The organism is Gammaproteobacteria bacterium, assembly GCA_029862005.1.
Classification (GTDB): domain Bacteria; phylum Pseudomonadota; class Gammaproteobacteria.
This window is the reverse complement of the sequence record JAOTYD010000002.1, coordinates 173015-230685: the sequence shown is the minus strand read 5'-3', so window position 1 is coordinate 230685 and position 57671 is coordinate 173015. Positions and strand designations below refer to the sequence as shown.

The following is a 57671-nucleotide window of genomic DNA, read 5'->3' as shown; positions in this document are numbered from 1 at the left end:
ATGGTTTCGCCATTAACGGTAGACTCCTCGAGAAATATCGCCTGGTCCGCATCGGTGTAACCTTCCAGGTTTGGATCGCCTTTGAAAAGTATTTGAGAATCGTAGTACTGGTAACCGTCGTGGTAGACCCCGATGTGGACATGCCTGACACCGATATAATTACCCGGCACCACCGATCCGAACTGGTAGCGTCCTTTTTCGTCGCTGAGCAGGGTCGTACTGTAGCGCTGCGTGTAATCGCCATTGCCGTTGGCCTGGCGGATCGAGATTGGTATCCCGGCCAACGGCGCACCGTCAAAACTGGTAACCCTGCCGCGGATGTTCATGCGTTGACCGGTATCTCCCGGTTGCCAGAGGTCGACCAGTTTCGGTTTGTTATCGGCCTCCTCACTGCCCTGGACTGTCGAGTCTGCCTGCGCAACGGTTAACCCGGATGCGAGTATCGTTTGTGGTAACAGCAGGGTTACGATCGCGAGCAATGCGGCAAGATTAAATTCGTTTTTGAGCATTTTCGAAGACCTCGCCTGGATGGGAATGATCAGGATTCCCATATTATTGTATTGATTGAAAAAATAGAATTGATCGAGTCGATAAGGTTACTACCGTATATTCAAGTTATCAATTCTGGTGAAAAGGGACCCGGAAGGGGATTGAAAAAGGGTTAGCTGTCAGTCCGTAAACCGGTCTCTGGGCAGCTCGATCACGGTCCGAGCGAGGGGCAGATTCCAACGATGCAAGTCGGGCAAAAAGAAGGATAAATCGAAATTAATGTGATCTGTGCCATGTTTTTGACATCTGAGTCATGTTTTCATGATCGCTGGATGGTCCCGTTTAGACCAATTTCGCCTTTAATCGGAGGAGATTGTTTCGCCTCGATGCTGATTTGGCGGATACTCGGTAAAAGGTCGAATCGGGATTAAAATATAGTATATTATCGGCTTCCCCCTTTAGTGTACTGAACAAATAAATAAGAAGAACGAATGCTTGATCTAGGAGGCTCGCCGAAATTGACGATAGAATCAATAGAATTGGTTCGGCTGCCCAGTCCCCCCCAACTTCTCAGTAAGCTGCTTGATATCTGTCATGATCCTGACAGTTCGATCGAGGAGCTGGCCGAATTAATTGGCACAGACGCGGCGCTCACCGCTAAATTGATCATGGCTGTCAACTCGGCTGCGTTCGAGATCAAACAACCGGTCGATAACCTGAGTCATGCCGTGGCGTTACTGGGCCACGAGCTCGTCAAAACCATGATGCTGACATCTTCGATGCAGCAATTGTTTGCCGGCTTGATCAATACGCAAAAAGAATTTGTCTGTAATACCTGGCTTGAATCCCTCTACTGTGCCGTCATATCGAAGGACTTCGCCCACTCGCTGGATTACGACTATCCCCAGGACGCCTACCTCGCGGGCTTGCTACATCATTTTGGACAGATCGTGTTTGACGCCAAGTTCCATGATCAATATGTCGATATAATGAATCTGGCGACCGAAGCTGAAGTTATCCGCAGGGAAATCGAGAAATTCGGCCTCAGTCATACCGACCTGGGTGCCAGCCTGATCGAGCAGTGGCCCAGCCTGAGCCCGGCGATTGCGGATGCTATTCGTTTTCATCACGAGGAGGAGGAGCAGCTGCAGGGCGGTGACGTTCTGTGCCAGATACTGTCCGAGGCCAGCGAGATGGCCCGGCACCTGAGTCGTTATGGCCGACCCGACAGCAAGTGGCAGTCGGGTCTCGTCGATGAAAAAGAATTGAAGCTGATTTATCTCCACGTGCAGGACAAGATGGCTCAGGTGGCCGCTTCGTTTGATATTCCCCATCCCAAGTCAGGAAGCCTCACCCAGGTGAATGTTTCGCAGGACATCGAGAGAGAAACGATCAAGCTTGCGCGCAGGATCAGGGACGCATCGTTAGTCAAGGTTATTACCTCCGAGGAAATTGATTCGACCAATATCAATACACCGAAGAACCTGCTACTTAAAATTGCGCGCGAGATGCAGTTGTTATTTTCCATTTCCGACGTGGCGATGTTGTTTCCCGATTCCAAAAATCCCGGGTACCTGGGGCTTTACGAGGTCAACCAGGTTCGCGCAGTCAGCAAGTTTTCGATTGAAAACAGCAAGAGCCAGATCATCAGGAGTTATACTGAAAAATGTAACATCTGGATCGAACCTGAAAAAGCTCGCGACGAAATATCGCCCATATCCGATCGACAGATCATCCGTAGGCTGAATCATGAAATTGCGTTCAGTCTACCTCTGGGCCATGGCGACCAGGTCATCGGTGCGGTTGTTATAGGTGCCGATAAAGACCAGAAAAAACCGCTCGAGAACCTGGGCAAATTTATCTCCGATTACCTGAAGATCAATGCCGAGATCTGGATTAAGAATAATCAGGAAGTGAAACAGCGGGCGTTCGAAGATAGTGTGAAAAAGGAGCAGGAGCATAAGGATGTCGACAAGCTGATTCACGAGATAAGCAACCCGCTGAGTGTCATCGCCAACTATATCGATGTTATCCAGGGGAACTCGAAATCGGATGGTTCCGAAAACGAGGCAGAAATCAGGATTCTGAAGGAAGAGGTGCAAAGGATCGGCAATATCGTTTTAAATTTCAGGGACGAGAAGGAATCCGAACCCGCAACGGTACTTTTAAATGAAGAACTGAAGATGTCGGTCCCGCTATACGTGAAATCGATCAGCAATGGCAAGGAGGTTGAAATCAAGTGGGCCCTGGATGAGTCGGACGCAGAAATCGAGATAACCCGGGATGCGTTACGCCAGGTTATTCTGAATCTGGTCAAGAACGCCATCGAGGCCCAGACTCGTGATGCCGAGATCGTGGTATCAAGCCGCCATTTCGTGAACATAGATGGGGCAACCTTTGCTCAATTTTCCATCGCGGATCGCGGCAGGGGCGTCGATCCAATCACCCGGCAACTGCTGTTTGCACCTCTGGCCAGTGCCAAAGACGGTGCCATCAGGGGGCTCGGTCTTTCTGTGACAGCCGACATCGTTGCGCGTTATAATGGTCAGATTAAATATATGGAAAACGAAGTTGGCGGATCCTCGTTTGAAATTTTGATTCCCCTGCGATTTAAAAGGTAACCTGTAATTCGGACCTGATGGACAATTTGTTGATAACCCTCGAAGAAAGAACTAGACGTTTTAATAAACCCACCTCTTTCCTGGTGGTTGATGATGAAAAAAGGGCCCGTGAAAGCCTGGTGACGCTGCTGAAGCGAAAATGGTCCGATATCACCGAGGCCGCGGATGGTGAAGAAGCCATCTCACTGATTCAACAACGCCAGTTCAACCTGATCATACTCGATCTCAATATGCCTAAAAAAACAGGTGATCAGGTGCTGTCTTTCATCCGCGATAAAAATATAAAAACAACGGTCATCGTGTTGAGTGGCGAGACATCGATCAACAAGGTTACCGAGGCAGTACGTCTGGGCGCCTATGATATTTTCAAAAAGCCTTACAGTTTTGATGATCTCGAGCATTCAATTCGCAATGCTCTGGAAAAATTAAAAATCGAGGATGAAAAATCGCAGATTCAAAATCGCCTGGCGCATTCAGAGCGACTACATCGTTACATGGTCGACAATTCCCCGGATCTGATTTACATGCTGAACCTGGCCGGCGAATTCAGCTTCGTCAACCACAGCATTACCAAGTTACTGGGTTATGAAAAATCCGAGGTGCTCGGCAAGCATTACAGTGAATTTATCGCCGACGAAGATCGGTTAAAGGCAGAATATCTGTTTAATGAGCGCCGCCGTGCCAGCCGCAGCAACAGGACGATAGAGCTGGGCCTGAAATGCAACACCCAGGATCCTTCAAAACCCTTTGATGTCACGACGCGTCCCATCGAACTCAACTCCATGGGCATTTACGCGGTCGATGCGAAAGATCCGAAGAAACTGAGCACCTACCAGGGCACCTATGGTGTTGCACGTGACATTACCAGCCGGAAAAAGGCGGAAAAATTAATCACCTTCCAGGCTTATCACGATCTGCTCACCAAGTTACCCAACCGCGCTATGCTGCATGATCGCCTGGATCTTGCCATCCGCCAGTCGGAAAGAACCGGTGAAACACTGATCATCATGTTTCTTGATCTCGACAGGTTCAAATTGATTAACGACAGCTTCGGTCACGTGGTCGGCGATCAGCTCCTGGTCGAGGTGGCCGGCCGTCTCAAGCGGGAAATCAGGACCGGAGATACCCTGGCCAGGCTGGGCGGTGATGAATTCATGTTGTTGCTGCCTCAGCCGACCACGCGGGAGCAGGCTGAAACGGTGGCGCAAAAATTGATCGCCAGTTTGCAAAAGCCCTTTTATTTGAAGGGCGAGGAAGTCTATATCAACATCAGCATCGGTATATCAGTGTTTCCGGATGATTCGAATGATATCAATACGCTGATAAAAAATGCCGATATGGCGATGTACGACGTCAAGGCGACCGGCAAGAATGGCTATACCTTTTATAACGACAAGATCGAACATGCTGCCGCCGAAAAAATTTCCATCGAAAGCGGGCTTCGAAACGCATTGAAAAATGATGAACTGGAGATTTTTTATCAACCACAGATGGACGTGGAAACCAGGAAAATTGTCGGTGTAGAAGCGCTACTGAGATGGAACCATCCCCAGCTCGGGCTGCGCCGTCCGAGCTATTTCATGGAGCAGGCCGAGGAATCCCGCATCATTGAGCAACTGAGTGACTGGGTACTGCGTCGAGTTGCCCGGGACTTGTTCAGTAACCAGGCCTTTTTGGAAAGCCAGATCAAGGTCAGCATCAACCTGTCGGCAACCGATATCAGGCAAAAAGACTTCCCGGAGACGCTGGTTTCCTTTACCGAGGTTTATGGCATCGAGCCCGAGCGGCTGGAAATCGAGATCACCGAGAATATGTTTATGAGCGATATCCAGTCCTGTACCCACAAGCTGCAGGTCCTGGCTAACAAGGGGATCTCGATTGCCATCGATGATTTTGGCACCGGCTATTCTTCACTCAACTACCTCCGCGAGTTGCCGGTTAGCACGGTCAAAATAGATTACTCGTTCATCTCGGAAATCGAGCGTTCGAACAAGGGAGCCGCGCTGGTTGCAGCCATTATCGGCATGGCACAGGGTCTGGGTATAAAAACCATTGCCGAGGGTGTTGAAAACACCAACCAGTCGGAATATCTCGAGGGTTTGGGTTGTCACCTGATGCAGGGTTTCCTGTTCAGCGAACCGATTAAAATCGACAATTTCCTGGATCGGGTAAGCTCTCAAAACAGCGAGCTTTCAAGCCTGTCAAACGCCTGATCTAATCAGGAATCCAATCATTGAAAGTCGTTTTTTCACACGGCAAGGAAAGCGGTCCCTGGGGTTTTAAAATCAAGCGCCTGGCGGAGATTGCGCGCCAGCAGGGATTCAGCGTCGACAGCATTGATTACACGGACCTGGTGGATCCGGAGCTTCGGGTCGAACGCCTGCTGGCTGCGCTGGAACCGGAAGTCGACGAGTTTGTCCTGGTCGGTTCCAGCATGGGAGGTTATGTTGCGCTGGTCGCATCCGAAACGGTTGCGGCAAAAGGGGTATTCCTGATGGCGCCGGCGCTTTATATGCCCGGCTTCAAACATCAACAGCATGAGCCTAAATCGCCCCATATTGAAATCGTACACGGTTGGTCAGACGACGTGATTCCCGCCGATCACTCGATTGAGTATGCGCGATACTCTGATTGCACGTTGCACCTGATTAGCGGCGACCATGCCTTGAATGGTGTAATCGAAACGGTTGAGCGCCTGTTCGAGCGCTTCCTGGCAACCATTTCGCGGGCATAGGCGGTCGGGACTTAGCCGCAACTGGTGCTTGCATTGTTGTCGGACCAGCCGATGTCGCGCCGGTCGCCCGCATCCAGCCAGCCGGCGAAGGCAAGTAATGGCTTGTCGCGGGTGCGCATCGCGTGCATCTGCCAGCTGTCGTGAAAGACCAGGTCACCGGGTGCGACATCGAACCAGTCGCCTTCGTCGAGACACCACTGCGAGCCCGGGGTCAGCACCAGGTAGACTTCTTTCGGTTCATGGTGATGGCTCGGATAGACGACACCGGGACCGAGCAGCACCAGGCCGCCACGGGGTACCGCGCACCTGATCGGTGCGTCCGGACCAGAGATGCCGACATAGGCGTAACCGTCGAGAAAACTTCGGCTGCTGTTGTTATCGTCGTAGTTTGGATTTTGTGACCACCTCAGGTTATCCATAACGCGTGAAAATCTCCCGGCAATTTCGGCTAAATCAAAGTTCGTGACCAATGACAATGCCTGATCGAGGTGTTGCAGCACTGGAAAATTGTCGCTGAAGCGGGATTCAGAATCCTGCCGTGCCGTAGAGATCGGCTGCGGTATCTCGATCTGGCGCCCGTTTACAATGTCCTGGCGCGCTGCAATTGTATGCCAGATCAGATCATTGAGTTCTTCGAGTTCGTTTTCCCAGGCATTCATCTTCGGAGATGTGGGTCAGGTGGCAATCGGTTGCAAATATACTATCAGATCAAGCCAGTTGCGCTTCGACTTACGTGCTTATCCGCTGGTGGCTTTCGCGGGTAGGGGCTCGATTTCCAGTGGCTTGTAGCGCTGCATGCCAAGCCTGGGGTGCAGCTTGCTGGCAATAAATGCGCAACCAAAAAAACCGGCCGCGGTTAATCCGAATATCGCTTTGAGCGGCGCAAACATCAAAACCAGACTCGCAGCCCCCGGTGTGATGACGCCCGATACGTCACGGTAGGTAGAGTAAACCGCCGACATCTCGGTTCTTTGCGAAGGACGAACCGCCATCAGGAAGGGTAATCCGGCGCACACATCGAGCAGAATCATGAATAGCGATGCCAGTACCAGCAGTGCAATTGTGGCGGATGATCCTGAAAGCCCGGTCGAGGCCAGGAGGAACAGCGTGCCGCTGCACAGGAAACCGATTATAATCGCCAGTCGAACCCGGCCTCGCATGGTTTTTATGATCAACGGGGTCAAGAACAGGAAAGCGTTTGATAATGACAACAAAGCGCCGCCGAGTTGTTCGCTATGGCCGTTTTCGACCGCGTAGATTGGCAGGTAAAGTATGTATACCCACCAGCCGCTTGACTTCATTACCGCAAACGTCCAGCCGGAGACCAGGCGGGGTTGACGCAGAAACCGGTACAGGTAGGCAAATGGATTCGGTGGCACGCCCGCACCGCGATGAATCGCCTTGCCATTTCCAAGTCGGTAATACCAGAAAACAGCGAGTAGCAGGCAGGCTGCGATCGCCGACAGAATAAATGGCGCGGGTTTCCACTGCGTCATCAACCAGATGCCAAGAAAAGGCCCTATAGTCCACGCGGCACCGCTGTAAAATAGCTGCAAGGCCTGGCATTCGCCGAGCTTTACGCGGTTGACGTAATCCATGATGTAAGCGTTAAAGCATACAAAAATCACGACACCGGACAGGGTGAACAGGGCCAACCCTACCGCGAACACCCAGGTGCTCGACCAGGCACAAAGCAGCGCGGCGGCAATAAAGGTGATAACGGCAAGCGTATATAGCCAGCGCCGCGGTATCGAGTGACTTACCCAAGGAACAAGCAGAGTCACCAGCATCGATAGCACGCCGATCATAAAATAGACTTCCGAAACCCGCTGAGCGTCTTCGAAAATCCGATACATCGAAACCGGGAAAACCGAGATCAGTATACCCCTGGATACGCTTTCTATGCCTGACAGGATTGCAAACGCCCTAACGCCGGGTACTTGGCTTGGATTTTGGCTGAGGGTACCTCGGTGAAAGAACATGGCGCAATTCCCTGTGACGATACCGGGGGAGTATAGGCATTGTCTTGAGATAATATTTGCCGATAGCGACGAATTATTTCGATCGATACCAATCGACTTATCGATAGCCGAAACAATCGAAACCGGATAGTTAATATCGGGTATGCGGGACGGGAATCACGTCACCTGTCCGGGACCGATTCCAGCGGGATCTGTGGCACAGTAACCGCCGATTTCGATTTACCAGTTTGGTCCCGTTAATTTGGGAATATCATGAGTATCAGGAAAAATATTTACCGAACAAGGACAGTGTTCGCGACCAGGCAAGCTCCGTGGCTGCCTGATCGCAGCAGTCTATCAGGGAGGGTGATTTGCTCATTTTTCGGCCAATCGAAGCAATGCCTGTTCCCGATTTAACCTGTTCTTGTATTGATGCAGGTCAACTAGTCAATTGCAAAACAGCCTGAAGATGATTAAAAATTATCGGCACCTATTCCGAGGGGGAGAAAAAATGACAACAGCAATCACTGATATACAGGGCATCGGTCCAAGTACCGGAAAAATTCTGATCAAGCATGGTTTCAAAACAGCCGAGGGAATCGCAGGCGCCGCGGTTGATAAACTGGCCCAGGTGCCGGGATTCGGCAAGGTGCGGTCCGCCAAAGTGATTGCAGCGGCGAAGAGAATTGTTTCTGCTTCTCGTGCGGGCAGAACCAGGGCCACCAGTACCGCAGTAAACCGGGGCCTACAAAAACATAGGCAAGCCGCAGTCAATAAATCAACCAAGAAAACGAGCGAAAAACAACGCAAAGAGAAGCTGCGCAAGGAGAAACAACGCAGGGAGAAGCTGCGCAAGGAGAAACAACGCAAAGAGAAGCTGCGTAAGGAGAAACAACGCAAACAGAAGCTGCGCAAGGAGAAACAACGCAAAGAGAAGCTGCGTAAGGAGAAACAACGCAAACAGAAGCTGCGCAAGGAGAAACAACGCAAAGAGAAACAACGCAAAGAGAAGCTGCGCAAGGAGAAACAACGCAAGGAGAAATTACGTAAGGAGAGGCTCAAGAAACAGAAGCTGTCGAAGAAGAAGTCACCAAAGAAGAGACCGCTGAAAAAGAAGCCGGCAAAGAAGAGTTCGGCAAAGAAGAGATCGCCGAAAAAGAAGCCAGCGAAGAAAAGTTCGTCAAAGAAGAAAACAACTCAAAGGCGCAAAAAATAATCGAGCATCTGAGCTAGTCAGTTTTAAAGTAACTCAGGTTCGAGGACCCCAGGCTATTATATTGTTAGCCCTGGTTCGATCCCGGCTGTAAATATCACTATCATGAAGGTCACATTCCTGTGACCGCGCGCCGGCCTGCGTATAGCGGGAGCTAAATACGCAAGCCTGTCAATAAAACTTGTGATAGCCTTTTCAATCAGGAGTCTCTCAACAGGCATTTCAGATCGAAAAAACGAGGCATCGCTATGAGTCTTCAGGGCATCAACCATCTTGCTTTCATCACTGACGACATGGTGACCACCATTCGTTTTTATCGGGATCTGCTGGGTTTGAAACTAAGCGCCGGGATTGGCCACGATGGTTACCGGCATTACTTCTTCCAGCTTGCCGACGGGGAAACCCATGTTGCGTTTTTCGAATATGATGGGGCGACAGTCATGAATCGAAAATTTCCCGGCGATCGCACCAGCCTGCCACTGGGATTTGATCACGTGTCGTTCGCCGTGGAGTCGAGGGAGGATTTATTTGCCCTCAAGGATCGCGTCGAGGCCGCCGGAATCGAGGTCGAGGGTGCGGTCGATCACGGTTTGTTCTGGTCGATTTATTTTTATGACCCGCACAATAATATACCGCTGGAGGCGACCTGGCAGTTCATGGACCTGGAGCAGGCCCCCGCCATCAGTGAGGACGATCCGCTGGATATCGCCGCGGAAGGTTCCGGGCTGCAGCCGGGCCATTGGCCGTCCGTCGAGAAATCGACTCCCGAATCGGAAATGCGGGCCTTGACCGGGAATGGTCAACCGATGCGCGAACATTTCCTTAAAAACGGACTCGCCAGTTTTGCTTCCAACCTGCCGTCGGGATTTCTGGAGTCGCTGTCTGTCGAAGACAACGGCTGATGTTACTCGTCTTGCGGACGTACCATTTCGAACGGATCTTCGACTGCGCTGTATTGCAGGTAACCCAAACGCGCAAGGGGCTGGATCTTTGACAGGTCGACCATGCCGTCGGTGAGCACTTCGTCTTCGATATGAACTCCAATTACGTTACCGATGATCATGGTATTGATACTGTTCTCGAGCGTGCAGGGGAGCTTGATTTCCTGGTGCAAAGTGCATTCCAGGTGAATGGGAGCCTCCTTAACGCGGGGTGATTTCACCAGCACCGAGTCCTCGGTGGTTAACCCGGCAAGCGCCAGTTCATCGACCTCGTGCGCCACCGGTGCGGTGGTGATATTCATTACGTCCTTGAGCGCCAGCGGCACCATGTTGACGACGAATTCACCGCTCGATTTAATGTTATAGAGGGTGTCTTTTTCGCCACCATGCTCGTGATAGCCATTAAAGGAAATCATCACCATGGGTGGATCACTCGCGATCGCGTTAAAAAAACTAAAGGGCGCGAGATTTACCGTCCCATCGGGATGGATTGAACTCACCCAGGCAATGGGTCGCGGCGCCACGCAACTCTTAAAAGGATTATGCGGTAGATCATGAGGTTCGCTGGTTTTGTAAAACATGTAGTACCCGGCAGCTGATCAAACGCCGAAAGTAGCATTATTAATCGCAAGCCGTAAACCTTGTATTTTGACACCAGTCATTATCATATGATTTGTGATGGAGTATTGTTTGCTCTTCAAATAAAGCACGGGGATGTCGCTAATGAAAAAAGTCCTGTTCGTTTGCATTGAAAATTCCTGTCGCAGTCAGATGGCAGAAGCATTCGCAAAAATTTATGGGACAGGCGTAATCGACTCATACTCAAGTGGTTCACGCCCCTCAGGTTTTGTAAATGAAAAAGCCATAAGCGCCATGCATGATATTGGATATGACTTGATGGCCCACGAATCAAAATCGTTGGATGACATTCCACAAGTAGAGTTCGAATATGTTATTACCATGGGTTGTGGTGACGAATGCCCCTTTGTGCGGGCGAAAAATAGACAGGACTGGCTGATACCGGACCCAAAACATATGGACGAGGTCGGATTTGGTGAGGTTCGTAATACGATCAAGGACAACGTAATCCGACTGATCGAGGAGATCAAGACCTTAAGCCGGCAGGTCTGAATTACCGATATTCAACTTTTATCGATGATATTCGACAAGCGTTGCTGGCTTCGAAAATCGTGTCTTACGCACAGGGCTATTTACTGATGCGTGAAGCCGTCGAAACATCCACGCTGAGTTATTTCGATGGTTACCGTTCGGAACGCCTGCCCGCCAACCTGCTGCAGGCACAAAGGGATTATTTCGGCGCGCATACCTACGAGTGTACCGACCGGGCTTGTGGCGAATTCTTTCGTACCAATTGGACCGGCCGTGGTGGCGATACCGCCTCCTCGACTTACAGTGCTCAGGGCACAATTGCGTCAATAGTCGCTTGCAGAGAGAAAATTTCAGCGCTTCGCGCTTGCACAATTTGAGTGCAAACAGGGTCCTCGGTGATTACCAGGTTAGATCGTTAATCAAGATTTCGGTCGTCTAGCAGATCGGCGTATTGTCTGTAATATCAAACGTTTATCGAGATCGATCCAAGGCCGGAGGTATCTTTTTCGCTTCAACCTAGTACCATTGGCCGATTTAAAGGCCGAACTGAGGTGCGACCGGTACCGTATTCAGAGTCCTGCCTGTAACCATATGAAAACTCAGAACCATACACGCTTTGTCAGTCGCCTCACCCGCCAGACGCTCGCGCTGGTGCTTGCCGGGGGCCGCGGCTCCCGACTCTACGAACTGACCGACTGGCGCGCCAAGCCCGCGGTCCCCTTTGGCGGCAAGTTCCGCATTATCGATTTCCCGCTGTCGAACTGCATCAACTCGGGTATTCGCCGGATAGGTGTGTTGACGCAGTACAAGGCCCATTCCCTGATCAGGCACCTGGTTCGCGGCTGGAGCCGATTCGATAGCGAGCTGGACGAATTCGTGGAAATACTCCCCGCTTCGCAGCGTGCCGGCGGCGAGTGGTACCTGGGCACCGCCGACGCGGTCTATCAAAACCTCGATATCATGCGTACGCACCAACCTGAATACGTGCTGATTTTATCGGGTGATCATATTTACAAAATGGACTATGGCGACCTGATCGCCACGCATGCGAAAACCAGGGCTGATATGACGATCGCCTGTCTCGAAGTGCCACTCGAGGAAGCAGCCGACGCCTTTGGCGTCATGACCGTCAACGAATCCGGTCGTATCATCGAGTTCAATGAAAAACCGGCCAATCCAGCGCCGATGCCCGGGCAGCCGGGACTCTGCCTGGCGTCGATGGGAAACTACCTGTTCAACACCGAGTTCCTGTACGAGCAATTGATCAAGGATGCCGACGACTCAAAATCCGGACACGATTTCGGCAAAGACATTATCCCGTCGATTATCGAAAAGTATCAGGTATTCGCGTACCCGTTTCGCGACATGGACACCGGAGAACGCACCTACTGGCGGGATGTCGGCACGCTGGATGCTTTCTGGGAAGCCAACATGGAGCTCGTTAACGTGACACCCGAGCTGAACCTTTACGATTCCAGTTGGCCGATCCTGACGCACCAGGTGCAGCTGCCGCCGGCCAAGTTCGTATTTGACCGGGAAGACCGTCGCGGCGTGGCAATCGACTCGATGGTTTCGGGTGGTTGCGTGATTTCGGGTTCACTGGTCAAGAACTCGTTGCTGTTCTCCAACGTCAGGATTCATTCCTTCGGCGAAATACACGATAGCGTTATTATGCCCGATGTCGAAATCGGCCGTAACGTCCGCATCAACAAGGCCATCATCGATCGAGGTTGTACGATTGAGCCCGACATGGTGATTGGCGAAGACCCTGAACAGGATAAACAGCGCGGTTTTCGGGTCACCGAAAAAGGCATTGTCCTGGTAACGCCCGATATGTTGAATCAGCCGACCCACGCAAGAAGGTAGCACAGCATGACGAATCGAAAAACGATCGCCACCCGTCCGTTTGGCGATCAGAAACCGGGTACGTCGGGGCTGCGCAAAAAAGTACGCGTATTTCAGCAGACGCATTACCTGGAGAACTTTGTGCAGTCGATTTTCGACGCCACCACAAACGATGCGGATGAGCTCGGTGACAAGGCCCTGGTCGTCGGAGGCGATGGGCGTTTTTATAACGACGAGGCCTTGCAGATAATTATCAGGATGGCTGCCGCGAATGGATTTAATAAGGTGATCGCGGGGCAAAACGGTCTGCTGTCAACACCGGCAGCATCCTGCGTTATTCGTAAATACAGGGCTTTTGGTGGAATTATCCTGTCCGCCAGCCACAATCCCGGTGGTCCGGATGCAGATTTCGGCATTAAGTTCAACAGCGCCAACGGGGGGCCGGCCAGTGAAGAGCTGACGACTGCGATCTTTCAGCATAGCCGGGAAATCGAGCAATATCATATCCTCGAATCGACCCGCATCGATCTCGGCCATATCGGTAGTCAACAGCTGGGTGACATGCACATCGAGGTGATAGATCCGGTGGACAATTACGCGCAATTGATGGAGCAATTGTTCGACTTCCAGCAAATTAGGGAGCTGCTGACCGGTGGATCATTCAGACTGAAGTTTGATGCGATGAGCGCGATTACCGGTCCCTATGCTCACCGCATTCTGGAACAAAAGCTGGGCGCCCCCGAATGCAGCGTGGTACGCGGCACGCCGCTGCAGGATTTTGGTGGTGGGCACCCGGATCCGAACCTCGCCCATGCACCCGGGTTACTGCGACAATTGAGCGGCGCCGACGCGGCTGATTTTGGCGCGGCGTCTGATGGTGACGGTGACCGCAACATGATTCTGGGCGCGAACTTCTACGTGACCCCGAGCGACAGTCTGGCGGTGCTGGCTGCTAACGCCACGCTGGTACCGGGCTACCGCAGCGGGCTCGCGGGCGTGGCCCGTTCCATGCCGACCAGCCAGGCGGTGGACCGCGTCGCAACCGGGCTTAACATTCCCTGTTTCGAAACACCAACCGGCTGGAAATTTTTCGGTAACCTGCTCGATGCCGGCAAAATCACATTATGCGGCGAAGAATCGTTCGGTACCGGTTCGAATCACGTGCGCGAGAAAGATGGACTGTGGGCAGTCCTGTTCTGGCTCAATATTCTCGCTGCCAGGGACGAATCGGTCAGCGATATCGTGCAACAGCACTGGCGCCAGTATGGCCGTGACTACTATACGCGCCACGATTACGAGGCCGTAGCAAGCGATGCGGCACAGTCGTTGATGGCAGCGTTGCGTCAACAAGTCGATGCATTGGCCGGGAAACATTTTGGCCGTTACGAGATCGAGCTCGCCGATGATTTCAGCTACACCGATCCGGTCGACGGCAGTCAAAGCGATCACCAGGGACTGCGCATTCTGATGCGCGACGGTGCCCGTATTATCTTCCGCCTGTCCGGTACCGGTACCCAGGGAGCAACACTGCGGGTTTACATCGAAGATCACGAGACCGACCTGTCGCACCAGTCCGAGAACCCACAGGATGCACTCGGTGAAATGATCGACCTCGCGCGCCAGCTTGCACGAATCGAACATTACACCGGCCGCAGCAGTCCGGACGTGGTGACCTGATGACGCACATTCTCATGGTCGCGGCCGAAAACGGCGCTTTACCGGGTGGCAAGGTTGGCGGTATTGGTGATGTCGTGCATGACATTCCAACGGCACTGGCGCGCCGCAAATGTCCGGTTTCGGTCGTCACCCCGGCTTATGGCGTGTTCGGCAACCTGGCAGCTGCGAAGCCCTTGCAAACCCTCAAGGTGAATTTTGGCGGCGCTACCGAAAAGCTGAAACTATACCGACTGGACGGGATTGGCACCGACAAGGTTCAGCATTACGTCGTTGAGCATCCCTTATTCAGCAGTTGTGGTGTCGGTAAAATCTATTGCGACGATCCACCCGGGCAACCTTTTAAAACCGATGCCGGCAAGTTTGCGCTGTTTTGCCTGGCCGTTGCCGAAGCCGTAGAACAAAAAGTTTTCGCCGATCTCGACGTGCTGCACCTGAACGACTGGCACACGGCCTTCCTGGCTATTCTACGGCGTTATGACACTGGTCATCGCGCACTGCAGAAGTTGCGCTGCGTGTACAGCATCCATAACCTTGCGGTGCAGGGCGTTCGACCCTTTGCCAATGATGACTCGTCGCTCGAGGAGTGGTACCCGGACCTGGTTTACGAGCGCAGTCAACTGGCCGACCCGCGCTGGTCGGACTGCGTTAATCCCATGGCCAGCGCAATCCGTCTCGCCGATGTGGTACACACGGTATCGCCGAGTTATGCCGAGGAAATCCTGCGGCCGGAGGATCCCGACCATGGGCGCCACGGTGGCGAGGGTCTCGAACTGGATCTGCGCAAGGCCAGCGATGACAAGCGCCTGTTCGGAATCCTCAACGGTTGCGAATACCCGGCAGCGGTTGCACCGGCATTGCCCGACTGGCCATCCTTACTGCAGCGCATGCGCGAATTGATCCTGCAGTGGGCGAGTCTCAATACGGAGCTGGCCAGTACGCATTTTATCGCACATCACTCGCTCGAGCGGCTCACCGATAAACGCCCGACAATGTTACTCACCAGCGTTGGTCGGATTACCGAACAGAAGGTCGGCCTGATGCGCGAGCCAGCCACTTCGGGTCAACCCGCGTTGCACCTGGCGCTCGAGGCACTGGACGACGAAGGTATGCTGCTGATGATTGGCTCGGGTGACCCCGAGTGCGAGCAGTTTTTAAACGCGACCATGGCAACCCACCGCAATTTCATCTTCCTGCGCGGGTACTCTGACGAGCTTGCCGAAGCCCTCTACGGGCAGGGTGACCTGTTTTTCATGCCGAGTTCTTTTGAACCCTGTGGTATCAGCCAGATGCTGGCCCTGCGCGCAGGCCAGCCCTGCCTGGTGCATCATGTTGGCGGGTTGCGCGATACGGTTAAAGATAACAGTACTGGTTTTGCCTTTACCGGCGAAACTCCGACCGAACAGGCCGACGCGCTGGTCAAGACCGTGCAGCGTGCACTTGCCCAGTTTAAGAAAAAATCCGGCAGGTGGCAGTCCATGCGCAAGGCCGCCGCCGCCGCGAGATTCGAGTGGGCCGACAGCATCGATGCCTATTTGAAACATCTTTACCAGAAAAAATAAACTACCAGACTCATGGCAACCCTGGAATCCAATTACGAATCCATTGCGCAAGGCCGGCACGGTGACCCGTTTAAAATTCTGGGCCCGCATGGCGCCAGAAAAAACTGGACGGTGCGCAGCTGGCAACCACAGGTCCGGGCGATGGAGCTCGTCGATGCCAACGACGAAGTGCTGGTGAAGATGCAGCGGGTGCATGGCGATGGCCTGTTCGAAGCGCGTCTGCCTTTGCCGATTGCTTCCTATCGGCTACGCCTGTTTGAAAACGATCACAGTTACGTCATCGAAGATCCCTACCGTTTCGCGTCACCGTTTGGTGATCTCGACCGCCACTTGATGCGGGAAGGGAAACTGCGAAACCTCGTGGACAAACTCGGTGCCCACGTTATTGAAATCGACGGCGTCAAGGGTGTGCATTTCGCGGTGTGGGCGCCTGCTGCAAGTCGCGTCAGCGTGATCGGCCTGTTCAACGGCTGGGACGGTCGTCGCCACCCGATGCGGCGCCACCCTACGGGTGGTGTCTGGGATATCTTTATCCCGAGTCTTTGTCCCGGTGATTACTACAAGTACGAGATACTCGACGCCGACGGAAAGCGATTACCGCTGAAGGCAGATCCTTTCGCGCGCCAAATGGAACAGGCACCGGGTAACGCGTCGATCGTGTACGACGATGACTACCATTGGCAGGATGCTGACTGGATCGGCAACCGGCGTAATAGCAGCACGCTCGATCAGCCCATGTCGATTTACGAGGTTCATCTCGGCTCCTGGCGCAGGCAGGCTGACGGCAACCAGGTATTGAGCTACCGTGAACTCGCCTCAAGCCTCGTGCCTTATGCCAGGGACATGGGTTATACCCATATCGAACTGTTGCCGGTGAGCGAACACCCCTTCGAAGGTTCCTGGGGCTACCAGCCCGTCGGATTGTTTGCACCGACCTCCCGTTTCGGTAACCCGGAAGATTTCAAGTTTTTCGTTGATAGCTGTCATCAACAGGGCATTGGCGTGATCATGGACTGGGTCCCGGCGCATTTTCCGCGCGACGACTTCGGCCTCGGCCAGTTCGACGGAACGCATCTCTACGAACATGCCGACCCGCGCCAGGGGGCACATCCTGATTGGGGTACGCTGATTTTTAATTTCGGCCGCCCCGAGGTTGTCAACTACCTGATCGCCAACGCCCTGTTCTGGGTCGAGGAATACCACATCGATGCGTTGCGGGTCGATGCCGTCGCGTCGATGCTCTACCTCGACTACTCGCGCGCACGGGGTGAATGGATACCGAATCAATACGGCGGCAATGAAAACCTGGAGGCAGTAGCATTTTTACGCCTGATGAATGAACAGGTGCATGCCAGCGGCGCGGTCACCATGGCGGAAGAATCGACTGCCTGGCCGGGCGTCTCGCATCCGGTTTACGCGGGTGGACTCGGTTTCAGTTACAAGTGGAACATGGGCTGGATGCACGATAGCCTGGGCTACTTCGGCGAGGACCCGGTGCATCGACGCTACCACCACGACAAGCTGACATTCGGGCTGCTGTACGCGTTCAGCGAAAACTTTATCCTGCCGCTTTCTCACGACGAAGTGGTGCACGGCAAGGGTTCCTTGATCGCACGTATGCCCGGGGACGAATGGCAGGCATTTTCAAATCTTCGGCTTTACTACGCATTCATGTACACGCATCCGGGCAAGAAATTGCTTTTCATGGGTGGTGAATTCGCGCAGAAGCGCGAATGGAATCATGATATTTCGCTCGACTGGCATTTGCTCGATCAACCCGAGCACGCCGGTATCCAGCGCCTGGTGCAAGACTTGAACCATTTTTATCGCGATACCGCTGCGCTCTACCAGAAAGACTTCAGTGCCGAGGGCTTCGAATGGATCGACTGTAGCGATAACGTGCAGGGCGTGATTGCGTTTTTACGCCGCGGCTCGAATCCTGCCGACCTGGTGGTTGCGGTGTGCAACATGACGCCGGTGATCCGCAGCAGTTATCGTATCGGTGTGCCGGTGGCGGGCCGCTACCGGGAGCGAATCAACAGCGACGCCAGCGTCTACGGTGGCAGCGGCGTCGGCAACCTCGGTGAGGTCAGCTCCGAAGTGATTGCCGTGCATGGACGCGACCATTCCTTGAGTTTGACCTTGCCGCCTTTAGCGACTTTAATCCTGACACTTGAGTAACAGAAATTTCCAGATCGAATACCAGTAACATGAGCAAGCACAACAAAACTGAAACCACAGTACTCACGCCACCGGGTTATGATAGCGAAAGTCTGGTGAAAGATTTTCGACGTTATTTCAGTCACACCCTGGGACGTAATCATTACCAGAGTACGCCGCATTACGAGTACATCGCGCTGGCGATGACGCTGCGCGATCGTCTCATGGTGGGCGTTAACAATACCCGTCACGGTTACGAACATCATGACAGCCGTCGGGTCAGTTACCTGTCGATGGAATACCTGCTTGGTCGCAGCCTGCGCAACGCGGCTTTGAACCTGGATCTCGGCGATGAGTTCAGCGCGGCACTCGACCAGCTTGGCCTCGATGAAGAAGAGATTGTCGAGCTCGAACACGATGCCGGGCTCGGTAACGGCGGCCTCGGGCGACTTGCTGCCTGTTTTCTCGATAGTTGTGCAACCCTGGGTCTGCCGGTTATCGGCTACGGCATCCGCTACCAGTACGGCATGTTTCGCCAGAAAATAACAGATGGACACCAGGTCGAGGAACCGGATTCCTGGTTACGCGGCGGCCACCCCTGGGAAATCGAGCGTCCCGAGTACGAACAGCCGGTGCAGTTTGGCGGGCGCGTCGAACGTTATATCGACGAGGATGGGCGCGGCCACACGCGCTGGGTCGATACCCACGACGTGCTGGCGATTCCGTTCGATATCCCGGTGCCGGGTTACCAGAATGGAACGGTTAACACGCTGAGGCTCTGGTCAGCCATCGCTACCGACGAATTCAACCTGGGCGAGTTCAATGCCGGCAGCTACACCGAAGCGGTTGCCGCAAGGACCGCGGCTGAAAACATTACCATGGTGTTATACCCGAACGATGCCAGTGAAAGTGGCAAGGAGCTGCGCCTGCGACAACAGTATTTTCTAGCCTCGGCGAGCCTCAAGGACGTGTTCAGGCAATGGGTAAATCGTCACGGTGAGAATTTTGAACAGTTTGCCGACAAGCACTGCTTCCAGTTAAATGACACGCACCCAAGCATTGCCGTGGCCGAGCTCATGCGCCTGCTGATCGACGTCCATGGCCTCGAGTGGGAAGCGGCCTGGAACATTACCAGTAATTGCATGGCCTATACCAACCACACGCTGCTGCCGGAAGCGCTCGAGTGCTGGCCGGTTAGCCTGTTCGAGCAGGTGGTGCCGCGGGTCATGGAAATCGTGCGTGAAATTAACAGCCGTTTCATCGCTGAAATCGAGGCCCGTTGGCCCAGGGACTTAAGCTACCGTGAGCGCATGGCGATCATCACCGAGGGTCCCGAGCCAATCGTGCGTATGGCCCATCTCGCCATTGTCGGCAGTTACTCGGTGAACGGCGTTGCTGAATTGCACTCGAAACTGTTGAAGCAGGGCCTGTTCAGCGATTTTCACGAACTCTGGCCAACCCGGCTCAATAATAAGACCAACGGCGTTACCCAGCGGCGTTGGCTCAAGGCCTGCAATCCCGATCTCTCAAAGCTGATTACGGCAAGTATTGGAGAAGGCTGGATCACCGACCTCGACCATCTCGGAAACCTGGCTCCTTTAGCCAGCGATGCCGCTTTCCGCGAATCCTGGCGTTCGGTCAAGCAGGCCAACAAGATGAAGGTGGCTGAACTGGTTAAAGAGGGCTGCGGCATTGACCTCTATCCCGATGCGATTTTCGATGTGCAGGTGAAGCGCATTCACGAATACAAACGTCAGCTGCTCAACGTACTGCACGTGATTCACCTGTTACAAAGGATTCATCACGGCGATACTGGCGACTGGACCCCGCGCTGTGTGCTGATCGGCGGTAAAGCCGCCCCCGGTTATTTCATGGCCAAGCTCATTATCAAGTTGATCAATAATGTCGCCGAGGTGATTAACGCTGATCCCCGAACCCGGGGACTGTTACGCCTGGTATTTTTGCCCAACTATAATGTCAGCACCATGGAAACGCTTTGCCCGGGTTGCGACCTGTCTGTGCAAATCTCGACTGCTGGCAAAGAAGCCTCTGGTACCGGCAACATGAAATTCATGATCAACGGTGCGCTCACCATCGGCACGCTGGACGGTGCTAATATCGAGATCCGTGAAGCCGTGGGCGCCGATAATTTTTTCCTCTGCGGTATGAACGCCGAAGAGGTTGCAAAAACGCGTAAGCAGTATGATCCGAAAGCGATTGTCGCCGCGGACGATGACTTGGGCGAGGTTATGAAGGTGCTGCAGAGTGGTCACTTCAACCTTACGGAACCGGGTATTTTCAATCCGATCATAGACAGTATTTTGAGCCCACAGGATGCGTGGATGACGGCCGCCGACTTTAGCAGTTTCGTCGCTGCTCAGCGGCAGGTTGCGAGCACCTTCGTGGACAAGGAGCGCTGGACCGAAATGAGTATTCTCAATACCGCGGCCAGCGGGCGTTTCTCATCCGATCGTACCATCCGCGAATACAACGAAGACATCTGGCGACTCGAGCCGGTATCAGCCGTCAAGGAACCCGGTCACTGACCATGATCCGCAAGTTGCGTGGAACACCACAACCGCTCGGTGCCGACTGGGATGGCCACGGGGTGAACTTCGCGCTGTTCTCGGCTAACGCGGAAAAAGTCGAGCTGTGCCTGTTCGATGCCGAAACCGACACCGAAACCGAGCGCTTCGAACTCGAACACAGCGGCGAGGTCTGGCATGCCTATTTAACCGGCTGCGGGCCCGGTACGGTATATGGCTATCGCGTCTACGGACCCTATGACCCGCAGAGCGGTCACCGTTTCAATCCAAACAAGGTATTGATCGATCCCTACGCCAGGCAGCTGAGCGGTAAACTGCAGTGGGATGATGCCGTATATGGATTCGAACTGGATGACGAAGAACAGGACCTGAGTTTTAACGACAGCGACAGCGCCCGGTTTGTGCCGAAATCGGTCGTCGTCAATGAAGTTTTCGACTGGCACCATGATCGCCCGCCCCGGATACCCTGGCCGCAAACGGTAATCTACGAAACCCACGTACGCGGTTTTACGATGCTGAACCCGGAAGTAGACGAAAACCAACGCGGCAGTTTTGCAGGGCTGGCATCGGATAGCGTCATTGCCTACCTGAAGTCACTCGGCGTTACCGCGCTGGAACTGCAGCCGATACACGCTTTTGTCGACGACCACTTCCTGGTCAAAAAAGAGCTTACGAATTACTGGGGATATAACAGCATCGGTTTCTTCGCCGCCGAAACACGATACCTGTCAAACGGGGATCGCAACGAGTTCAAGGCCATGGTCCGGCGTCTGCATGAAGCCAATATCGAAGTCATTCTCGATGTCGTCTACAACCATACGGCCGAAGGCGACCAGTCGGGCCCGACGCTTTGCTTTCGCGGAATCGACAATGCCAGTTACTATCGTCTGCTGGACGATGATAAGCGGGCCTACATTAACGATAGCGGTTGTGGCAACACGCTCAACGTTAACCATCCGCGGGTATTGCAGATGGTTATCGATAGCCTTCGCCACTGGGTAATCGATATGCATGTCGACGGATTTCGTTTCGATCTCGCGGTCAGTCTCGGCAGGGGGCCGCAAGGCTTTGATGGCTATAGCGAATTTTTCAAGGCCATTCATTCGGATGCGGTGCTTTCGCAGGTGAAGCTCATCGCCGAGCCCTGGGATATCGGACCGGGGGGCTATCAACTGGGTGGTTTTCCGCCTGGCTGGTCGGAATGGAATGACCGCTTTCGCGATTGCGTGCGTCGCTACTGGCACGGCGACTCCGGCGTTTTACCTGAACTGGCGCGCAGCCTGCACGGTTCGAGCGATCTGTTCGAGCACAATGGTCGCAGGCCCTCGGCCAGCATTAACCTGATCACCACCCACGATGGATTCACGCTCACGGACCTGGTTAGCTATAACGAACGTCACAACGAAGCCAACGGCGAGAACAATGAGGATGGGCATAACGCCAACTTTAGTAACAACTATGGCGTCGAAGGTCCGAGTGGCGATGTGGAGATTAATCAGCTGCGCCAGCGCCAGCGCCGCAACCTGCTGGCGACTTTGTTTCTCGCACAGGGAACCCCGATGCTGCTCGCCGGGGATGAACTCGGGCGCAGCCAGCAGGGCAACAATAACGCTTATTGCCAGGATAACGAGATTACCTGGCTGGACTGGTCCGCGCTTGAGCACGAATCAGAATTGCTCGATTTTGTGCGCAGCCTGATCAGTCTTCGGTTAAATTACCCAATGCTGCACCGCGACCGCTTCGTGCATGGCGAGGAACAGTTCGAGCCCAGTGGTTTCAGCGACATACAGTGGTTACGTGCCGACGGTGAAACCATGCAGGATTCCGACTGGCACGATACCCAACATAACTTCCTCGCCATGTTGTTAGCGGCAGAAGTCTTGCCCGCGAGAGATCCGCGCTTTGACGGCGAGACCGAAGCCGCGCTGCTCATCGTTTTAAATGCCGATCCGACACCGGTCGAATTTGTCTTGCCAAAGAGCGAGTTTCACTGGCACCGCATATTCACCACTGCAGGTTCAGAAGCACCGATCAACGGTAATGAAACCGTGGAGATCGAGCAGCGTTCGGTACAGTTGTTCGAATTACGAATGTGATTGCCCCAGGCGCATGACTGGCTAATTAACATGAAAACTTCAAAATCCAGTTGCAGTAAAAATTTACCCGCCATGAAAACAGGTTAAATTTTCGATGTCGATTACCGACTACGAAGGACTCGATGCGCTTTGCGTCGCCAGCGGTATCGCACTCGATTACCGCGATATTCGTGGCCAGCTTCATGCGCCCGGCGTCGGCGTAAAAAAAACCCTGCTCGAGGCAATGCACTTGCCGTTAGACAACGATGACGATATTGAACGTAATCTTCGCGAAATCGAATCCCGACAATGGCGGCACGTTACCGCGGCAGTGTTGGTTCACCGACAGAGCGTTGCGCCCAGCCGCTTGACCCTGATCCTTAACGAAATTGAGGCAGCATCGCCCATCGGCTGGGAATTGTGCGAGGAATCGGGTCGACGCGTCCACGGCAACTGGGTGCTTAACCAACAGGATAGTGTCGGTGAAACGGTATTTGATGGGGCTCGATTGATGCGTTTCGAAGTGACCCTTCCGGAGTTCGACAACCTGGGTTATCACCAGCTAAACATCGAGACGGCTGGCGGTCGGCGCGCGCATTCCACTCTCATTGTCGCGCCCGACACCTGCTATCGACCACCCGAACTGGTTGAGGGTAAAAAAATATGGGGTGTTGGTGTCCAGCTATTTTCACTGCGATCAAAGCGCAATTGGGGTATTGGCGATTTTACCGACCTGCATTCACTCATCGAGATGCTTGCCCCGCTCGGGGTCAACGTGCTCGGTCTGAACCCGCTGCACACGTTGTTCTCGCAGCTCCCTGAAAAAGCAAGCCCTTATAGTCCGTCAAGTCGTGACTTCCTCAATCCTGTTTACCTGGATATCGAGGTCGTCGATGAGTTTAAACATGATATTGAAACACGACAGCGCGTAGCAACCGGGGAATTCCAGGCCATCCTGCAAGAATTACGCGAACTCGAGTTGATCGATTATGGCAAGGTATGGGCCGCCAAACTAAATGTCTTGGAATCGCTCTACCACGCGTTCAAACAACAGGGCCGGGATTCCGACTCGGAACGGTTTAAAGCCTTCGGTCAATTTCAGCAGGACGGGGGAACCGAGCTCTACAAGTTCGCCCTATTCGAAGCTTTGCAGGCATTTTTTCTGCAGCAAAATGCCGATATCGACAGGTGGCAGAAATGGCCCGAAGCCTTCCGAGATCCGGGCTCAGAGACGGTAGCCGTATGGGCTGCTGAGCGTGGCGATAAAATCGAGTTTCACCAGTACCTGCAGTGGAACGCTGAGCTGCAGCTGGCTGCGGTCCATGAAAAATGTAAGGCACTGGGTATGTGCATCGGCATTTACCGTGACCTTGCGGTCGGCATTGAAAAATCTTCGGCACAGAGTTGGGCGCATCAGCCGAGTTATGCGCCGGGTATGGGTGTTGGTGCGCCCCCCGACGATTTTAATCTGAAGGGACAAAACTGGGATCTACCACCACCGCAGCCCAAAGCGCTTGGCGATCAGGCTTACCGGTCGTTTATTCATACCTTGCGCGCCAACATGCGTCATGCCGGTGCGCTCCGGATCGACCATATCATGGGATTGATGCGCTTGTTCTGGGTGCCACCGGAATGCTCGCCCCACGAGGGCACCTATGTTTCTTACCCGTTTTCGGACTTGCTCGGAATTCTTGCGCTCGAAAGCCTGCGTAATCACTGTCTTATCATCGGCGAAGACCTGGGGACCGTTCCGGACGATGTTCGTCATGCGCTTGAAATCAATAAAATATTTTCCTATCGAGTGCTTTATTTCGAAAAAGACTGGCAGCGTGGAACCATCAGGCCGCCGGCAGACTATCCACGCGATGCGCTTTGTACCTCGGGCTCGCACGACCTACCAACGCTGCGCGGCTTCTGGCAGGGATCCGATCTGGATTTACGCGATCAACTCGATTTATATCCGTCTGGCGATTTCCGAAACCAACAGCGGCAAATCCGTCAGCAGGACCGCGATCAAATCCTGGCGGCGCTGCGACGGGAAAGCCTGGTCGCTGATGAAGCGACAAGTCAATATCATGGTGCTGAGGACTTTAACGACGAACTGGCCCAATCGATACAGCGCTATCTCGCACGATCGCAGTCAATGTTGTTAATGGTTCAACTCGAAGACCTGTTGTCCGAAGCAAACCAGGTCAACGTGCCCGGCACCATCGATGAGTATCCCAACTGGCGCCGCAAGTTATCGCTTAACCTGGAAGACTGGCCAGACCGGCTCGACCTCGAGGGATTTGCGCACGTCATCAACTCCGATCGCAATGCCTGAGAACATTTCCGTCATTCCGGGCAGGTGCGGCGAAACCCGGAATATCGTTAGCGCATCTGGTTTTGCGGTTTCGGATTTGATCGGGTAGCCTGAAGCCCTCCAGTTTGCCGACTCTATTACGCCCGTGCTGCAAATCTCACGCAACGTTTCGATCCCCGACGATGAAATCGAACTGTCGGCGATCCGCGCACAGGGGGCCGGCGGGCAGAACGTCAATAAGGTCTCGTCGGCGATTCATCTGCGCTTCGATATCCGTGCGTCATCGTTACCCGATTTTTACAAGAAAAGATTAATGGGCCTGCGCGATCGACGAATCAGCAAGGACGGCGTCGTGATTATCAAGGCGCAGCAATTCCGGACCCAGGAGAAAAATCGTCGGGCCGCACTTGAGCGACTGCAGGATCTGGTTAAAGCGGTAGCCGTGGTGCAAAAGGCGAGAAAGCCAACCAAGCCATCAAAAAGCTCACAACGAAAACGCCTGGACAGCAAAACTCAGCGCGGCAGGACAAAGCAACTGCGTGGCAAAGTTCCTGATCAATAGCAGCTTGAAGTCAAATGTTTTATTGACCTGGTTGATCCAGTAGAAGTGTAAAGGCTAAACCAACGATATTATTGCAAGCCCGACGACAATCACCATTGCGATCGCCATCGCGCAATTGATACGGAAATGAGTCTGTGGGCTGAGGTCCAGCTGGTTCACGATATTGCCGGCGGCGAGCCAGACCAGGTGAATCGGTACCCAGATCAGGTTGATTACCAGGAACTTGACCAGCGTTTCGGTGAGCAGCGAACCCGGATACAGTACGAAGCCGGTGAACCAGGTCATGTTCACGGCGTAGGCTTTGGGATTGATTAACTGCAGCAGCAGGCCGGCACCAAGCCCCGGTTTTTCATCCGCGTGAATGAACGCTATTTTTTTGCCGGCAAAAGCGATGCGTGCGGCAAGATACAGCAGGTAAATCGCCGATGCGACCAGTAGCGTGTTCCGCGCCCAGGGTGTAGCCAGGATAATGGCTGCAAGCCCCGAGACCACGATCAGCGCCACCAGGTTGGTGCCGATAAAAAGGCCGGTGACGTAGCGCAGGCCAGCGTTAAATCCAAATGCGGCGCCGACGCCGGCGGTCGATAAAACCCCCGGTCCGGGCGTGACCAGCAATAGCAGTACGGCGAGGCAGAAGGCGATCATGGGTCGGGATTCTACCGCATGCAAGTTTTGATTGGACTAGTTAAGCGTTACTCGCGCAAAATGTATCAATGAAGTTCCATCGCATTCCTGTCGGCTTGTTGCTGGTTTTTGCCACTGTGGCAGCAAGTGGGTGGCAATCCGGTAACCTGCTCGAGTTTGCGACTGCAACCTGCCAGGACTGGGATGGTACCGCTGGGCCCGCGCCGGGATTTGCAAATGGCGCTGTCGTAGAGTCCGAGATCAGGTTTCGTGAAACGACGGTGGGCACGCGCTATCGATTCGAGGTCGATGACAATGCCCGGGTAGAACTCGATGTTATTGTACGTGCAGGTCAGCAACGTTTTGTCAGTTCGCTGTTTGGCGAGTTTGGTGATCCGCTGGTGCTGTTGTCCCTGGATGCTGATTGCGATTTGCAGGTCGCGCGCAGGATAAACTATAACGAACACGGCCAGGCGATTAATATCGATACGCTGGATGTGGCGCTTGAACCCAGGGGCGAACCGGACTGGTTGAATCCACCGCTGCAACTGCTTGAGCGCAAACCGGGCAAGCCTTTAAAACACCCGGGTAATGCGACACCAGTACGGGTCGGCATGGTCGATTCAGGCGTTAATTATCGATTACCGGAAATCAATCAGCGTCTCGCCAGGGACGCTGACGGGCAACTGGTTGGTTACGATTTCTGGGACATGGATGATCTGCCCTACGATGCGCACCCGGTTAATTCCGGGTTCTTCCTGCAGCGCCATGGTACCCGCACCGCGTCGCTGCTGCTACGCGAAGCACCGGCTGTCGAACTGGTGCCGTATCGCTATCCGAGGCCCGACATGTCGCGCATGCAGGCACTGGTGGAGCACGCCGTGGAAAACCAGGTCTTCGTCCTCGGTATGCCGCTCGGCAGCAACCGGCTCGCAGACTGGGGTAGTTTCGAGCGTGCTGCACGCGACCATCCAGAGATGTTGTTTATCGTTTCGGCGGGTAACGACGGGCGCGATATCGACGAGCGCCCGGTTTACCCGGCCGCGCTCGACCTGGATAACCTGGTCGTGGTGACATCCGCGGATGATTTCGTGCAGCCCGCTGAACGCACCAACTGGGGCCGGATTTCGGTCGACTACCTGGTACCGGCGGAACGACTGGCGGCACTTGACTACTCCGGTAGCGAGACACGCGTCTCCGGGTCGAGCTATGCCGTAGCGCGTGTGACCGCGCTGGCCGCCCGACTCAAGGCGACCCACCCGCAATGGAATGCAACCGATATCAAGCGTGAACTCCGTAACCGCTATGGCAACAGCAGCCCGGGTGCGCGCGATTGGGTTAGTACCGGTTATATCGCCGACCCGCTCGCCGGTGCAGCGGTGCTTAAGCAACCGCTCCCGGATCTCAACCTGCCCCGGGCGGAGACGGGCTTTGGCCTGGCGCTTGATGTGGTGGTGCTCGATTCGCGCTGGGTGCAACAACGGGTAGGGCAGGCCGTGCGGCAGGCATATGAAATCCTTGCGCAGTGCGCCATCGTTGCAGGCGAAGTATCGATTTATGCTGTCGAGGCAGAAGACTACCTGCGTGATTTGTCGACCGGCAGCGCGCGCACGCTGCTGGAAGCCGTCGACGGTGAACGCGTTACGGTCGTGTTTGCGCGCGATACCCGCATGCAGGCAGCATTTGATGGCGAGGCTTTCGGTCCTGGTAATACGCGCATGCGTCCCTGGCTGGCCCCGAGTGTGTGGCTGATGCTCGGGGTCGATGACGCCGGGATCGCGCTTGCGCACGAGCTTTACCACGTCATTGCCAACAACGGTGAGCACGTCGAGGGCGTTGCCAACCTGATGCAGGGACGCACGCGTCCCGAAAGCCTGGAACTGACCCCGGCGCAGTGCGCGCTTGCGCAGGCCAACGGCGTTACAAATGGTGTGTTGCAGGATTGACCCGGCCTTTAGCGGGAGACCGGCTAATCGGGTTGCAGTAAACTGGACACTGCTTCGAATTTACCCAAGGCAGTAAAATGACTCAAATTACGCCCCATGAACCCCCGACAGATGTGGCAGAGCGTCGTGCCGCAAAACCCCTGGTCTGTTACCAGGTTGACCAGTTGCCCGATTCAAACCTGGTGCTTTACCAACAGGCGCGTACAACGATTAAAAAGGTTGCCGAGATCACGGTACCACCACGAGATGGCGCATGCTTCGAGGTACCGGCCGGTTCCTTTTTCCGCATCATCAGTATCGAGGGTCCGCAGGTGGGTGATCTCAATCTGTGGAATGCCCATGATCTCTCCGAGCGTTTCTTCAGTGGTAAAACCCGGCAACTGCACGCTACCCACGTCAGTACCGGCGATCGCCTGTGGAGCACCTTGCCAGGGTTACGCCCGATGGCGACGATCACCTGGGATACGCTTGACTGGTACGGTTGGGATGAAGACGGTGGCGGGGTGCATGACGTGATCGGTACACGTTGCGACCCCTATACCAACTACATGCTCAAGGGCGTCGATTACCACCATTGTTGTCACTCAAACCTGACGCGGGCGCTTGTTGCTGAGAGAAACCTGCCGCCTGGCGAAGCCGAGTTGCATGTGCATGACGTCATGAATGTTTTCATGTGCACCGGGTTCACGCGTGATACGCACCAGTATTTCATGAAGGCAAGCCCGGTGCGCCCGGGCGATTTTATCGAGTTCTTTGCCGAGATCGATTTACTTGGCGCGTTGTCCACCTGTCCCGGCGGCGACTGCGGCAGCAGTCATTCCGATGACAGCACAGCCTGTTACCCGCTCAAGGTGGAAATTTATGAACCGGTTGCGGAGTCGCTGCAGGGTTGGACATCACCCGAACGCAGCGCTTATTCGGGCACCCACGGGCTCTAGCCGCGAGCGAAATTTTACTGACTTCTATAGCTTACCTGCGGCAAACGTATCGCATGCCGCCAGCGTGCCTTCTGACAGACCCTTCCTGAACCAGGTCACGCGTTGCTTTGAGCTGCCATGGGTAAACGAATCGGGCGTTACATAACCCCGCGCCTGCTTTTGCAGGCGATCGTCACCAATTGCACTGGCCGCGGCGAGTCCTTCCTCAATGTCCCCCGATTCCAGGATTTGTCGCGAACGCCGGGCGTCATGGGCCCAGATTCCCGCGAAACAATCAGCCTGCAGTTCCTGTTTGACCGACATGCGATTCGCCTCGACCTTGCTCAGCGATTGTCTGGCCCGTTGCACTTTTTGTGAAATACCCATCAGGGTCTGCACATGATGGCCGATTTCGTGCGCAATGACGTAGGCTTGCGCAAAATCTCCAGGGGCTCCGAGCCGGCTTCTAAGTTCATCAAAAAAGCTAAGGTCGATATAGACCTTGCGATCGCCCGGGCAATAGAAAGGGCCAACCTGAGCCGAACCGATACCACAGGCAGTCGATACCGCGTCGCGAAACAGGACCAGCTTGGGTTCCTGGTAATTCCCCCCGGCCTGTTTGAACAATCCATTCCAGCTGTCCTCGGTATCGGCAAGTACGGTTGATACAAACTCGACCAGCTCTTTCTCTGTGGCGCTTTGTGTTACCGGTTGATCGGGAGCACCGGTTTGACTGCCTTCAAATCCGCCACCACCCAGGAATTGCTGCAGGTTACCGGTGAAATAAGCGTATCCAACCAGTACTGCGAGTGCAATCAGCGTTCCCTTGAAGCCCAGAACCCGAAATACGAGTGGTAGCAGACGCACGAGACCGCCGCCACCTGCGCCGAAGCGCGCCATTCGCGGAGCACGCATTGCGCGTTTATCCTGGATATTGCTGCTTTGCCGTCGACCACGCCAACGCATACCGGTAACCTTTGCTTAAATTGTTACCCGAAATGTACGTCGTTTGCGCCGGGTTGTGAAGGGCTATATCGCTTGACAGCGACAGTTTCAATTGGCGACTATATCATTTCCAACCTTAACCAAAAAAACTGAAGGAGACGACATGGCTGGGAAATTTGAAATCTATAAAGATAGAGGCGGTAAACACCGCTTTCGACTCAAGGCGGGTAACGGCGAAATTATCCTCACGAGTCAGGGTTACAGTGCAAAACGCGGCTGCGCGAACGGTATTGAATCGGTGCGTAAAAATGCCGCCAGTGCCGCTAATTTCGAGAAAAAAGAAAGTGGCAGCAATAAGTTCATGTTCAATTTGAAAGCTGCAAACAAGCAGGTTATTGGTACCAGCCAATCCTATACCAGTTCATCCGGACGGGACAATGGCATCCGCTCAGTACAAAGAAGTGCACCTGGTGCCAAGGTCGTAGAGGCCTGAGTCGATAGCTAACTGAGCAGTGCCTAGCCCGGCGGGTGGTAAGGCACTCCTTGAGCGAGGTCGGTATCGTCGATCATGTAAAAGTTGCTGTCGGTACCCTCCTGCCGGGCCTTGGCAAAAGGTGCGTAGTCCGGATCGTTAACAAAGGCCTTGGCCGCATCTACCGTGGGAAACTCGACCAGAGCGATTACCGTGACGTCCGGCAGTTCGCCTTCGATCGGGGTAATATTACCGCTGCGTGAAAGGTATTTTCCGCCGTGTTTGTGCACGATATCGTGTACTTTATTGTGCATACTAGGGAATCCAGGAATCGTCGTTCACTTTGACATTGGCAATCAGGTAAGCGCTCATAATCTCTCCTCTTTTGATTGGCGGTCATGATGATACGATCCTTGCGAGACAAGCTGAATGACCCGAAGGAACATTGGACTGGCTTTAAAGAGCCGGGGATATCCCCATTTAAGGCCCAATCGTTAAACCATCTGTCACCGCCTACATGAATATTACCGTAGATAATGCGACCTCGCCGATCGTGAATACCGTCCGCGACTTTATGAAGCTGGAATCGGCCGGCGGTATCCTGCTGTTGATCGCGGCCGTTGTCGCGCTGATCGTCGCCAATTCCCCGCTAGCCGTTTTCTATAGCGAGCTTCTGGATACCACGGTGGCGGTGCAGGTTGGCGCGCTGTCGATTAACAAGCCGCTGTTGCTGTGGATTAACGATGGTTTAATGGCCGTATTCTTCTTCCTGATCGGGCTCGAGATCAAGCGCGAGATCATGGAAGGGGAACTGTCATCGTTCTCGCAGATCATCCTGCCGGGCATGGGTGCACTCGGCGGTATGATTGTGCCTGCCGTGATCTACGCCTGGATGAATTGGGGCGATTCGGTTGCGCTCGACGGGTGGGCAATTCCGGTCGCTACCGATATTGCGTTTGCGCTGGCATTACTCGGCGTCTTTGGTAGCCGCGTGCCAATCGCACTCAAGGTTTTCCTGCTGACGCTGGCGATTTTCGACGACCTCGCGGCCATTGTCATTATCGCGTTATTTTATTCTGGTGACCTGGCATTATCATCATTGCTGGTGGCCATTGTGGCGCTGGCTATCGGCATCACCATGAACCGTTTGGGCGTGACCCGGACCTCGAGTTATATACTGCTCGGCATCGTGCTCTGGATTGCGGTATTGAAATCAGGCGTTCATGCAACATTGGCCGGGGTGCTGATTGCTTTTTGCGTACCCATGCGCGATCGACAGGGGCAATCACCATTGTGCAAACTTGAACACGATTTGCATGGCCCGGTGGCGTTTGCCATCTTGCCGATCTTTGCATTTGCCAATGCGGGATTATCGCTCGCCGGCATGTCGATGGCCGACCTGGCACACCCGGTTACGCTGGGCGTGATTCTGGGCTTGCTCCTCGGTAAACCCCTCGGCATTCTGGGTTTCGTCGGGCTTGCAGTCGTGCTGCGCCTGGTTCAATTGCCGAGTAATATCAGCTGGATGCAAATTCTCGGTGTCGCCTTTGCCTGTGGTATCGGTTTTACCATGAGCCTTTTTATCGCAGGCCTGGCGTTTGAACATGGCAGCGGTGACTATTTTAGCGGGGATCGACTCGGTATCCTGGTGGGCTCGATTCTGTCGGCCCTGGTGGCTTACGTACTGTTGCAGCTGAGCCTGCCTGAATCTGCAAACGAGGATTGAGACGCGCCTGCACGGTATCCAGTTCTGGATGGCATTGCCATCGTATTAGGCCTTCAATTTACGATTCGTTACAATACGCCATATAGTGCGATGGGATCCAGTGCAGACGTTCTGAGAGTTTGGATGCCATTGGTCGGATTTCAGAATTTGTATTGCGACCAGACCGTAGTCGAGAAAATCATGAAAGGAGGAATACCGAATGTTTGATTTAAGTAAGCAGAGCTGCGAAGCCTGTCGTGCGGATGCACCCAAAGTCAGCGATGAAGAACTCAAGGCATTGATGCCTAATATTCCCGACTGGAGCGTCGTTGTGGTCGATGGCATTATGCAGCTCGCGCGCGAGTTCGAGTTCAGGAATTTCGAGCAGGCGATCGCCTTCACCAACCGTGTCGGAGAAATTGCCGAAGCTGAGGATCACCACCCCGCAATATTAACCGAGTGGGGCAAGGTTACCGTGACCTGGTGGAGCCACAAGATCAGGGGTTTACATAAAAATGACCTGATCATGGCGGCGCGCACGGACGAGGTCTATGAGGTTTAACAGTAAAACGCTGATCTCGATATTCATTGTTTTACTGGTAGCACTATCGAGCACAAGGGTACTCGATGACTATGTTGATGATTACACCACTGAGTCCATCACCAATGCGGCGATAACCTACGCTACCGCGCGGGGTATCAATGCACTGGTATCGATGATTCAGAGCAGCGGCGTCGAGGCGGGTATCGGTGTGGTATCGGGGTCGATAACGATTGGTGAATTGCTCGATCCGCTAAACGACATGATCGAGCGCTTTTCGACGGTCATGACCTGGGTTCTGGCTTCGTTGGCGGCCCAGAAGGTATTGCTGCTGCTCGCCTCGCACGAATTGTTCCTTTACCTGGTTGCCGTGCTGGGTCTGTCGACATTGTTATTACTGTTCTACGGACCACCACGGGCACAGAACCTTTTTTTCAAATTATTCCTGGTGGTGGTCTTTGTTCGCTTTGCACTGGGCATGGCCGTGGCGCTTAACAGCGGTGTTGACTACCTGTTTATCGATCAGCAGCGCCAGGTCAACGACACCGAGATCAGGAACTTTGAATCAAACATCGTCAAAATCGATTCCGATAGAGAATTCGACACCGATAGTATCAGGGAGTCCACGATTGCTTTCTGGCAAAGCCTGAGCCTGAGTGAGCTTAATCGCAGGATTAGCCGTGGCATCGAAAATTTTATCAACCTGGTTGCAATTTACCTGCTCAAGTCGATCCTGTTTCCACTGGGCTTTTTCTATGCCGCGATTTTTGTCGTCAGGCAATTATGGCGAATCGAGTTAAATCCCGCGCGGTTGCCCGGGCCCGGAATATAGCGCGGCTTTACAATCGCAGACCACCGTCGAGTTCGACGATGCGACCACTGAAGTAATCGTTTTCTATGATGAACTGGACCGCGTGCGCGAGTTCCTCGACGCTGCCGGTGCGATTCAGTGGCACCGCGCTGGTGATGCGTTCATGTGCTTCCGGTTTCAACGAGGCTACCATCTCGGTTTCGAATACGCCCGGTGCGATTGCCGCGCTGCGAATTTTATAGCGCGCCAGTTCTCGCGCCCAGGTGGTGGTAAGTGCAGCTACGCCGGCCTTGGCGGCGGCGTAGTTCGATTGCCCGATATTGCCGGCCCGGCTAATGCTGGAAATATTGATGATGACGCCGCCTTTTTCATTGCGGATCATGCTGGTCGCGGCTTCGCGACCGCACAGGAACACGCCGGTCAGATTGATATCGATGACCTGCTGCCACTGCTCCAGTGACAGGCGTTCGACGATCTCGCCATCCTTGACCTTGATCAGCATGCCGTCGCGCAGGATGCCGGCATTATTGACGAGGCCGGTGATCGGCCCGAGGTGTTCCTCGATCGAAGCAAAACAACGCCGCACGCTGGTCTCGTCTGCAACATCGCAGGTAAACGCGTAACTGTCGGCGGTACCTTCACGCTTGCACGCAACGAGCGTCTCATCGAGACGCTCGGCGTTAACATCGAGCAGGGCGAGTTTTGCGCCCTGTCTGGCGAGTGTGATACTGATCGATTCACCGAGTCCCTGTGCGGCCCCGGTGATAACAAAGGTATTATTTTCGATTTTCAAGATAGTGGTCCCTGAGTTCGTTTTTAAGGGTTTTGCCGGCGACGTTACGCGGCATCTGGTCAACAACCAGCACATCCGAGACTTTCTGGAAACGCGCTTCGACCCGGCTGTTGATCCATTCCCGCAAGGCATCCGCGTCGAGTTTAGCATCTGCCTGCAATACGACCGCGGCAATCGGGGTTTCGCCCCATTTTTCGGATTCGATGCCGAAAACCGCGACTTCCAGAACCTGTTCGTGGGCGCTGGCGATTTCCTCGATGTCCTGTGGGTAGACGTTAACACCACCGGAAATGATCAATTCCTTTTTTCTGCCCGCGAGGTACAGAAATCCATTTTCGTCGAGGTAACCGAGATCGCCACTATATAACCAGCCATCGCGGAAGGTTTCGCGGGTCAGTTGCGGTTGTTTGTAATAACCCGACGACAGCGCCGGGCCGCGGCCGACGATTTCGCCGATTTTGCCGGGACCCAGATCCTGGCCGTCGTTACCGACGATACGAATATCGTAACCCGGTGGCGGACATCCGACCGAGCCCGATTGCTGGTTGAAATCGTTGCGGTCCAGGATCGTAACGAAACCCTCGGTCAGCCCGTAGAGTTCGTAAAAACGACCGGGTATCAACGCGTTCACCGCCTGCTTGTAATTTTGCTGTAATGGTGCGCCGATGGTTAGCAGCATTTCCAGCGACTGCATGGTTTGTGCGCTGAAATTTGGACTCTGCAACAGCGCGATGATTTGTGCCGGTACCATCATGATGTGGGTGACCTGCTCGCGGTGCACGGTTTCGATCATCGCCTCGACGTCAAAATGCGGGTGCAGGATATAGCGTGCGCCGAGAAAAAAGCAGGGCATCAGCGTGACAAAAGCACCGTTGAAAACAATTGAACCGGTATGCAGTACCACGCTTTCGGGTGTCATGCGAAACGATGCCGCGAAGTGGCTGCCGTAATGTGAGCGCACCAGGTGACTGTGCATGATCCCCTTGGGTAAGCCGGTCGTACCGCTGCTGTAGACAATATTGAACAGGTCATCCTGCCGCATTTCCGGGTAGGCGGGCGGATTGTCGGAATGGCCAGCTATGAAAGCGGGATAGTCCGTATTTTCGGCTTCTCTGGCGCTGACCCGAATGTAATTTTCTGTGGGGATGTGTTCGATTGCGTCAAGCCGAGATTCGATTTTGTCCATCAACTCAGGCGTTAAAAATAGCAGCTCGACGTCGGCATTATTGAGCAGGTTGACTAAGCCGCCCGCGTTTAGCAACGGACTCAGCGGTACCAGGACCGCACCGACGGAGATCGTGGCCCAGTAAATAACCAACAATTCCATGCTGTTGGGTAGCGCGGTTGCCACCTTGTCATCCTTGCCAATGTCCCGTTCCTGCAATGCGTTGGCCAGCTGATTGACGCGCCCGTTGAAAGCTGACCAGCTCAGCCGCTGGTCGGCAAATATTACCGCCAGGTGATCAGCGCGATAACGCGCATGATGCTCGATTAGCCTTTCAAGAGTGATCGGCAAGTGGTTAGCCCCTCGTTTAAGCACTGATTCTATGCGACTCCGCACGGCATTTCACGACCAAATCCAGCGCTTTTGATTTGTATCAATACGAGGTCATTGCCACGAGCTTAAATTCTTCAACGAGGTTGATGATGACGACGGCTAACAAAATTCTGGTGATTAATGGTTCCTATCGCGACGATGGCATTACCGACCAGGCGGTTGCGGTAGCGATCGCGGCCTTGCACGAGTCGGGTGCACAAACCGAGATTGTTAACCTGCGCGAATACCCGATAGAGTTTTGCCTGAATTGCCGTGAATGTACCCAGCAACCCGGTGCTGCGCCGGGGAAATGTGTGCTCGATGACGGTATGCATGACCTGATCGATAAAATCGAGGCTGCGCAGGGATTCATCCTGGCAGCGCCTACCAACTTCGGCTCGGTAACGGCAATATTCAAACGCTTCATGGAGCGCCTGGTGGCCTATGCCTACTGGCCGTGGGATAAGCCCTTCCCCAAATTTCGAAAAGCCGGGGCGGTGCACAAGAGAGCGATGTTGATTTCATCCAGCGCCGCACCCGCGTTGATGGGGCGGTGGCTATTCGGTTCCAGCAAGCAGCTCCGAATGGCCGCACAAACCATCGGCGCGAAGCCGGTAGGGACATTGTTTACCGGGATGATCAGTAAGGACAAGCACCAGCAGTTACCGCAAAAGACTGTCGATAAGACCAGGGCAATGGTGGCAAAGCTGCTGGCTGCCCGGTAGCTTTCAGGTCCAGAGGATGATGCGATCGGTTGCCGTGCTTCGCGCCGAAAATTCAATTAAAATAAGCTTTTGTGTTTTCAAATCTTGAGTCACCATGCGTTTCGTCAAGCCACTCCTGGTTGTTGTCCTGTTGGGCGGTATTTTAATGAGCGTCTCCGGGCAGGGTGACTGGCGTACCGCCAGCCGTGAGTCAGCGGGGATTGCGCCGGATCCCGCTGTCACCAGCGAGGCGGTTTTGCACGTCTATGGTGCTGATGCCTGGGGCTGGCGAGGCTGGTTCGCGATTCATACCTGGATTGCGGCCAAGCGCAAGGACGAAGACTTTTATACCCTCTATGACGTGGTCGGCTGGCGCGGATACAGCGGGCGAGGGGTCATGGGTATTCACCGCGATATCCCCGACCGGCACTGGTACGGCGCCAGGCCGCGGCTGCTCAAGGCACACCGGGGAGAACAGGCCGAATCGCTGATCGACGCGGTCGACGCGGCGGCCCGGCTATACCCGTGGAAAAAGACTTACCGTGCCTTCCCGGGGCCGAACAGCAACACCTTCACTGCATGGGTTGCACAACAGGTGCCAGAACTCGAGCTTGAGTTACCTTTCTCAGCGATCGGCAGCGGTTTCGTCAATCGCAACCAGCCCTGATCTAGGATGCTTTAACCTCCAGTTTACTGATCAATCCCTGGTCATCGAACTCGATGCGTTCTATTCCCTGTCGCTGCAGGTGTTCGCCTGATATCGCGGCGTTTGCCTGCAGGCTGAAATCGAATGTCACGCGGTTTGAGTCACAACGGAAATTTTCTGCGAGCCAGAATGCGTCCGGGTAAATGTTAAAAAATTCCTGCATCATTTTCCCGATCGCACTCGGTCCGGCGAACTCGCCCAGCGCAGAGGAGGTATAAACCGCTGCATCCGAAAACAAGGGCAATATCAACTCGACCCGGTGTGCATTGGAAAGCGCAACGTACGCCCTGGAGAGCTCTATTGCCTCGATCTCGGTCATTTATCTCGCCGCCCCCGGTTGGAGGAGATGATTGCTCTGAAGGTCAGGTTCAGGCGCGGACCACAGGGCTTTCTTTCCTTGTTGATTCCGTGCCGCCAGTGTTGCTGGGTGTTTCCCTGCATCAGTAGCAGGCTACCCGCAGCTAAGGTCAGCTTGACGGTTTTCAAATCCTTGCGTGATTTATGTTTCAGCAAAAAGTTGCGTTGTTCACCGAGACTGAGCGAGGCGATGGCCGGCCGTCGACCCAGTTCGCGTTCATCGTCGCTGTGCATCCCCATGCTGTCGTTTTGATCACGATAATAATTGAGTAGCACACTGTTGAATGCCTGGTCGGTTAGCGCCTCCACGCGTGTCTTGATATCAAGCAGGGTCGGGGTCCACGGTTCGGGTTCGAGCCTGATGCCGGAATAGCTGTAGGATAAATCACCGTGCCAGGCGCTCAGGCGGGGCTGCAGGTAAGGCTTGCCGTAGACGGTGATTTGTTCCTGGCGCCAGTCGGTGGTATCGATCAATTCCTGCAGCAACGATTCGTAAGATCGACCGAAATCCACCTGCCGCCATAACAGCAGATCGGCGTCGGGCAGGGGTAAATTATCGATTTCAAATTCGTTTAACAGATCGTACATGGCCGTATTATCACGAATTTCGGCACTAGATTGCTTAATTTTTGGTAATTAGTTCATGTGTTGATAATCAAATTATGTGACCCAGGTGCAAATATAAGTGGATTTGTAAACTAAAATCCGAGGATTATGAACAGGTTACAAGCCAAATCTAAGGGAATTACTCTCATCGAGCTGGTCACGGTCATCGTGATCCTCGGGATCCTCGGTGTCGTCGCCCTGGGCAAATTCGAGGACTTGTCCGAAGATGCACACACCGAGATGGCTCGGCGGGCATAATCGAATTTCAACGGATTACCAGAACCACTTTCTTTAACTACAAGATCGAGCGCGACGCCGATCCAACCACGGTCGAAGTTCGTTCCGGTGTAACCATCCCGGTCAACGCCCAGGGCTGGCCGGGCAGCCCTTACACCAACGCCGACTGCCTGAACCTTTGGCAGGTGTCCAGATGACGAGTTCGGAACCGATGAATCCACTGGGAACGGTCCCAAGCGCCACCACCGCGTCCGACTGGGAATACTGGGGGAACGGTGGCCTCTGCCTGTATTTTTACAAACCGGACACGATCCCGTTAAAATATATTCTCTACGTTCCGGGTACCGGACAGTTCATAATTGTCGGCATCTAGCCTTACCGGAGTGTTGGTTCGGCGGCAATCAAAAGTTCCTTTTCCTGTCGCGATAGTTTTTTAATTTCAGCTTCGCGTCGGCTCGCGCTGCTGCGGGTATGGCCGTCTTCGCGATAAACCACCCTGACCGGACTGCGTCCGTTAAAATACTTGGCGCCTTTAAGGCAATTGAGGTGTTCGTCAAAACGGCGCTCGACGTCGGTGGCGATCCCGGTATAGAGCGATTTATCGCTGGCTTCGATTATATATAGCGACCAGTTCACGGTGGCTGCTTTCATCAGATGACTCAGGGTCTTATTAGCACGATTCCAACCGGTTCGGCGAATCCTTTCAGCATTTCTTCGCGTTCACGCGACTCGTAGTCGGCGAGCATAGCACTAACCCCCGGATCACTGGCAAACTTCCTGGACATGGTGATATCACCAGCAGCGCCCAGACCCTCGAGCCGTGCAGCCAGGTTGACTGCTTCGCCATAATAATCGAGACGATCGTTCAGCGTCACCGAGATACTGCTGCCGTGATGCAGGCCAATGCGGATGGAGATATCGTCGGTGTCGAAGCGCTGATTGAATGCGGGCATTGCCCGCTGCATCTCGATCGACGCGCGCAGCGCATCGTCGGGCGTCAGAAATGCAGCGTGGATGCCGTCGCCGGCCGTTTTTACGATATTCCCCAAGTTGCTGCGCACGATTTCACCGAGTTCTGAAAAATGTTCCCGCACCACATGATATGCCTCGGCATCGCCCAGGCGTGAGAATAGCGCCGACGAACCGACCAGGTCGGTAAATGCAAAAACGATATTTCGAATACCGACTTCATCCCCGGGCCTCAATACCTGGTCGGAGAAGAGGTCGCGAAACGCCTGCATCGTGGTAGCACGTTCGGCGGTCAGCACGTCGCTCAGCCAGCTCTGTTCTTCGATGACGATGGTTCTGTGCACCTCGCCGTTGTTGACCATCCTGATTTCACCTTGCGGTGAGTCCCCGGCTATCTTCACCGAACTATCCTGGACATGAATCTCGGGGAAAGGTCCCTGCTCCCAGGTCAGTCCAAGTTCGTCCCCCGCCTCGAGCGTCCGGACGCGATAGTCTCCCGGCTGCAGTGACAACGGCAGGCTGCGGCTTGAGCCAGACGGCAATGTGAATTGGCCCTTGATATGTGGGGTAACGCCGGGACCGGAGCGGCAATAATGCCCATATTCCACCGAACGAATCGACGGGCTCGGGCTGAAACTCAGTTCCACATTACTGGCAAAGTCCGACTGGAAGTCGATATTACAGGCATCACAATGTACGCCACGCGGCAATTCGCCGAGGTTTGATGTTGCCGATTTCGAGACCCGGCAACGCGGACACAACACATCCCAGCGTGACTCCAGCATACCGTCGCTGACCGACTGCAAAAACAGTTCAATCGCGTCACGGGTATTTATGCTCCAGCGGCGCGCTATTGCAATCGGCCGCATCGTCCAGAGATCGACTTCCTGGCTCTGGTTGATGTGTTCGACCAGTTTTGACGCCAATCCGTGGCCGTACGGCGAAGCCTCGATTTTTTCAGCCAGTTTCAAGGCGCGATCAACCGACGACGGTTCGGGTTCGTAAGCAGAAACAAACAGCTCGGGTCTTTCGGCCCGGATAAGCTGATAGGCATTGGCGAGCAAGGCTCGTACCTTATCTTCGAACGCGGCCAGCAGGCGCTTCGCCAGGAAGCTGCCGACAAGATTGCGGGTTTCAAAAATCAACTCGAGGTCGAGCGCGCTGCTCGTCCCCCGGTCTTCGAGGTTGGTGACCGTGGTCATGCTGATCATGGGACCCTTGATAAAATGACGCTGTTGTTCGAACCAGCGCTCGTCGATCCAGTTGACCGGCGGTTCCTCCCAGGTAATTGTCATTCCTGCAATTCCGATGGTACCGAAAACCTGGACCCTGCCGTCATCCTGCAGCTGTTCGCGTACCTAGTACCTGGGGAAACCGGAAGCTTCACCCCAACGGGGCGTATCTGACACCACGGACCAGAGCTTGTCTAGCGGATGGTCGAAATCAAATTGATAGGATCTGGAAATCAGCATCTTGTGCCTCTTACTGGGTTAGCTCCGATAGTCCTGGCATCAGGTCACTCAATAATATTCAAGCTGTTTCCGGTGTTTGGTCCGGTTTAGAATAGGCTATGCTGATATTCCCTTACAGCACCGCGTTGACGCTTGGCCGGCCGCCATACATTAGTTATGCGGCGGTCGCGCTATGTGCGGTGGTTTATACGCTGCAACTTGGCACTTCGATCACTGAAATCCTGATCTATCATCCGGATAGCTGGAATCCGTTAAGGATGATCAGCGCTTCATTCGCGCACCTGGGTTTCTGGCACCTGGTCGGTAACCTGGTATTTTTCATGGCGTTTGCGCCAGCGCTCGAAATCCTGATTGGCAACTCGCTGCGTTACGTTGGCCTGATGCTCTTTGTTAGCCTGGTCACCGGCTTAAGTTACTCGTTGTGGACCGTTGTCGGGGGTCTGGAAGCTGTACCCACGCTGGGATTTTCAGGTGTGGTTATGGGGATGATCGGACTTGCAGCCTACCTGATGCCGCATGCGCGGATTCGGGTTTTTTTCTGGTTTATAGTCGGTAAAACAATTTTCGTGCCCGCCTGGATGCTGGCGGTGGCATACATCGGGATTGATGCCTGGACGATGCTTACCGCGGATGATTTCGGGGGTATTAACCTGGTTGCTCACGTGGCAGGCGGTTTTGCAGGTTACGTTTTTGGCCTGCTCTGGCTGAAGCAGCGCAAGCAGGAGACTGCGGCGGAACTGGGCGAGGAAATCGAGGCCATGCATGTCGAGCAACGTCACGGTAAAACGCGAGCCGAGGCATACCGCTATAACAAAGCCACTACACCAGTGATTGCGGAGCGCGAACGGGTGCGTGACCATGACAGGTTCATGGGGCATGTCTATCAGATGGTCAAAACGCATCGAGATAGCGAGGCGGTGATCGAACTTTTAACGCGCTACGATTTACAGACTACTTTTGCCGAAATCGAGCCAGTATTCGAGCGGGTATGTGACTGGGGACCGTCACGGACCCTTGGTTGCGTGGGGCGATTACTGATAGAGATCCTGGAACGGGAGCAACGCTACGGGCGCGTACTGTATATTATCGAACGCTGCCAGAGCCTGGGCAGACAATTTATGCTGCCTGATATTTCCCGGGTCGAGTTTTACGCAGAAATGGCGCTAGATACTGGTAAATCCGAAGTTGCGAGAAACCTGCTGGTTGACGCTGACAAGCGCTATGGCGCGCTGGTTAATCTGCAGCAGTTTAATCACTTGCTACAAAAGGCCAGGTAGCGCCCCTGCTTTATCGGCTAAAAATCTCGCCTTGCACTTCGATAACAACGCGCCGACCTCAGGTGTGCCCAAAAGAGAGCATTGCCTCCGCGACTTTGACAAAACCGGCAATGTTTGCCCCGGCGAGATAATTTACATGGCCTGCCTCGTTGCCATACTCGACACAACTTTCGTGGATGTTGAGCATCGTCTCCTTGAGTAGATTATCGAGATCGTCTTCTTTCCAGGATACCCGGCTACTGTTCTGGCTCATCTCAAGGCCCGATACCGCAACACCGCCGGCATTGGCCGCCTTGCTGGGCGCATACAATATTTTGGCATGCTGGAAGGCATCGATGCCGGCGAGTTCGGTGGGCATATTGGCACCTTCTGAAACACCGATACAGCCGTTCTTGAGCAGGGTTTTGGCCTCCTCTTCGTTAATTTCATTCTGGGTCGCACAGGGCAGAGCGAGATCACAGGGAACCACCCACGGCCTGCCCTCGTGGAAGGTAGCAGAGTTGAACTCGTCGGCGTATTCCTTGATCCGACCGCGCCGCACATTTTTAAGATCGAGGACATATTCCAGCCTATTGGCGTCAATTCCTTCCGGGTCATGGACGAAACCTGAAGAATCCGACAGCGTGACCACCTTGCCACCGAGGTGGTTCACCTTTTCAACCGCATAAGTGGCGACATTTCCGGAACCCGAAACCGCCACGGTCTTGCCCTCGATGCTGTCACCGACGCGGTGCAGCATATTCTCCATGAAGTAGACGGCGCCGTAGCCGGTTGCCTCGGTGCGGATCTTGCTGCCGCCAAACTCGATGCCTTTACCCGTGAGTACACCAACAAATCGATTTTCGATGCGCTTGTACTGGCCGAACAGATAACCGATTTCACGGGCGCCAACGCCGATATCACCCGCCGGTACATCGGTATCCTCGCCGATATGGCGATGCAGTTCGACCATAAACGATTGACAGAATCGCATCACCTCGTTGTCTGTTTTGCCCTTGGGGTTGAAATCGGAACCACCCTTGGCACCCCCCATGGGCAGGCCGGTAAGGCTGTTTTTAAAAGTCTGTTCGTAGCCGAGAAACTTGAGCACGCTCAGGTTAACCGAGGGATGGAAGCGCAGGCCTCCCTTATAGGGTCCGATCGAGTTGTTGAATTGCACCCTGTAACCGCGCTGGTTACGGATATTGCCCTTGTCATCGGTCCAAGGCACGCGGAACATGATGACCCGATCGGGTTCCGCCATGCGTTCCATGATCTGCATCTTATGATAAATGGGTTTGTCTGCGATGTAAGGGAAAATCGTGTTTGCGACTTCGGATACTGCCTGGTGAAATTCCGACTCGCCGGGATTGCGTTTCTTTACTCCGTTCATGAAACGCTCAAGATAAATTGCTGTTTTGTCCATTCTTCCCCCTCGTCGTTGCTAAACGATATTATTCTGATATGACTGTAACCTTCACCCGGGTGTAGATTTCCCCCAATGGGCTGCGCTAGCTGTCGCGGTCATTGGCCTGGGAATAATAACATTTGTTTCACCAATAGTGCGTCGATTTATCCTGATCTCGGGATAAGACGCGTGGGTAAAGTTTCAGTTTTCGAGTTGTTGTAGTGTCACCTCGACTTCATCCGACTGATTAACGAGGCGGTGCATTACTTCCCTCTTCTGGTAACCCGGTGCATAAACCGTTATACGATATTCGCCCTTACCCAGGTTGCGGAATGAAAATTTACCACCGGTACCGGTAGCCCGGGATCGGTATTGATGATACCTGACGGGCCCCTCAAAAAAGGTTTGATCCAGTGTGACCAGCGCGCGCTGGGGGACCAGGCCATTTTCATCCTTGATCCAGCCCGTAAGGAAGCGCTCGCCCTTGTCGATAATCAATTCCAGATTGCGATACTCGCTGTCGGTCAGAACCAGGCCGTTAATTTCATAAATGTCTGAACCGCGGGTTGCAAGACTGACTTCTCCCAGTGGGAAGTGCCTTAGCGAAAAAAATCCCGAAGAGTCACTAACTATTTTACGTGAATGAACCCCGGTGGTGACATTGCTGACATATATTTCGAAATCAGCTACCGGTGACGAATCCCGGTTCAGTATCATGCCATCAATATCGACGAACCTGAGCGATTCCAGCACGATGTTGACTTGCTCAGGGTTGAGGCCGACGCTGAAGTCGGGGTCCCGGTAGATGGAATACTCCGGCGCCAGGTTGATCGACAGGCTGTAGGGTTCGTCTGCGCGCACGCCTTCAAGGAAAAAATTACCCCGGGGATCGGTAAACACGGTCAGGGTGAAAATCTCCCCGCCTGGCGGCTGCAGCGCCGTGAGTTCGACACGTGCACCCTCCAGCGCAACGCCGATCTCGTTGCCAACCCAGCCTGACAGTCTGACTGACAGCGGATTTTCTTCCAGCTCGAGGTCAAGTTCATACGAGGAATTCTGTTGCAGTACCGCCCTGGTCAGGCTGATTCGTTTGCTCCTGAATCCTCGACGCAGAAAATTGAGTGTTGGATAGCGATGCGTGGGCAGGTCCATGAGCAGTTTGTAGTTGCCCTGGACGTTGCTGCGCGTGTTGAAAAAATAACGTTCCTCGGTAACGAAAACATCATCGATCGGCTGACTGTTAGCGTCCATCACGCGCCCGAAAATTTCGATGGTTCGTGTGCTGCTCCGGTGAATATCGTCGCTGTCGATCTGGTTCGGGTGTGCAGCGGGATCTTGTTCGTCCCTTGCAACGGGTGCCGGCCCGGGTTGTAAAGTTTCCGTCAATCGTTCAGCGGAAGCTATCGATGAATCAGCAGGTGGCGGATCAAGCAAAAGCCTTGACGCGATCAACCAGTACAGTGCAAGCGTCAACAGGACAATGGTTGCGAACGGTAAGATGAGCTGCCTGAACATTATTGCATCAAGGATCGCTGTCAAATACCTCGAGCTAACCTTAACATGGAGCTCGCATTTACGATAGACAATGCTCGCGCTAGCTAGCGGGATAAATCAAAATTTCGATTGCAGCAGGAATAGCCTATAATCAGGGTCTGAGTAACGTTATTTTTCGTAAATAACTACAATAACCATAACTGGAATCCTGGGCATGGCAACTGCATCACAAACAGGGGAGCAGCCAGGCGAACCGGGAGCGGGTCATCTCACCGTTTACGCCGATTTTAACTGTCCTTTCTGTTACGCGTTAAATGAACGCTTGCACGCGATGGACCTGCAAGACCGGGTCGAATTTCGCAGCATTCAGCATGCTCCATCCGTTTCCAGTAAAAAGGCGGGTTTCAAAGTACTCAGCGAGCTCACCATGGAAGTGGCTGAGGTGCGCAGAAGAGCCCCGTCAATTCGTATAAACGTCCCCATGTTTAAACCCAATACGGCCGCGGCGTCGATGCTGGTCAACGCGATTAATAAAAGCCAACCTGACAAGACGAGCCATCTGAGAAGACGCCTGTTTCATGCATTGTGGGTAGACGGCAAGGATATTTCTGATCCGGACGTGCTCGATGCGTTACTGAGTGAGCTCGATATCGAGCCACCTGCAGATACGGCTCCGGATAAGGAATTGGCCGAATGGCAAGCCCTGTGGGATGGCAACCGGGAATATGACCACAACATACCGATTGTGATCAGCGATCGCGGTGAAGCCGTAATAGGTTTTCCGCTCGAGTCCGAGCTGGACGCATTTTTGACGACTGGCTCGATGATTTCGGAAGGCACGATGCAGGGTGTTAGTGAGCAGCAAACGATGCAACGGATATTGGTACTGGATGACGATGTTGAAAGCCTGCGGATGATCGTCGAGCAAATGCGTGACGTCCAGGTTGAAGTCGTATCCGATTTTACGAGTCTGGTTGCGTTGGCGCTGGATCACGGGATGCCGGATCTGGTATTGGCGAATACGGCATTGATTGACCGTATCGAGGGCACCGACTGGTGGCGTAATTCGACTGATTCCGATCTGGATACGGTGGTTCCGGTAATTTTCATCTCCGACGAAAAAACCACCGGGGCCGAGGTCAGTGCTTTCGAGGCAGGCGCTGCCGACTTTATTGCCCGTCCGTTTCATCCGAAGGTGCTGCGGGCCCGACTGAATATGCATCTTCAGGCCCGGAGATCACAACAGGAACTGAACAATATCGCCCGGGTTGATGCCCTGACATCGATTTGTAACCGCCGTGAATTCGATGTGCGCCTGATGGCAGAGTGGAGCCGTAGCGCCCGCGCCGGACAATCACTGGCCCTGCTGATGATCGATGTCGATAAGTTCAAGGAATATAACGACCACCACGGTCACTTGAGCGGTGACGACTGCCTGGTTGCGGTGGCGAAAATTCTGAGCGGTTGCATGCAACGTTCGGTTGACCTGATTGCACGCTACGGCGGTGAGGAGTTTATCGCCTTGTTGCCCACGTCGGAGTTAGAGGGTGCAATAAAGGTTGCCGAAGACTGCCTGACCGCGGTTGAAAATGCCAGGTTGCCCCACGTCACTTCGAGCGTCTCGCCTTACGTAACCGTCAGTATCGGCGTGGCGGCCATGGTGCCGATTTACGATAAAAGCAGCACGCTATTGATCGAACAGGCGGATATTGCACTTTACCAGGCAAAGCAGAGCGGTCGTAATCGAATCTGTAGCTTCGATAATATTTCCGGAAATGTAGTAGCCGGGGTAAAACCGCCCGCAACCTGATGTTGTCGGCTGACCTAGCGCAATCGATCCAGCAGGTAATCTGCAATCCAGCTTCCCAGCCGCGGCTGCGCGAGGTAGCCATAGGATTTGTGTGGGTTACGTTTTTCGCGGTTGCGGTTGCCCGCGTGAGTCACTACTTCGAACGGATTATGTAAATCCACGTAGTCGATGGCGCGAAACTTCGGCCTTTTCGGGAGCAGTTTTAGCTTGCGCATCGGTTCATAAAAAACTGCATCGAAATTTTTCTGGTGCGTGACAACATCGCCCAGGCACGCGTAGTTGTGCCAGAAGTCGATATTGGTTGGAAAATGTCGTGTGCTGTATGCCTTGTGATGTTTTGAAAATAACATATCCCGTATCGTGGGATCTCCGAGCGGTGAGCCCATGGTAACAAACATCTTCACTCGTTTTTTATTGTAGATTTTAAAGCCGGCAGTTTTACGATGCGAAAATCGCCACAGCACGTCATAGCCGATAAATGTACCCATGCTGTGCGAAATAATGACAGGTTCGCGACCATCGTCCCAGGCTTTACGTAATGCGTTTTCTAACGGCGTGCGCATCAGGTCGGCAATATACTGGTCCTGGTCGTAGAGCTCGGTCTCACGAAAAAAACTGGTCATGACATCGTCTTTAACCGCCAGGGCACCGGCGAGTAATTTCACCAGGTCGATACCACGGTCCTTGAAAAAGCCGGCAACCTTTTCACCCATGCCCACGTGGAACCTGTCTTTGACGGCACGACGTTCGTCAATAACCTTGTCTACCTGTACCTGAAGCTTTTTGATGTAACGCTTGTCATCCGGAATATGATGCGGCACAACATCGGCCCAGTACGCGGACTCGAAAACCTCGGGATGGGCATCAAGCTCGCGTGCGAGTTGACGGTGACTGACACGAATATTTTCGGTCAGGGTTTGGCGCCATAGCTTGTGTGTCTCGTTCCGCGGCGGCTTGGATGCCAGGCCGTGGATCATGATGATTTTCTTGTTGGTAAGATCTATCGGCATTTGATTGACCGGTTGTTGAGTGTAGTGAGTTCGAGCTTTTGGTAAATTATGATCAGATAGCCTGCGCGGCAGAGCACATATTTTTCAGTTTCGCCATGGCCCGGTCACGTCCGAGCATCATTAAACCACAATCGGGGGCCGCCAGTAGACGGCCCGCATCGATATGTTGCAGCGCGGACTCGAGACGTTGCTGAATATATTCACTCGATTCGATCCTGCTATTTGCAATCGTGACGACGCCGAGAATGACTGCAGTGTCGACAAAGTTTTCGAGTAGCTGCAAATCGTTAAGACAATGCGCGTCCTCGATCGAAACCTGGTGGATTCCAGTGCCGTCAATTGCCCCTGCAAGTTGAAAATAACAACCGGGGTCTGCTTTTAAATAATCCTCGTCGTCGACGTGACCCGGGTAGCCGCAGCACATGTGCATGACGCGCGTGACATGGTCGGGTACGCCGTCAAAACAGCGGTCGAGACACTCGATTCCGAAGGCGAGCGCATCGTCCACCTTGCGCACAAACAGGGGTTCGTCGATCTGGATATACCGGCAGCCCGCTGCCGCAAGTGCACGAATTTCAAAGTTGAGTGCAGTTGCCAGATCAAAAGCGAGTTCGCGCTCGGTTCGGTAATATACGTTTGCGGTTGTATCGATGATTGACAGGGGCCCCGGCACCGTAATCTTGATCGGACGGTCGCTAAACTCCTGTGCGATCCGGAAATCCCGATCGAGAAAATGATCACCATGGGGCTCGACCCTGGCATTAATCGTGGGTAGATCGGCCACCGCGGCACCGTTGCGATGTACCTTGTTGGTCAGGTTTTTAAAATCGAAGCCGTCGAGGTGACGGCAATGATAGTGAATATAGTTTTCACGGCGTTGCTCCCCGTCCGTCGGAATATCGATACCACAATCGAGCTGGTCCCGGATGGCATCCCCCGTTGCCCTGACCAGCATTTCTTCGGGTACTTCGGCTGCGCTGTCCTGGGTATAGGTAAAGGCGCGGGTAACGCTGTTATCCTGCTGCCCGGTTTCCGCGAAGTTGCCGATATCGATATAGTCGGGTTTCGGGTAAGCACCGATGCAGGTTGTGCTGATGGCCATCGGACCATAATAAAGGAAGAGCAATAGCGGATAAAAGTGTTATTGCGTTGTTCGGGTTTGATAAACTGATGCTTATGCCGTCATTGCTTGCCGATTTTATCACTCAACACGAACGTATCTTCGTACTGACCGGTGCCGGGGTCAGTACCGCCTCCGGCATCCCCGACTATCGGGATGACAGCGGTAACTGGAAGCACCAGAAACCGACTGAATATCGTGATTTCGTTGAACAGTACGAGGCCAGGCAGCGATACTGGACACGTTCGTTCATCGGCTGGCAACGCTTCAGCCATGCGGCACCGAACCCGGCCCACAGGGCGCTGGCTCGCCTCGAACGGATGGGTCGACTCGCGAGAACCGTCACGCAAAATGTCGATGGACTGCATCAACGCGCCGGTAGCCGCGAGGTTACCGAGCTGCACGGGTCGCTGGCCACGGTGGTCTGCCTCGGCTGTGGCGTTGCCATCGAGCGCACGCTGATGCAGCAACTGCTACTCGAGCGAAATCCGTCGCTGGCAGATTTATCGGCTGAAATCGCTCCGGATGGTGATGCTCTACTTGACCATATCGACCTGGGCGGAATCGATATCCCTGACTGTGATTCCTGTGGCGGGGTATTGAAACCACGGGTCGTGTTTTTCGGTGAAACCGTGCCCCGCGCGTGGGTCGAGGAATGCTTCGACGCGCTGGCGCTGGCCGATGCCATGCTGGTTATGGGTTCCTCGCTAATGCTGTACTCGGGTTTTCGCTTCGTGCGCGAGGCGCAGCGCGCGGGTATTCCAATCGCGGCGATAAACCGTGGTAAAACCCGTGCCGATGAATTGTTGAAGCTGAAGATTGAACAGGACTGCGGTACGGCATTGAGCCTCGCGCTGGACCAGGTTGAGCCTGATTCGCGGCACGACGCTCAAACGCAACTGTGACCTAGTGCCCAAATAAATTCAGACCCTGGTCACAGGTCGATTCCATGCACCCCGGACCAGTGAATAAATTCACTGTTGGAGCGGAATTTGAGTCACAGTCAGGTCCCGTTTGCGGTTCTATATACCCTCATCAAATTTTAGTTGAGGTGGACCATGAGCCAGACCAATATCCATATCGATCCGCTGTCGACACCATGTGTTTTGAAATACATGGGTCTCGCGATCGACGAAATCAAACTGGTACGATCGATAAACAGTATCAGCCAGCAAATGAGTTCGAGTAGCGAATCGCAGCTCGAATCCGGACGCCGGCGTTACCTGACATCTGAACTGCGTTTCCTGAACAAACGTTTACAGTCAGTTCGTGAGAAAGCGAATATAAACTAGCGCACGACTTCCCCCTGTCGGCCACGGAAGGCCGACCCCTTCCTTTACCTATCGGCATCAACCGGGATCAATTAATCTCGCTCCAATGTAGCCTTATCGTTTTAATTAGTGGTCCGTTCTATTAGAGTTACCGCATGCTGATGTCATCGATGCGTATAGCGATTACAGTCCTGTTGATAATGCTTGTGGCAACTGGTTGCAGCATCTACGAAAAGTATGGTCATGGAAGGGTTGCCCCGTCCAGGCTCGAAAAAGCCTCGGTTACGCCGGTTGAATTACCGGCCAACGCCCCCTCTATCAGCCAGCGATATTTTCCGCAGTTCGCATCATCTCAAATCGAGCACAGGGGTTTCGACATACTGGTCCCGAAGAGAACACCGGTACTCGCCGCCGCCGATGGCGATGTGGGCCGCGTGTCGTCATCGATACTTTACGGTAATCAGTTGTTTTTAAATCATGGTCGCACGTCAGCCGGTTATCGAATTCAGACACGTTATTTTCACCTGGACGAACTGTTGGTCAGCGCGAATGATAAAGTGCAGCAAGGACAGTTGGTGGGATATTCTGGAGTTACCGGTCTGGCAGCGGGATTTCCACACCTGCATTTCGAAGTGCATCAACTTGATGAGAACGATGTGCCGATCGCGATCGGGGATCTCGATCCCCAGGTCTACTGGGTCAAGGGACCGGGGAAGGTCACCTGCTATGACAAAGCACGTGACTTTAAGTCCACAGCTGCGAGCCTGACTTACCCGGTACCCTGTCGCGGTACGGACTGGCAATAGTGCAAGGGCTACGCTATCGACTGGAGCTGGCCGCGCAACATGCAGTTGATCTCTGGATGGCGCTTATACCGCGCCAAAGACCTGGCCGGCAGGCGCTGCAAAATTGCAGGATTATTTCGCATCGCGGAGAACACGATAATCGCCTGGTCAAGGAAAACACGATGGCAGCTTTTGCACGAGTCGCCGACGCGGACGGCTGGGGGATTGAGTTCGACGTACGCTGGACCCGCGATTTAGAGCCTGTGGTGATTCATGATGTCAATACCAGCCGTGTGTTTAATATTGAGCTGGACGTGGCAAAAGTTAGTTTCTCCGAGCTGCGAGAGCAGGTACCTGAAGTTCCTGCGCTGGCAGAAGTCGTCGATCGTTTCGGTGGCAGCCATCATTTAATGGTAGAACTCAAGCAGGATGAACTGGGTTTGACGGAGGCCAGGGCAGAGCGGCTGCAGGAAATCTTTACGGGCCTTACCCCGGGTGTCGACTATCATTTCCTTGGGATGCATTTCGACCTCTTCGAGCTGGCAGGATTTGCCGGTAACAAGGCCTTCTTGCCGGTAGCCGAGCTGAATACCGGCGCGTTCAGCCGTGATGCCCTGGCGCGAGATTTTTCCGGCGTCTGCGGACATTACCTGTTGTTAAATCGTGACATGATCCGGCGCCATCATGCGCAAGGGCAGAAAGTGGGAGTCGGTTTCGTAGCTTCCCGGTTTTGTTTTTATCGCGAACTAAATCGCGACGTGGACTGGATTTTCACCAACCATGCAGTCCAACTGATCGGGATTCGGCAACGGTTATTGCGCCAGATGTGACCTGCCTGGTAACAAAAAATCGATGCGTACTGCCTGGTTTCGTGTCAATATTTAACGCTGTCGAAAATTAATTTGATAAGGACTGAAGTTGGATTCCAAAGGTATACTCGAAGCGCTCTGCACGTCGCACCTGTTTTCAGAGTTGACGGAAGCACAACTGGATCGTGTGCGTCGCCATTCCCATCTTACCGACATGCTCGAAGGCGAATCCCTGTTTTTCCAGGGCGACAACGCCACTAATTTTTACCTGGTACTCTCGGGCCGAATCAAGTTGTTCCGGGTATCCCCCGAAGGCAAGGAAAAGGTTGTTGAAATCATGGAAACCGGGGCAACCTTTGCCGAGGCCCTGATGTTCATGGATGAACCGCATTACCCGGTCACCGCAACCGCACTTTCGCCCAGCCGGGTGATTGGTATTAACTGCAAGGATTTCAGTTTGATGTTGCGTGAATCAATCGATACCTGTTTCCTGCTGCTGGGTAAGATGAGTTTCCGCCTGCGTGGATTGATTAGTGAAATTGACGCGCTGAGCCTGGATACCGGGACCGTGCGCACCGTTGCCTATCTTTTACACCAGGCTACGCCCGATAGCGATAGTTTCGAACTCAAAATAGCCAAGAGTGTTATCGCGTCTCGTTTGTCGGTTAAACCAGAAACCTTTTCGCGTATCCTGAAGAACCTGCACGACCAGGAAATTGTTTCCATCGACGGTCGTAACGTTACGATTCACGATCGCGACGCGATGATCAGTATCTGCTCGGGATAGCCCGGTACCAACCCTGGCTCAGGAATGCAGCTCTTTTTTGGCCTCCCGGCTGCGTCGGTAGGGCGTCACTTCGACTCTTTGCGGCATGTCGACGACGCCGATCTCAGCGTCGCTCAGGTAACATCCCGGATCCTCCGCCCACGGATTACCGGTGAGTTGCCACGCGCGCGTGCGCGAATTACCGCCACAGATAGCGAGGTGCTGACATTTTGCGCATCGTCCTTCGAGTGGTCGCTGCGCCGCTTTCAAACCTGCCATCAGGGGATCCGAGGTGTCCTGCCAGATTTCTGAAAAAGGTCGCTCCCTGACATTTCCGATGCTGTAATCCCACCACATGGTATCCGGATGCACGGTGCCGAGATTGTCGATATTGGCAATATTGACGCCGGATGAATTACCACCCCAGCGCAGCAACTGCTTGCGTAATGCTTCGACGTGCTCGGGAATGTGCTGGGCCGCCCATTGCAGCAGGTATACGCCGTCAGCGTCGTTGTTGCCAGTGACGAATTCGCGCTGCAACCCGTTTTTAACATCCTTCCAGCAGGTTTCGAACAAAAGGTCCATCGCGCTGCGCGTCATTTGGTAGTGGAGGTCGCTGGCACGGTTGCGATTGCCACGTCCTGCATAGTTGAGGTGTGACAGGTAAAACTTGTCGATATCTTCAGCGTGCATTAATTGCAGCAGTTCCGGAAGTTCGCTGGCATTGTCCTGGGTCAATGTGAAGCGCAGCCCAACCTTGATCCCCGCATCATGGCATAACCGGATCCCCCTTACTGATTCATCAAACGCACCCTGCTTGCGACGAAAACAGTCGTGGGTTTCACGCATGCCATCGAGACTGACCCCGACATAGTCATAGCCAATGCGCTCGATATCGGAAATATTCTTCTCATGGATCAGGGTGCCATTACTCGAGAGCCCGACGTAGAATCCCATCTCCTTGGCGCGCGCGGAAACCTCGAAAATATCCGGGCGCAGTAATGGTTCGCCGCCCGACAGGATTAGCACCGATACTCCGAATGACTTCAGGTCCTGCATTACCGCAAAAACTTCTTCAGTACTGAGTTCACCCTCAAAATCGATGTCCGCTGAGGTTGCATAGCAATGTTTGCAGGCCAGGTTGCAGCGCCGAATAAGGTTCCATATCACGACCGGCCCGCTGCCCATCATCACGGGTTTAGGGGTGGGAGAAACACTCTGTCCACATGAGAGGGCGTGCAGATATCGGCTTATACGAAACATCAGGCGACTAACCTCAATCCGGTTTTTTTAAGGATGCGGGTGCTGAAGAGTACGTCATGCTGCTTGCACTCAGCCCCCAGCAGCTCGATGATTTGTTCAACTTTGGAACTCACCTCATCACGGTCATGGCCGTGCACCATCGCAAAAAGGTTGTAGGGCCATAGTGGCAAGTGACGTGGTCTTTCATAACAGTGGCTGACAAAATCCAGTCTGCCGACGCGAGCACCGAGCTCAGGCAGTTTTTCGTCATTGACGTTCCAGACTGACATGCCGTTAGCGCTCAAGCCTAAACGATAATGATTCGGTATTGCACCGATACGGCGAATGACGCCGCGTTCGAGCATGCGGCGCATGCGCTGCATCACTGTATTCGTGTCGCAACCGCAGGACCCGGCAACTTCGGTATAAGGCGCCGTCTGTAACGGCAGGCCTTCCTGGGTTGCCTGCACGATTTTGCGATCCAGCTCATCGATTATCATGCCCCCTTGCTTCAGTGGGCCTGGAAGGGGTTGCGTGCTAACCCCACCCGAGTCATCGAGCAGTAACCACAGCCCGAGGTAAAAGGTTTGCAGCTTGGGGAAGTTGTACACCGGCAGGTTGGCTGCCTGCTCGATTCGGCCTATGGTTTGCTGCAGTAGTTCGGGCGTTTCGGTGGCGATGACGAACCACATATTGAGTTCGTGTTCGCGTTGATAGTTATGCGCAACCTCGGTCATGGTATTTACCAGTTCCGTGACCTCGTCGTACCTGTCCCCCGGTACGGACAATGCGGCCAGGGTTAGGCTACCACCCATACTGGAAGCGTCATACAGCGGACCAAAACGACTCAATACACCGTCATCCAGTAACTCGCGGATCGTATCAATAAGCGTGGCGCTATCGGTGTCGAGCTCTGAGGCAACGCTGGCAAAGGGTTGCTCCTCGATCGGGAAACCGCCCTGGTAGCGATTGATAAACTGGCGGCTCAGTTCATTCATTAAGCACCCTTTCAGGCAGGTTTAGGTCGTGTTTGCGCGCGTAACTTGCGCCACGCTGCTTGAAGCAGCGGTTGCTGAACAGAATCTCATGGTTGATGTCGTGTAATCCGCATTGCCGGACGATGAAGTCAACCTGCTCGATAACCGCATCCCGGTCCTGTCCGTGGATCATGCTGAAAAGGTTATAGGGCCATTCGGGCAGCCGCCGGGGTCGTTGATAGCACAGCGTAACGAAAGAATATTGCCCGATGCAGTGGCCGATTTCGGTAACGCGCGCATCAGGAATATCCCACACCACCATACCATTGGCGCGGTAACCCAGCTTGCGGTGGCGCACGACCACGCCGAAACGTTTCATGTCGCCACGCATCATGATTCGATTAATGCCCTCGATGACCTGTATCTCGTCGCAGTCAAGCTGCTCTGCTATCGCTGCATACGGATGGCTGACCAACGGTAAGCCCTGGCTGATCACCTCGATCAGCGCATTCTCAAAGCTGGAATCTTTTCTCATGTCCATTTCAGATCAAATCCCAGGTCGATGAAGTGTTCATTCAGTAATGGCAGGTCTAGCACCGGGTATCCGCAACGATCCTCGATTTCAGCCAGGACCTGTTCCAGGTGATCTTCGTCGCTGGCGACCACTACGAACCACAGGTTGAAGTGGTGTTCGCGTTCGTAGTTGTGATTGACTTCGTCGAACCCATTGACGATAGCGGCGACGTCTTCGAGTTCCGCCGCAGGCACCGCCATTGCCGCAAGGGTACTGGCACCAATTCGGTTGGGCCGAAAAACTGCACCTACTCGACTGACCACGCCCTCGGTCTGCAGGCGTTTCAGGGTTTCCAGCACCGTGGTTTCATAGACGCCAAGCTGTTTAGCGATATCCGCATACGGAGTCGCAGTTAGCGGCATACCCTGCTGAAATTCGTTCAACAGGCGTTGTTCGAGTTTGGAATACTCTCTCATAACCCGATTCGGTGCGCGCGCGCGGTAAAGAAAATGCCGCTGGGCTTGGTGGCCGGTAGCGAGGTTTTGCGCTCAAACGTCTTTGTGTCGTACACCTCGACGCGGTTTTCGTCACGCACCGATAACCAGACTTCCTCCCCGCGCGGTTCGAATTCCATATGTAAAACGCCCTTGCCTGGTTTCAGCTTCTGTATGACAGCAAGTGTCTGCGTATCGATCACCTGGATCGTATCATTGTTGGGTAGGGCGAAATTGACCCAGACCTGGCGACCATCAGGGCGTGCCATGACAAAAATCGGTTGGCCATGCACCTTGATGCGGCCTTCTTCCTGCCAGTTGCTCAGATTGATCACGAGCACCTCGTGGCGGCCCACGGCAGGCACGAAAGCCAGGTCTCCGGCGACCGCCCAACCCTCGAGATGGGGCATCTTGTAGACGGGTAATTTTTGTTCACCCTTACCGTAGTTCGGCAGTATGCGGGTAACTCCCGACTTGAGGTTCCACAGGTCGAGCATGGCCATACCGTCTTCACCGAACAGGCCGGCAAGGTAATAGCGTCCGTCGGAAGTGATCAGCGCATCGTAGGGATTGCGGCCGATGTCATGAAATTTCTGGATACGCGGACTGGATGGCTCTGACATATCGAGCACCCAGATTTCATCCGCATCCCAGAGTGAAAATACGAACTTGTGCTCGGGAGCGTCTACCAGGCCGATGACCTTGGAGCGTTGCTGGTTGTCACCAAACGTGGCCGGGATATCGGCGACCAGCGCGAGTGTGTCGGCGTCAAATACCTTAACGCCACCGGGCTCGTAGTTCGAAACCGCGACCAGGCGACCATCCTGCGAGATAGCACCACCAATGCTGTTACCGGACTGCAGGATACGAACACTGATCTCAGCGTTCAGGATATCAACTTTGCTCAAGCCCCCGTCACGCCCGAAAACGTAGGCAAAACGAGCGTCACGCGAATAAACCACTGATGCATGAGACAAATCACCGAGTTCGTTAACCCGGCCAATGCTGGTATTGGTGCTGGTTTCAATAATCTGGGCGCTACTGCTGGCGCGTTCAATGAACAACCCGAGGTCGCCGGTACCGCGTGCGTTCGCGTGCGAGCTTGTGAGCGCTAGCAGTAACAGGCAAATCGCAACTCTACTCACTGTACCTCTCCCTGTAACAGCTGGTTTGCCATCCATCGGGCTTCGGCGGGAGACAATAGCGAGCGCCAGGCTGGCATAGCCGTACCGGGCCGACCGTTCAAAATCACAGCACTGATATATTCGGTGGATTTCCCCACCAGCCTGTCTGGCACTAGTGCCGGTCCCAGCCCGCCATGCATCGTCAGACCGTGGCAGGAGCCACAGTCCTGGATCAGAACATTACGCAGCTCCCGTTGGCGATCGTCGGAAAGCTGATCGCTTGCAGCAAGCGGAACCGCAACCATGAAGCTAAGCGCGAGCCAGGTTAAGCGAGTCATATACCACGACCCTCTCGTCTTGCTGGTTGTCAGACTGAAACCAGTCGAGCTCATCGCTGAGGGTGACAACCTCACCGATGATTGTGGTGACCGGTGATTCCAATCCCGCAGTGACT

General features: G+C 54.0%; 53 protein-coding genes and 3 pseudogenes (2 of these 56 running past the window's edge). 32 read left to right on the top strand and 24 right to left on the bottom strand.

Going from position 1 to position 57671, the window contains the following annotated elements; genetic code table 11:
• On the bottom strand, window positions 1–509 hold the 5' portion of the coding sequence (locus OES20_02710) for a hypothetical protein (protein MDH3633592.1). Its footprint begins 40 nt before the window's first position; 509 of the gene's 549 nt are visible here — the first part of the coding sequence; the start codon lies at window positions 507–509; its stop codon lies beyond the left edge, outside the window.
• A gap of 471 nt (window positions 510–980) precedes the next feature.
• Between OES20_02710 and OES20_02705 the strand changes: the two genes are divergently transcribed.
• Genes OES20_02705 through OES20_02695 form a run of 3 tightly spaced genes read left to right on the top strand, consistent with a single transcriptional unit; the run spans window position 981 to window position 5844 of the window.
• On the top strand, window positions 981–3110 hold the full coding sequence (locus OES20_02705) for an HDOD domain-containing protein (protein ID MDH3633591.1): 2130 nt from the start codon (window positions 981–983) through the stop codon (window positions 3108–3110).
• A 17-nt stretch (window positions 3111–3127) separates the two neighbouring features.
• Window positions 3128–5323, top strand: a complete 2196-nt coding sequence (locus tag OES20_02700) for an EAL domain-containing protein (protein ID MDH3633590.1) — start codon at window positions 3128–3130, stop codon at window positions 5321–5323.
• Between the two features lie 20 nt (window positions 5324–5343).
• Window positions 5344–5844: an alpha/beta hydrolase gene (locus OES20_02695; protein MDH3633589.1), complete on the top strand. Its 501-nt coding sequence runs from the start codon at window positions 5344–5346 to the stop codon at window positions 5842–5844.
• Between the two features lie 11 nt (window positions 5845–5855).
• On the opposite strand, the gene OES20_02690 is transcribed toward OES20_02695, so the two are convergent.
• Window positions 5856–6503: a dimethylsulfoniopropionate lyase gene (locus OES20_02690; protein MDH3633588.1), complete on the bottom strand. Its 648-nt coding sequence runs from the start codon at window positions 6501–6503 to the stop codon at window positions 5856–5858.
• 78 nt (window positions 6504–6581) lie between these two features.
• On the bottom strand, window positions 6582–7826 hold the full coding sequence (locus OES20_02685) for an MFS transporter (GenBank protein MDH3633587.1): 1245 nt from the start codon (window positions 7824–7826) through the stop codon (window positions 6582–6584).
• Window positions 7827–8316: 490 nt separating this feature from the next.
• Here OES20_02685 and OES20_02680 point away from each other — a divergent pair, with 490 nt between their 5' ends.
• Complete coding sequence (locus tag OES20_02680) at window positions 8317–9021, top strand: helix-hairpin-helix domain-containing protein (protein MDH3633586.1); 705 nt, start codon at window positions 8317–8319, stop codon at window positions 9019–9021.
• Between the two features lie 245 nt (window positions 9022–9266).
• Complete coding sequence (locus OES20_02675; protein MDH3633585.1) at window positions 9267–9920, top strand: VOC family protein; 654 nt, start codon at window positions 9267–9269, stop codon at window positions 9918–9920.
• A gap of 2 nt (window positions 9921–9922) precedes the next feature.
• Here the strand turns inward: OES20_02675 and OES20_02670 are convergent, their stop codons facing one another.
• Entirely contained in the window at window positions 9923–10540 is a 618-nt protein-coding gene (locus OES20_02670; GenBank protein ID MDH3633584.1) for a flavin reductase family protein, read from the bottom strand.
• 142 nt (window positions 10541–10682) lie between these two features.
• Between OES20_02670 and OES20_02665 the strand changes: the two genes are divergently transcribed.
• The 10 genes and pseudogenes from OES20_02665 to arfB all read left to right on the top strand — a co-directional run bounded on the left by OES20_02665 (window position 10683) and on the right by arfB (window position 25795).
• Window positions 10683–11090, top strand: coding sequence for an arsenate reductase ArsC (locus OES20_02665; GenBank protein ID MDH3633583.1), 408 nt, complete (start codon window positions 10683–10685; stop codon window positions 11088–11090).
• A 17-nt stretch (window positions 11091–11107) separates the two neighbouring features.
• Window positions 11108–11374 (top strand): annotated as a pseudogene (locus tag OES20_02660) (hypothetical protein).
• A gap of 286 nt (window positions 11375–11660) precedes the next feature.
• Entirely contained in the window at window positions 11661–12935 is a 1275-nt protein-coding gene (glgC, locus tag OES20_02655; GenBank protein MDH3633582.1) for a glucose-1-phosphate adenylyltransferase, read from the top strand.
• Window positions 12936–12941: 6 nt separating this feature from the next.
• On the top strand, window positions 12942–14591 hold the full coding sequence (locus OES20_02650; protein MDH3633581.1) for an alpha-D-glucose phosphate-specific phosphoglucomutase: 1650 nt from the start codon (window positions 12942–12944) through the stop codon (window positions 14589–14591).
• Window positions 14591–16150 carry a glycogen/starch synthase gene (locus OES20_02645; protein MDH3633580.1) on the top strand — a complete coding sequence of 520 codons (1560 nt, stop codon included), beginning with the start codon at window positions 14591–14593 and terminating at the stop codon, window positions 16148–16150. The genes OES20_02650 and OES20_02645 overlap by 1 nt, the downstream gene beginning before the upstream one ends.
• A 12-nt stretch (window positions 16151–16162) precedes the next feature.
• Window positions 16163–18331, top strand: a complete 2169-nt coding sequence (gene glgB, locus OES20_02640) for a 1,4-alpha-glucan branching protein GlgB (protein MDH3633579.1) — start codon at window positions 16163–16165, stop codon at window positions 18329–18331.
• A 29-nt stretch (window positions 18332–18360) separates the two neighbouring features.
• Window positions 18361–20856, top strand: a complete 2496-nt coding sequence (locus tag OES20_02635) for a glycogen/starch/alpha-glucan phosphorylase (protein ID MDH3633578.1) — start codon at window positions 18361–18363, stop codon at window positions 20854–20856.
• A 2-nt stretch (window positions 20857–20858) separates the two neighbouring features.
• Window positions 20859–22952, top strand: coding sequence for a glycogen debranching protein GlgX (glgX, locus tag OES20_02630; protein MDH3633577.1), 2094 nt, complete (start codon window positions 20859–20861; stop codon window positions 22950–22952).
• Between the two features lie 94 nt (window positions 22953–23046).
• Window positions 23047–25254 (top strand): 4-alpha-glucanotransferase, encoded by a 2208-nt coding sequence (gene malQ, locus OES20_02625; GenBank protein ID MDH3633576.1) that lies wholly within the window; start codon window positions 23047–23049, stop codon window positions 25252–25254.
• Between the two features lie 124 nt (window positions 25255–25378).
• Window positions 25379–25795 carry an alternative ribosome rescue aminoacyl-tRNA hydrolase ArfB gene (arfB, locus tag OES20_02620; GenBank protein ID MDH3633575.1) on the top strand — a complete coding sequence of 139 codons (417 nt, stop codon included), beginning with the start codon at window positions 25379–25381 and terminating at the stop codon, window positions 25793–25795.
• A 54-nt stretch (window positions 25796–25849) separates the two neighbouring features.
• Here the strand turns inward: arfB and OES20_02615 are convergent, their stop codons facing one another.
• Window positions 25850–26440: a LysE family transporter gene (locus tag OES20_02615; protein ID MDH3633574.1), complete on the bottom strand. Its 591-nt coding sequence runs from the start codon at window positions 26438–26440 to the stop codon at window positions 25850–25852.
• 68 nt (window positions 26441–26508) lie between these two features.
• On the opposite strand from OES20_02615, the gene OES20_02610 reads away from it, so the two are divergent.
• The gene (locus tag OES20_02610; GenBank protein ID MDH3633573.1) at window positions 26509–28365 is read left to right on the top strand and encodes a S8/S53 family peptidase; all 1857 of its coding nucleotides are present in this window, start codon (window positions 26509–26511) and stop codon (window positions 28363–28365) included.
• 77 nt (window positions 28366–28442) lie between these two features.
• The gene (locus OES20_02605; protein ID MDH3633572.1) at window positions 28443–29303 is read left to right on the top strand and encodes a DUF1989 domain-containing protein; all 861 of its coding nucleotides are present in this window, start codon (window positions 28443–28445) and stop codon (window positions 29301–29303) included.
• Window positions 29304–29327: 24 nt separating this feature from the next.
• Here OES20_02605 and OES20_02600 read toward each other — a convergent pair whose 3' ends face one another.
• On the bottom strand, window positions 29328–30248 hold the full coding sequence (locus OES20_02600; GenBank protein MDH3633571.1) for a zinc metallopeptidase: 921 nt from the start codon (window positions 30246–30248) through the stop codon (window positions 29328–29330).
• 142 nt (window positions 30249–30390) lie between these two features.
• Here OES20_02600 and OES20_02595 point away from each other — a divergent pair, with 142 nt between their 5' ends.
• Window positions 30391–30720 carry a YegP family protein gene (locus OES20_02595; GenBank protein ID MDH3633570.1) on the top strand — a complete coding sequence of 110 codons (330 nt, stop codon included), beginning with the start codon at window positions 30391–30393 and terminating at the stop codon, window positions 30718–30720.
• Between the two features lie 23 nt (window positions 30721–30743).
• On the opposite strand, the pseudogene OES20_02590 reads toward OES20_02595, so the two are convergent.
• A pseudogene (locus OES20_02590) lies at window positions 30744–31071 on the bottom strand (DUF1330 domain-containing protein).
• Window positions 31072–31216: 145 nt separating this feature from the next.
• Here OES20_02590 and nhaA point away from each other — a divergent pair.
• From nhaA to OES20_02575, 3 genes are all read left to right on the top strand, one after another.
• Window positions 31217–32425 carry a Na+/H+ antiporter NhaA gene (gene nhaA / locus OES20_02585; GenBank protein ID MDH3633569.1) on the top strand — a complete coding sequence of 403 codons (1209 nt, stop codon included), beginning with the start codon at window positions 31217–31219 and terminating at the stop codon, window positions 32423–32425.
• Window positions 32426–32624: 199 nt separating this feature from the next.
• Window positions 32625–32966: a 4a-hydroxytetrahydrobiopterin dehydratase gene (locus tag OES20_02580; protein ID MDH3633568.1), complete on the top strand. Its 342-nt coding sequence runs from the start codon at window positions 32625–32627 to the stop codon at window positions 32964–32966.
• Window positions 32956–33777, top strand: a complete 822-nt coding sequence (locus OES20_02575) for a hypothetical protein (GenBank protein MDH3633567.1) — start codon at window positions 32956–32958, stop codon at window positions 33775–33777. The genes OES20_02580 and OES20_02575 overlap by 11 nt, the downstream gene beginning before the upstream one ends.
• Window positions 33778–33784: 7 nt before the next feature.
• On the opposite strand, the gene OES20_02570 is transcribed toward OES20_02575, so the two are convergent.
• Window positions 33785–34549, bottom strand: a complete 765-nt coding sequence (locus OES20_02570; protein ID MDH3633566.1) for an SDR family oxidoreductase — start codon at window positions 34547–34549, stop codon at window positions 33785–33787.
• Entirely contained in the window at window positions 34533–36059 is a 1527-nt protein-coding gene (locus OES20_02565; protein ID MDH3633565.1) for an acyl--CoA ligase, read from the bottom strand. Before OES20_02565 ends, OES20_02570 begins: the two co-directional genes overlap by 17 nt.
• Window positions 36060–36196: 137 nt before the next feature.
• Between OES20_02565 and OES20_02560 the strand changes: the two genes are divergently transcribed.
• Together OES20_02560 and OES20_02555 are read left to right on the top strand one after the other, a co-directional pair.
• Window positions 36197–36811, top strand: a complete 615-nt coding sequence (locus OES20_02560; GenBank protein MDH3633564.1) for a flavodoxin family protein — start codon at window positions 36197–36199, stop codon at window positions 36809–36811.
• Between the two features lie 94 nt (window positions 36812–36905).
• On the top strand, window positions 36906–37457 hold the full coding sequence (locus tag OES20_02555) for a DUF3750 domain-containing protein (protein ID MDH3633563.1): 552 nt from the start codon (window positions 36906–36908) through the stop codon (window positions 37455–37457).
• Window position 37458: 1 nt separating this feature from the next.
• On the opposite strand, the gene OES20_02550 is transcribed toward OES20_02555, so the two are convergent.
• Both OES20_02550 and OES20_02545 read right to left on the bottom strand, forming a co-directional pair.
• Window positions 37459–37815, bottom strand: a complete 357-nt coding sequence (locus OES20_02550) for a nuclear transport factor 2 family protein (protein MDH3633562.1) — start codon at window positions 37813–37815, stop codon at window positions 37459–37461.
• Window positions 37812–38441, bottom strand: coding sequence for an alpha-ketoglutarate-dependent dioxygenase AlkB (locus OES20_02545; protein ID MDH3633561.1), 630 nt, complete (start codon window positions 38439–38441; stop codon window positions 37812–37814). Before OES20_02545 ends, OES20_02550 begins: the two co-directional genes overlap by 4 nt.
• Before the next feature lie 126 nt (window positions 38442–38567).
• Here OES20_02545 and OES20_02540 point away from each other — a divergent pair.
• Together OES20_02540 and OES20_02535 are read left to right on the top strand one after the other, a co-directional pair.
• A pseudogene (locus OES20_02540) lies at window positions 38568–38690 on the top strand (prepilin-type N-terminal cleavage/methylation domain-containing protein).
• A gap of 199 nt (window positions 38691–38889) precedes the next feature.
• Entirely contained in the window at window positions 38890–39069 is a 180-nt protein-coding gene (locus OES20_02535; protein MDH3633560.1) for a hypothetical protein, read from the top strand.
• 2 nt (window positions 39070–39071) lie between these two features.
• Here the strand turns inward: OES20_02535 and OES20_02530 are convergent, their stop codons facing one another.
• Window positions 39072–39332, bottom strand: coding sequence for a GIY-YIG nuclease family protein (locus OES20_02530; protein MDH3633559.1), 261 nt, complete (start codon window positions 39330–39332; stop codon window positions 39072–39074).
• Window positions 39333–39355: 23 nt separating this feature from the next.
• On the bottom strand, window positions 39356–40960 hold the full coding sequence (locus OES20_02525) for an adenylate/guanylate cyclase domain-containing protein (GenBank protein ID MDH3633558.1): 1605 nt from the start codon (window positions 40958–40960) through the stop codon (window positions 39356–39358).
• A 275-nt stretch (window positions 40961–41235) separates the two neighbouring features.
• On the opposite strand from OES20_02525, the gene OES20_02520 reads away from it, so the two are divergent.
• Window positions 41236–42414 (top strand): rhomboid family intramembrane serine protease, encoded by a 1179-nt coding sequence (locus tag OES20_02520; protein ID MDH3633557.1) that lies wholly within the window; start codon window positions 41236–41238, stop codon window positions 42412–42414.
• Window positions 42415–42472: 58 nt separating this feature from the next.
• Here OES20_02520 and gdhA read toward each other — a convergent pair whose 3' ends face one another.
• A complete protein-coding gene (gene gdhA / locus OES20_02515; GenBank protein ID MDH3633556.1) occupies window positions 42473–43819 on the bottom strand; it encodes an NADP-specific glutamate dehydrogenase in 1347 nt (448 codons plus the stop codon).
• Window positions 43820–44002: 183 nt separating this feature from the next.
• Window positions 44003–45316: a carboxypeptidase-like regulatory domain-containing protein gene (locus OES20_02510; GenBank protein ID MDH3633555.1), complete on the bottom strand. Its 1314-nt coding sequence runs from the start codon at window positions 45314–45316 to the stop codon at window positions 44003–44005.
• A gap of 193 nt (window positions 45317–45509) precedes the next feature.
• Between OES20_02510 and OES20_02505 the strand changes: the two genes are divergently transcribed.
• A complete protein-coding gene (locus tag OES20_02505) occupies window positions 45510–47105 on the top strand; it encodes a diguanylate cyclase (protein ID MDH3633554.1) in 1596 nt (531 codons plus the stop codon).
• Between the two features lie 14 nt (window positions 47106–47119).
• Here OES20_02505 and OES20_02500 read toward each other — a convergent pair whose 3' ends face one another.
• Window positions 47120–48115 (bottom strand): hypothetical protein, encoded by a 996-nt coding sequence (locus OES20_02500; protein MDH3633553.1) that lies wholly within the window; start codon window positions 48113–48115, stop codon window positions 47120–47122.
• Window positions 48116–48167: 52 nt separating this feature from the next.
• Entirely contained in the window at window positions 48168–49217 is a 1050-nt protein-coding gene (locus OES20_02495) for a cobalamin-independent methionine synthase II family protein (GenBank protein ID MDH3633552.1), read from the bottom strand.
• A gap of 68 nt (window positions 49218–49285) precedes the next feature.
• Between OES20_02495 and OES20_02490 the strand changes: the two genes are divergently transcribed.
• From OES20_02490 to OES20_02470, 5 genes are all read left to right on the top strand, one after another.
• Complete coding sequence (locus OES20_02490; protein MDH3633551.1) at window positions 49286–50140, top strand: NAD-dependent protein deacetylase; 855 nt, start codon at window positions 49286–49288, stop codon at window positions 50138–50140.
• Window positions 50141–50293: 153 nt separating this feature from the next.
• Window positions 50294–50527, top strand: coding sequence for a hypothetical protein (locus OES20_02485; protein MDH3633550.1), 234 nt, complete (start codon window positions 50294–50296; stop codon window positions 50525–50527).
• A gap of 149 nt (window positions 50528–50676) precedes the next feature.
• Window positions 50677–51312, top strand: coding sequence for a M23 family metallopeptidase (locus OES20_02480; GenBank protein ID MDH3633549.1), 636 nt, complete (start codon window positions 50677–50679; stop codon window positions 51310–51312).
• Entirely contained in the window at window positions 51312–52121 is an 810-nt protein-coding gene (locus OES20_02475) for a glycerophosphodiester phosphodiesterase family protein (protein ID MDH3633548.1), read from the top strand. The genes OES20_02480 and OES20_02475 overlap by 1 nt, the downstream gene beginning before the upstream one ends.
• Before the next feature lie 88 nt (window positions 52122–52209).
• Entirely contained in the window at window positions 52210–52887 is a 678-nt protein-coding gene (locus tag OES20_02470; GenBank protein ID MDH3633547.1) for a Crp/Fnr family transcriptional regulator, read from the top strand.
• An 18-nt stretch (window positions 52888–52905) separates the two neighbouring features.
• Here the strand turns inward: OES20_02470 and nirJ are convergent, their stop codons facing one another.
• The 7 genes in view from nirJ to cobA are tightly spaced (each overlapping or abutting the next) and all read right to left on the bottom strand, a layout consistent with a single transcriptional unit that may run on beyond the window.
• Window positions 52906–54129: a heme d1 biosynthesis radical SAM protein NirJ gene (gene nirJ, locus OES20_02465; GenBank protein ID MDH3633546.1), complete on the bottom strand. Its 1224-nt coding sequence runs from the start codon at window positions 54127–54129 to the stop codon at window positions 52906–52908.
• Window positions 54129–55106 carry an AsnC family transcriptional regulator gene (locus OES20_02460; protein MDH3633545.1) on the bottom strand — a complete coding sequence of 326 codons (978 nt, stop codon included), beginning with the start codon at window positions 55104–55106 and terminating at the stop codon, window positions 54129–54131. Before OES20_02460 ends, nirJ begins: the two co-directional genes overlap by 1 nt.
• Window positions 55099–55620: an AsnC family protein gene (locus OES20_02455; protein MDH3633544.1), complete on the bottom strand. Its 522-nt coding sequence runs from the start codon at window positions 55618–55620 to the stop codon at window positions 55099–55101. Before OES20_02455 ends, OES20_02460 begins: the two co-directional genes overlap by 8 nt.
• Window positions 55617–56075, bottom strand: a complete 459-nt coding sequence (locus OES20_02450) for an Lrp/AsnC family transcriptional regulator (GenBank protein ID MDH3633543.1) — start codon at window positions 56073–56075, stop codon at window positions 55617–55619. The genes OES20_02455 and OES20_02450 overlap by 4 nt, the downstream gene beginning before the upstream one ends.
• Complete coding sequence (locus tag OES20_02445) at window positions 56072–57238, bottom strand: protein nirF (protein ID MDH3633542.1); 1167 nt, start codon at window positions 57236–57238, stop codon at window positions 56072–56074. The genes OES20_02450 and OES20_02445 overlap by 4 nt, the downstream gene beginning before the upstream one ends.
• Window positions 57235–57555 carry a cytochrome c gene (locus OES20_02440; GenBank protein MDH3633541.1) on the bottom strand — a complete coding sequence of 107 codons (321 nt, stop codon included), beginning with the start codon at window positions 57553–57555 and terminating at the stop codon, window positions 57235–57237. Before OES20_02440 ends, OES20_02445 begins: the two co-directional genes overlap by 4 nt.
• A protein-coding gene (cobA, locus tag OES20_02435; protein MDH3633540.1) for a uroporphyrinogen-III C-methyltransferase crosses the window boundary here: on the bottom strand, window positions 57527–57671 show its 3' end. 662 nt of this gene lie beyond the right edge of the window; 145 of the gene's 807 nt are visible here — the last part of the coding sequence; its start codon lies beyond the right edge, outside the window; the stop codon is at window positions 57527–57529. Before cobA ends, OES20_02440 begins: the two co-directional genes overlap by 29 nt.

Bases quoted from the DNA above. Each gene is read 5' to 3' on its own strand.
- OES20_02705 (MDH3633591.1), top strand. From the start codon at position 981: ATGCTTGATCTAGGAGGCTCGCCGAAATTGACGATAGAATCAATAGAA.
- OES20_02700 (MDH3633590.1), top strand. From the start codon at position 3,128: ATGGACAATTTGTTGATAACCCTCGAAGAAAGAACTAGACGTTTTAAT.
- OES20_02690 (MDH3633588.1), bottom strand. From the start codon at position 6,503: ATGAATGCCTGGGAAAACGAACTCGAAGAACTCAATGATCTGATCTGG.
- OES20_02685 (MDH3633587.1), bottom strand. From the start codon at position 7,826: ATGTTCTTTCACCGAGGTACCCTCAGCCAAAATCCAAGCCAAGTACCC.
- OES20_02680 (MDH3633586.1), top strand. From the start codon at position 8,317: ATGACAACAGCAATCACTGATATACAGGGCATCGGTCCAAGTACCGGA.
- OES20_02675 (MDH3633585.1), top strand. From the start codon at position 9,267: ATGAGTCTTCAGGGCATCAACCATCTTGCTTTCATCACTGACGACATG.
- OES20_02670 (MDH3633584.1), bottom strand. From the start codon at position 10,540: ATGTTTTACAAAACCAGCGAACCTCATGATCTACCGCATAATCCTTTT.
- OES20_02665 (MDH3633583.1), top strand. From the start codon at position 10,683: ATGAAAAAAGTCCTGTTCGTTTGCATTGAAAATTCCTGTCGCAGTCAG.
- glgC (MDH3633582.1), top strand. From the start codon at position 11,661: ATGAAAACTCAGAACCATACACGCTTTGTCAGTCGCCTCACCCGCCAG.
- OES20_02650 (MDH3633581.1), top strand. From the start codon at position 12,942: ATGACGAATCGAAAAACGATCGCCACCCGTCCGTTTGGCGATCAGAAA.
- OES20_02645 (MDH3633580.1), top strand. From the start codon at position 14,591: ATGACGCACATTCTCATGGTCGCGGCCGAAAACGGCGCTTTACCGGGT.
- glgB (MDH3633579.1), top strand. From the start codon at position 16,163: ATGGCAACCCTGGAATCCAATTACGAATCCATTGCGCAAGGCCGGCAC.
- OES20_02635 (MDH3633578.1), top strand. From the start codon at position 18,361: ATGAGCAAGCACAACAAAACTGAAACCACAGTACTCACGCCACCGGGT.
- glgX (MDH3633577.1), top strand. From the start codon at position 20,859: ATGATCCGCAAGTTGCGTGGAACACCACAACCGCTCGGTGCCGACTGG.
- malQ (MDH3633576.1), top strand. From the start codon at position 23,047: ATGTCGATTACCGACTACGAAGGACTCGATGCGCTTTGCGTCGCCAGC.
- OES20_02615 (MDH3633574.1), bottom strand. From the start codon at position 26,440: ATGATCGCCTTCTGCCTCGCCGTACTGCTATTGCTGGTCACGCCCGGA.
- OES20_02610 (MDH3633573.1), top strand. From the start codon at position 26,509: ATGAAGTTCCATCGCATTCCTGTCGGCTTGTTGCTGGTTTTTGCCACT.
- OES20_02605 (MDH3633572.1), top strand. From the start codon at position 28,443: ATGACTCAAATTACGCCCCATGAACCCCCGACAGATGTGGCAGAGCGT.
- OES20_02600 (MDH3633571.1), bottom strand. From the start codon at position 30,248: ATGCGTTGGCGTGGTCGACGGCAAAGCAGCAATATCCAGGATAAACGC.
- OES20_02595 (MDH3633570.1), top strand. From the start codon at position 30,391: ATGGCTGGGAAATTTGAAATCTATAAAGATAGAGGCGGTAAACACCGC.
- nhaA (MDH3633569.1), top strand. From the start codon at position 31,217: ATGAATATTACCGTAGATAATGCGACCTCGCCGATCGTGAATACCGTC.
- OES20_02580 (MDH3633568.1), top strand. From the start codon at position 32,625: ATGTTTGATTTAAGTAAGCAGAGCTGCGAAGCCTGTCGTGCGGATGCA.
- OES20_02575 (MDH3633567.1), top strand. From the start codon at position 32,956: ATGAGGTTTAACAGTAAAACGCTGATCTCGATATTCATTGTTTTACTG.
- OES20_02560 (MDH3633564.1), top strand. From the start codon at position 36,197: ATGACGACGGCTAACAAAATTCTGGTGATTAATGGTTCCTATCGCGAC.
- OES20_02555 (MDH3633563.1), top strand. From the start codon at position 36,906: ATGCGTTTCGTCAAGCCACTCCTGGTTGTTGTCCTGTTGGGCGGTATT.
- OES20_02550 (MDH3633562.1), bottom strand. From the start codon at position 37,815: ATGACCGAGATCGAGGCAATAGAGCTCTCCAGGGCGTACGTTGCGCTT.
- OES20_02545 (MDH3633561.1), bottom strand. From the start codon at position 38,441: ATGTACGATCTGTTAAACGAATTTGAAATCGATAATTTACCCCTGCCC.
- OES20_02535 (MDH3633560.1), top strand. From the start codon at position 38,890: ATGACGAGTTCGGAACCGATGAATCCACTGGGAACGGTCCCAAGCGCC.
- OES20_02525 (MDH3633558.1), bottom strand. From the start codon at position 40,960: ATGACAATTACCTGGGAGGAACCGCCGGTCAACTGGATCGACGAGCGC.
- OES20_02520 (MDH3633557.1), top strand. From the start codon at position 41,236: ATGCTGATATTCCCTTACAGCACCGCGTTGACGCTTGGCCGGCCGCCA.
- gdhA (MDH3633556.1), bottom strand. From the start codon at position 43,819: ATGGACAAAACAGCAATTTATCTTGAGCGTTTCATGAACGGAGTAAAG.
- OES20_02510 (MDH3633555.1), bottom strand. From the start codon at position 45,316: ATGTTCAGGCAGCTCATCTTACCGTTCGCAACCATTGTCCTGTTGACG.
- OES20_02505 (MDH3633554.1), top strand. From the start codon at position 45,510: ATGGCAACTGCATCACAAACAGGGGAGCAGCCAGGCGAACCGGGAGCG.
- OES20_02500 (MDH3633553.1), bottom strand. From the start codon at position 48,115: ATGCCGATAGATCTTACCAACAAGAAAATCATCATGATCCACGGCCTG.
- OES20_02495 (MDH3633552.1), bottom strand. From the start codon at position 49,217: ATGGCCATCAGCACAACCTGCATCGGTGCTTACCCGAAACCCGACTAT.
- OES20_02490 (MDH3633551.1), top strand. From the start codon at position 49,286: ATGCTTATGCCGTCATTGCTTGCCGATTTTATCACTCAACACGAACGT.
- OES20_02485 (MDH3633550.1), top strand. From the start codon at position 50,294: ATGAGCCAGACCAATATCCATATCGATCCGCTGTCGACACCATGTGTT.
- OES20_02480 (MDH3633549.1), top strand. From the start codon at position 50,677: ATGCGTATAGCGATTACAGTCCTGTTGATAATGCTTGTGGCAACTGGT.
- nirJ (MDH3633546.1), bottom strand. From the start codon at position 54,129: ATGTTTCGTATAAGCCGATATCTGCACGCCCTCTCATGTGGACAGAGT.
- OES20_02460 (MDH3633545.1), bottom strand. From the start codon at position 55,106: ATGAATGAACTGAGCCGCCAGTTTATCAATCGCTACCAGGGCGGTTTC.
- OES20_02455 (MDH3633544.1), bottom strand. From the start codon at position 55,620: ATGAGAAAAGATTCCAGCTTTGAGAATGCGCTGATCGAGGTGATCAGC.
- OES20_02450 (MDH3633543.1), bottom strand. From the start codon at position 56,075: ATGAGAGAGTATTCCAAACTCGAACAACGCCTGTTGAACGAATTTCAG.
- OES20_02440 (MDH3633541.1), bottom strand. From the start codon at position 57,555: ATGACTCGCTTAACCTGGCTCGCGCTTAGCTTCATGGTTGCGGTTCCG.